47 protein-coding genes and 1 pseudogene are annotated in these 50,913 nt (G+C 56.1%); 16 read left to right on the forward strand and 32 right to left on the reverse strand.

Going from position 1 to position 50,913, the window contains the following annotated elements; genetic code table 11:
* Positions 1-1,764: DEAD/DEAH box helicase (locus tag V7Q41_RS10805; RefSeq protein ID WP_333845851.1), on the reverse strand; the 1,764-nt coding region annotated here is incomplete at its 3' end.
* Between the two features lie 239 nt (positions 1,765-2,003).
* Between V7Q41_RS10805 and ettA the strand changes: the two genes are divergently transcribed.
* The 4 genes from ettA to V7Q41_RS10825 all read left to right on the forward strand — a co-directional run bounded on the left by ettA (position 2,004) and on the right by V7Q41_RS10825 (position 6,652).
* Positions 2,004-3,671, forward strand: coding sequence for an energy-dependent translational throttle protein EttA (gene ettA / locus V7Q41_RS10810; protein ID WP_333845852.1), 1,668 nt, complete (start codon positions 2,004-2,006; stop codon positions 3,669-3,671).
* Between the two features lie 194 nt (positions 3,672-3,865).
* Complete coding sequence (locus tag V7Q41_RS10815) at positions 3,866-4,489, forward strand: response regulator (RefSeq protein WP_333845853.1); 624 nt, start codon at positions 3,866-3,868, stop codon at positions 4,487-4,489.
* A 70-nt stretch (positions 4,490-4,559) separates the two neighbouring features.
* Complete coding sequence (locus V7Q41_RS10820) at positions 4,560-5,561, forward strand: LLM class flavin-dependent oxidoreductase (RefSeq protein ID WP_333845854.1); 1,002 nt, start codon at positions 4,560-4,562, stop codon at positions 5,559-5,561.
* Between the two features lie 50 nt (positions 5,562-5,611).
* Entirely contained in the window at positions 5,612-6,652 is a 1,041-nt protein-coding gene (locus V7Q41_RS10825) for a methionine synthase (protein ID WP_333845855.1), read from the forward strand.
* A gap of 77 nt (positions 6,653-6,729) precedes the next feature.
* On the opposite strand, the gene V7Q41_RS10830 is transcribed toward V7Q41_RS10825, so the two are convergent.
* The 11 genes from V7Q41_RS10830 to V7Q41_RS10880 all read right to left on the reverse strand — a co-directional run bounded on the left by V7Q41_RS10830 (position 6,730) and on the right by V7Q41_RS10880 (position 20,248).
* Positions 6,730-8,136 carry a TRAP transporter large permease gene (locus V7Q41_RS10830; protein ID WP_333845856.1) on the reverse strand — a complete coding sequence of 469 codons (1,407 nt, stop codon included), beginning with the start codon at positions 8,134-8,136 and terminating at the stop codon, positions 6,730-6,732.
* Positions 8,137-8,139: 3 nt separating this feature from the next.
* Entirely contained in the window at positions 8,140-8,718 is a 579-nt protein-coding gene (locus V7Q41_RS10835) for a TRAP transporter small permease (protein ID WP_333845857.1), read from the reverse strand.
* 85 nt (positions 8,719-8,803) lie between these two features.
* The gene (locus V7Q41_RS10840) at positions 8,804-9,772 is read right to left on the reverse strand and encodes a sialic acid TRAP transporter substrate-binding protein SiaP (protein ID WP_333845858.1); all 969 of its coding nucleotides are present in this window, start codon (positions 9,770-9,772) and stop codon (positions 8,804-8,806) included.
* Between the two features lie 108 nt (positions 9,773-9,880).
* The gene (locus V7Q41_RS10845; protein ID WP_442918853.1) at positions 9,881-10,861 is read right to left on the reverse strand and encodes a Bug family tripartite tricarboxylate transporter substrate binding protein; all 981 of its coding nucleotides are present in this window, start codon (positions 10,859-10,861) and stop codon (positions 9,881-9,883) included.
* Positions 10,862-11,071: 210 nt separating this feature from the next.
* Positions 11,072-11,983, reverse strand: a complete 912-nt coding sequence (locus V7Q41_RS10850) for an AEC family transporter (protein WP_333845860.1) — start codon at positions 11,981-11,983, stop codon at positions 11,072-11,074.
* Positions 11,980-13,623, reverse strand: a complete 1,644-nt coding sequence (locus tag V7Q41_RS10855; protein WP_333845861.1) for a GMC family oxidoreductase — start codon at positions 13,621-13,623, stop codon at positions 11,980-11,982. The genes V7Q41_RS10850 and V7Q41_RS10855 overlap by 4 nt, the downstream gene beginning before the upstream one ends.
* 4 nt (positions 13,624-13,627) lie before the next feature.
* The gene (locus V7Q41_RS10860) at positions 13,628-14,881 is read right to left on the reverse strand and encodes a CaiB/BaiF CoA transferase family protein (RefSeq protein WP_333845862.1); all 1,254 of its coding nucleotides are present in this window, start codon (positions 14,879-14,881) and stop codon (positions 13,628-13,630) included.
* Positions 14,882-14,940: 59 nt separating this feature from the next.
* Positions 14,941-16,707, reverse strand: a complete 1,767-nt coding sequence (locus tag V7Q41_RS10865) for an FAD-binding protein (protein WP_333845863.1) — start codon at positions 16,705-16,707, stop codon at positions 14,941-14,943.
* Positions 16,708-16,718: 11 nt separating this feature from the next.
* Positions 16,719-17,900, reverse strand: a complete 1,182-nt coding sequence (locus V7Q41_RS10870; RefSeq protein WP_333845864.1) for an acyl-CoA dehydrogenase family protein — start codon at positions 17,898-17,900, stop codon at positions 16,719-16,721.
* Between the two features lie 36 nt (positions 17,901-17,936).
* Entirely contained in the window at positions 17,937-18,746 is an 810-nt protein-coding gene (locus tag V7Q41_RS10875) for an HpcH/HpaI aldolase family protein (RefSeq protein ID WP_333845865.1), read from the reverse strand.
* 38 nt (positions 18,747-18,784) lie between these two features.
* The gene (locus V7Q41_RS10880) at positions 18,785-20,248 is read right to left on the reverse strand and encodes an NAD-dependent succinate-semialdehyde dehydrogenase (RefSeq protein ID WP_333845866.1); all 1,464 of its coding nucleotides are present in this window, start codon (positions 20,246-20,248) and stop codon (positions 18,785-18,787) included.
* A 150-nt stretch (positions 20,249-20,398) separates the two neighbouring features.
* Between V7Q41_RS10880 and V7Q41_RS10885 the strand changes: the two genes are divergently transcribed.
* Positions 20,399-21,082, forward strand: coding sequence for a GntR family transcriptional regulator (locus V7Q41_RS10885; RefSeq protein WP_333845867.1), 684 nt, complete (start codon positions 20,399-20,401; stop codon positions 21,080-21,082).
* 61 nt (positions 21,083-21,143) lie between these two features.
* Here the strand turns inward: V7Q41_RS10885 and V7Q41_RS10890 are convergent, their stop codons facing one another.
* The 7 genes and pseudogenes from V7Q41_RS10890 to V7Q41_RS10920 all read right to left on the reverse strand — a co-directional run bounded on the left by V7Q41_RS10890 (position 21,144) and on the right by V7Q41_RS10920 (position 26,339).
* Positions 21,144-21,620 carry a hemerythrin domain-containing protein gene (locus tag V7Q41_RS10890; RefSeq protein WP_333845868.1) on the reverse strand — a complete coding sequence of 159 codons (477 nt, stop codon included), beginning with the start codon at positions 21,618-21,620 and terminating at the stop codon, positions 21,144-21,146.
* A 94-nt stretch (positions 21,621-21,714) separates the two neighbouring features.
* Positions 21,715-23,046: pseudogene (locus V7Q41_RS10895) on the reverse strand (MFS transporter); the annotation flags it as partial.
* A 6-nt stretch (positions 23,047-23,052) separates the two neighbouring features.
* Positions 23,053-24,234, reverse strand: a complete 1,182-nt coding sequence (gene bktB, locus V7Q41_RS10900; RefSeq protein WP_333845869.1) for a beta-ketothiolase BktB — start codon at positions 24,232-24,234, stop codon at positions 23,053-23,055.
* A gap of 77 nt (positions 24,235-24,311) precedes the next feature.
* Positions 24,312-24,977, reverse strand: a complete 666-nt coding sequence (locus V7Q41_RS10905) for an RluA family pseudouridine synthase (RefSeq protein WP_333845870.1) — start codon at positions 24,975-24,977, stop codon at positions 24,312-24,314.
* Between the two features lie 22 nt (positions 24,978-24,999).
* Positions 25,000-25,305, reverse strand: coding sequence for a 2Fe-2S iron-sulfur cluster-binding protein (locus V7Q41_RS10910; protein ID WP_333845872.1), 306 nt, complete (start codon positions 25,303-25,305; stop codon positions 25,000-25,002).
* 38 nt (positions 25,306-25,343) lie between these two features.
* Entirely contained in the window at positions 25,344-25,622 is a 279-nt protein-coding gene (locus tag V7Q41_RS10915; protein ID WP_442918854.1) for a hypothetical protein, read from the reverse strand.
* A gap of 156 nt (positions 25,623-25,778) precedes the next feature.
* Positions 25,779-26,339: a pseudouridine synthase gene (locus tag V7Q41_RS10920; RefSeq protein WP_333845874.1), complete on the reverse strand. Its 561-nt coding sequence runs from the start codon at positions 26,337-26,339 to the stop codon at positions 25,779-25,781.
* A 78-nt stretch (positions 26,340-26,417) separates the two neighbouring features.
* Here V7Q41_RS10920 and V7Q41_RS10925 point away from each other — a divergent pair, with 78 nt between their 5' ends.
* Positions 26,418-27,110, forward strand: coding sequence for an SOS response-associated peptidase (locus V7Q41_RS10925; protein WP_333845875.1), 693 nt, complete (start codon positions 26,418-26,420; stop codon positions 27,108-27,110).
* A gap of 68 nt (positions 27,111-27,178) precedes the next feature.
* On the opposite strand, the gene V7Q41_RS10930 is transcribed toward V7Q41_RS10925, so the two are convergent.
* Complete coding sequence (locus V7Q41_RS10930; RefSeq protein WP_333845876.1) at positions 27,179-27,796, reverse strand: pyridoxamine 5'-phosphate oxidase family protein; 618 nt, start codon at positions 27,794-27,796, stop codon at positions 27,179-27,181.
* A gap of 9 nt (positions 27,797-27,805) precedes the next feature.
* A complete protein-coding gene (locus V7Q41_RS10935; RefSeq protein WP_333845877.1) occupies positions 27,806-29,638 on the reverse strand; it encodes a glutamine--tRNA ligase/YqeY domain fusion protein in 1,833 nt (610 codons plus the stop codon).
* A gap of 55 nt (positions 29,639-29,693) precedes the next feature.
* Between V7Q41_RS10935 and V7Q41_RS10940 the strand changes: the two genes are divergently transcribed.
* Positions 29,694-30,551, forward strand: a complete 858-nt coding sequence (locus V7Q41_RS10940) for an undecaprenyl-diphosphate phosphatase (RefSeq protein ID WP_333845878.1) — start codon at positions 29,694-29,696, stop codon at positions 30,549-30,551.
* A 5-nt stretch (positions 30,552-30,556) separates the two neighbouring features.
* Here the strand turns inward: V7Q41_RS10940 and V7Q41_RS10945 are convergent, their stop codons facing one another.
* The 3 genes from V7Q41_RS10945 to V7Q41_RS10955 are packed head-to-tail and all read right to left on the reverse strand — an operon-like array spanning position 30,557 to position 35,039.
* Entirely contained in the window at positions 30,557-31,375 is an 819-nt protein-coding gene (locus V7Q41_RS10945) for an alpha/beta fold hydrolase (protein WP_333845879.1), read from the reverse strand.
* A 34-nt stretch (positions 31,376-31,409) separates the two neighbouring features.
* Positions 31,410-34,115, reverse strand: coding sequence for a DNA mismatch repair protein MutS (mutS, locus tag V7Q41_RS10950; RefSeq protein WP_333845881.1), 2,706 nt, complete (start codon positions 34,113-34,115; stop codon positions 31,410-31,412).
* Positions 34,116-34,145: 30 nt separating this feature from the next.
* Complete coding sequence (locus tag V7Q41_RS10955) at positions 34,146-35,039, reverse strand: inositol monophosphatase family protein (protein ID WP_333845882.1); 894 nt, start codon at positions 35,037-35,039, stop codon at positions 34,146-34,148.
* Positions 35,040-35,141: 102 nt separating this feature from the next.
* On the opposite strand from V7Q41_RS10955, the gene V7Q41_RS10960 reads away from it, so the two are divergent.
* Genes V7Q41_RS10960 through V7Q41_RS10970 form a run of 3 tightly spaced genes read left to right on the forward strand, consistent with a single transcriptional unit; the run spans position 35,142 to position 37,082 of the window.
* The gene (locus V7Q41_RS10960) at positions 35,142-35,918 is read left to right on the forward strand and encodes an RNA methyltransferase (protein WP_333845883.1); all 777 of its coding nucleotides are present in this window, start codon (positions 35,142-35,144) and stop codon (positions 35,916-35,918) included.
* Between the two features lie 10 nt (positions 35,919-35,928).
* Entirely contained in the window at positions 35,929-36,699 is a 771-nt protein-coding gene (cysE, locus tag V7Q41_RS10965) for a serine O-acetyltransferase (protein ID WP_333845917.1), read from the forward strand.
* Positions 36,700-36,701: 2 nt separating this feature from the next.
* A complete protein-coding gene (locus V7Q41_RS10970) occupies positions 36,702-37,082 on the forward strand; it encodes a hypothetical protein (protein ID WP_333845884.1) in 381 nt (126 codons plus the stop codon).
* Here the strand turns inward: V7Q41_RS10970 and mog are convergent.
* Together mog and yjgA are read right to left on the reverse strand one after the other, a co-directional pair.
* The gene (gene mog / locus V7Q41_RS10975; protein ID WP_333845885.1) at positions 37,079-37,699 is read right to left on the reverse strand and encodes a molybdopterin adenylyltransferase; all 621 of its coding nucleotides are present in this window, start codon (positions 37,697-37,699) and stop codon (positions 37,079-37,081) included. The genes V7Q41_RS10970 and mog overlap by 4 nt on opposite strands.
* A 14-nt stretch (positions 37,700-37,713) precedes the next feature.
* Positions 37,714-38,388 carry a ribosome biogenesis factor YjgA gene (yjgA, locus tag V7Q41_RS10980; protein ID WP_333845886.1) on the reverse strand — a complete coding sequence of 225 codons (675 nt, stop codon included), beginning with the start codon at positions 38,386-38,388 and terminating at the stop codon, positions 37,714-37,716.
* Positions 38,389-38,465: 77 nt separating this feature from the next.
* Here yjgA and pmbA point away from each other — a divergent pair, with 77 nt between their 5' ends.
* Positions 38,466-39,854, forward strand: a complete 1,389-nt coding sequence (gene pmbA / locus V7Q41_RS10985; protein ID WP_333845918.1) for a metalloprotease PmbA — start codon at positions 38,466-38,468, stop codon at positions 39,852-39,854.
* A gap of 389 nt (positions 39,855-40,243) precedes the next feature.
* Here pmbA and V7Q41_RS10990 read toward each other — a convergent pair whose 3' ends face one another.
* The 4 genes from V7Q41_RS10990 to V7Q41_RS11005 all read right to left on the reverse strand — a co-directional run bounded on the left by V7Q41_RS10990 (position 40,244) and on the right by V7Q41_RS11005 (position 43,276).
* Positions 40,244-40,690, reverse strand: coding sequence for a GatB/YqeY domain-containing protein (locus tag V7Q41_RS10990; protein WP_333845887.1), 447 nt, complete (start codon positions 40,688-40,690; stop codon positions 40,244-40,246).
* An 81-nt stretch (positions 40,691-40,771) separates the two neighbouring features.
* The gene (rpsU, locus tag V7Q41_RS10995; protein WP_006296472.1) at positions 40,772-40,984 is read right to left on the reverse strand and encodes a 30S ribosomal protein S21; all 213 of its coding nucleotides are present in this window, start codon (positions 40,982-40,984) and stop codon (positions 40,772-40,774) included.
* 135 nt (positions 40,985-41,119) lie between these two features.
* Positions 41,120-42,370, reverse strand: coding sequence for an NAD(P)/FAD-dependent oxidoreductase (locus V7Q41_RS11000; RefSeq protein WP_333845890.1), 1,251 nt, complete (start codon positions 42,368-42,370; stop codon positions 41,120-41,122).
* Positions 42,371-42,379: 9 nt separating this feature from the next.
* Positions 42,380-43,276, reverse strand: coding sequence for a LysR family transcriptional regulator (locus V7Q41_RS11005; RefSeq protein WP_333845892.1), 897 nt, complete (start codon positions 43,274-43,276; stop codon positions 42,380-42,382).
* A gap of 84 nt (positions 43,277-43,360) precedes the next feature.
* Between V7Q41_RS11005 and V7Q41_RS11010 the strand changes: the two genes are divergently transcribed.
* Both V7Q41_RS11010 and V7Q41_RS11015 read left to right on the forward strand, forming a co-directional pair.
* Positions 43,361-44,368: a sodium-dependent bicarbonate transport family permease gene (locus tag V7Q41_RS11010; protein ID WP_333845894.1), complete on the forward strand. Its 1,008-nt coding sequence runs from the start codon at positions 43,361-43,363 to the stop codon at positions 44,366-44,368.
* Positions 44,369-44,375: 7 nt separating this feature from the next.
* Positions 44,376-45,233, forward strand: a complete 858-nt coding sequence (locus V7Q41_RS11015; RefSeq protein ID WP_333845895.1) for a DUF6671 family protein — start codon at positions 44,376-44,378, stop codon at positions 45,231-45,233.
* A gap of 9 nt (positions 45,234-45,242) precedes the next feature.
* Here the strand turns inward: V7Q41_RS11015 and cobA are convergent, their stop codons facing one another.
* Both cobA and ybiB read right to left on the reverse strand, forming a co-directional pair.
* Entirely contained in the window at positions 45,243-46,028 is a 786-nt protein-coding gene (gene cobA / locus V7Q41_RS11020) for a uroporphyrinogen-III C-methyltransferase (protein WP_333845896.1), read from the reverse strand.
* Between the two features lie 2 nt (positions 46,029-46,030).
* Positions 46,031-46,933 (reverse strand): DNA-binding protein YbiB, encoded by a 903-nt coding sequence (gene ybiB, locus V7Q41_RS11025; protein WP_333845897.1) that lies wholly within the window; start codon positions 46,931-46,933, stop codon positions 46,031-46,033.
* 224 nt (positions 46,934-47,157) lie between these two features.
* Here ybiB and V7Q41_RS11030 point away from each other — a divergent pair, with 224 nt between their 5' ends.
* The 3 genes from V7Q41_RS11030 to V7Q41_RS11040 all read left to right on the forward strand — a co-directional run.
* Positions 47,158-47,838, forward strand: a complete 681-nt coding sequence (locus V7Q41_RS11030) for a response regulator transcription factor (protein ID WP_333845898.1) — start codon at positions 47,158-47,160, stop codon at positions 47,836-47,838.
* Complete coding sequence (locus V7Q41_RS11035; RefSeq protein ID WP_333845899.1) at positions 47,839-49,254, forward strand: sensor histidine kinase; 1,416 nt, start codon at positions 47,839-47,841, stop codon at positions 49,252-49,254.
* Between the two features lie 83 nt (positions 49,255-49,337).
* Positions 49,338-50,913 (forward strand): tellurite resistance TerB family protein (locus tag V7Q41_RS11040; protein ID WP_333845900.1); only part of this gene is annotated, 1,576 nt, incomplete at its 3' end.

Below are 50,913 nucleotides of genomic sequence, written 5' to 3' on the forward strand. Positions count from 1 at the left end.
CGAACGACGTCCATAGCCGCCACCGCCACCGCCACCGCGTTTGCGCTCGGTCATGAGGTCTACGCTGGTCCGTGTAGGGTCAGGCTGGCGCTGACCGCCGCCTTGTGTTTTGTGGCCAAAGGCATTCACGCCACTTTGGGTGCCTAAATGTGCATTGGCACGCGGCTGAAAGTCGTCGTCGTCACGCCTAGGGGCGTGAGGCGCGTCAAAGTCGCGCGGTGGGCGGGGGTTCTCATTGCGAGGGCCGCGGTTGTCAAACTGGCGAGGTGCGCGTTGGCTGGCTGGTCGGTTGCCGTCACGCGCTGGACGCTCGCTGTTGCGCGGTGGGCGGTCTCCAAACTGGGCGCGTTCGCCATCGCGTGTAGGCCGATCGCCCACGCGGTCACGGCTGACATGGCCATTGGGGCGGGGTGCGCGACCTTCAGAGGCAGCCGCTTGACCGCCACGACCGCTGCCACCGTTGCGTCCACCGCCAGTGGCTTTGGTGTCGCGAATGCGTTGCATCATTTCACCGCGCGCGGCTTTGGCTGCGGCAGCCATCACGTCACGGCCTGGGGGCTTGCCTAAGCCACCCCACAGGGTTTGACGGCCCATGGCAATGGGCTCGGCTATTTCGTCAGCATCCGGGCCAAAGTCGGCCACAGGCACCACGGGGACTTGTTGCTTGGTGAAGATTTCGATGTCGCGCATGAAGCCTTGTTCGTCCAAGGACACCAAGCTCACGGCTTCGCCGCTCGAACCAGCGCGGCCGGTGCGGCCAATGCGGTGCACATAGTCTTCGCTGATGTTGGGGATTTCATAGTTCACCACATGTGGCAACTCGTCAATGTCAATGCCGCGCGCAGCAATGTCGGTGGCCACCAAGGCGCGGATATCGCCGCTTTTGAAACCAGCCAATGCTTGGGTGCGAGCAGTTTGGCTCTTGTTGCCATGCAACGCCATCGCGCTGATGCCGTTTTTGGTCAAGAACTCAGCCACATTGTTGGCACCAAACTTGGTGCGTGTGAACACCAGCACTTGGCTCCAGTTGTGCTCGTTGATGATGTGGGCGAGCAAAGCTTTTTTCTTGCCACGACCTACGGGATGCACCACTTGTGTGATGCGCTGCACCGTGGTGTTGCTGGGTGTGACTTGAATGCTTTGGGGGTCTTTGAGCAGGTTGTTGGCCAGTTCGCGAATCTCGTCGCTGAAGGTGGCGGAGAACAACAAGCTTTGCTTGTCTTTGGGGACCAAGGCCAAAATTTTCTTGACGTCGTGGATGAAGCCCATGTCCAACATGCGGTCAGCTTCGTCAAGGACCAAGATCTCTACCGTGGACAAATCGAGCAAGCCTTGCTGTTGCAAGTCCAGCAAGCGGCCTGGGGTGGCCACCAAAATGTCCACACCTTTTTTGATACGGGCCACTTGGGGGTTCATGCCCACGCCGCCAAAGATGACGGTGGAGGTCAGTTGCAGGTATTTGCCGTAGTTGCGCACCGACTCTTCCACTTGGGCCGCGAGTTCGCGGGTGGGGGTCAGCACCAAGGCACGCACGCCATACACGCCAAACTTGTTTTCTTTGCTGCGACTCATGGTGAGTTTGTGCAGCAGTGGCAAGGTGAATGCCGCTGTTTTACCCGTGCCGGTTTGAGCACCTGCCAACAAGTCGTGTCCGGCGAGAACCGCTGGAATGGCTTGGGCTTGGATGGGGGTTGGGGTTTCGTAGCCCTGTTCGGCCACAGCTTTTTGGATGGCCGGAGCCAAATTTAAATCTTCAAATTTCATGATGGAGCGCTTTATGTCAGCGCATGACACCAACCCGCTTGGTCCGAAGACCACCCAGTCAAAGGTTGGCAATGGTTACAGATGAGCTCAACAATCACAAACAGAGGTGTTTGGAACCAGCTCCAGCAGAAGTGCTGATGTTGCGGCAACTGGCGGCGGCAACGGTGTGTATTGTGGCACGGATCCAGATAGCAGGGATAATTCACGTTTTATTGCATCTGCTACCCGAAAGAAAACAAATGGCTCAGTACGTTTTTAGTATGAACCGCGTGGGCAAAATTGTGCCGCCCAAGCGTCAAATTTTGAAAGACATCTCCCTGTCTTTTTTCCCCGGCGCCAAAATTGGCGTGTTGGGCACCAACGGCTCAGGCAAGTCCACCCTGCTCAAAATCATGGCGGGCATTGACAAAGAAATCGAGGGCGAAGCCATCCCGATGACGGGGCTGAAGATTGGGTATTTGCCCCAAGAGCCACAGCTCGACGCTGAGCACACCGTGCGCCAGTCGGTCGAGAGCGGTATGGGCGAGGTCAAGGATGCACAAGCCCGCCTTGAAGCGGTGTATGCGGCCTATGCCGAAGAGGATGCTGATTTTGATGCCTTGGCTGCAGAACAAGCCCAACTCGAAGCCATCATTGCGGCCTCTGGTGCAGGTGACGGCTCTGACCACTTGCTGGAAATTGCCGCCGACGCGCTGCGCCTGCCCGCATGGGACGCCATCATTGGCAAGCTGTCTGGGGGTGAAAAACGCCGCGTGGCCTTGTGCCGTTTGTTGCTGAGCAAGCCCGACATGTTGCTGCTAGACGAACCCACCAACCACTTGGATGCTGAATCGGTGGACTGGCTGGAGCAGTTCTTGGCCCGTTTTTCTGGCACGGTGGTGGCCATTACCCACGATCGCTACTTTTTGGACAACGCCGCTGAGTGGATTTTGGAACTCGACCGTGGTCACGGCATTCCCTACAAAGGCAATTACTCCACGTGGCTAGAGCAAAAAGAAGCCCGTTTGGCCACCGAGCAGCGCACCGAAGACGCGCGCAGCAAGGCCATGAAGAAGGAATTGGAGTGGTCGCGTCAAAACCCAAAGGGTCGTCAAGCCAAGAGCAAGGCCCGTTTAGCCCGCTTTGAAGAACTGTCTGACTACGAATATCAAAAACGCAACGAGACCCAAGAAATCTTCATTCCTGTCGCCGAGCGTTTGGGCCATGAGGTGTTCGAGTTCAAAAATGTCAGCAAGTCATTTGGCGACCGTTTGTTGATCGACAACCTCAGCTTCCAAGTGCCTGCGGGCGCCATCGTGGGCATCATCGGCCCCAACGGCGCGGGCAAGTCCACCCTGTTCAAGCTGATTGCTGGCAAAGAGCAGCCTGACAGCGGTGAAGTGAAGATTGGCCAAACCGTCAAAATGGCTTTTGTGGACCAGTCACGTGACGACTTGTCGGACGACAAAACAGTTTGGGAAGACATCTCAGGTGGCTTGGATATCCTGAACGTGGGCAAATTCCAAATGCCTAGCCGTGCTTATTGCGGCCGCTTTAACTTCAATGGCGGCGACCAGCAAAAGAAGGTCGGCATGTTGTCCGGGGGAGAGCGCGGTCGTTTGCACTTGGCCAAGACCTTGATCGAAGGCGGCAACGTGTTGCTGCTGGACGAGCCGTCTAACGACTTGGACGTGGAAACCTTGCGTGCGTTGGAAGATGCGTTGTTGGAGTTCGCTGGCTCGGTCATGGTGATCAGCCACGACCGTTGGTTCCTCGACCGTATTGCCACGCACATCTTGGCTGCTGAAGGCGATAGCCAATGGGTCTTTTTCGACGGTAACTACCAAGAGTACGAAGCTGACAAGAAAAAACGCTTAGGTGAAGAGGGCGCCAAGCCCAAGCGCGTGCGTTTCAAAGCCCTTAAGTAAGCCACCACTTCCCTGCCAAAACCCAACCACCCGCAGGTGGTTGGGTTTTTTTGTGACCTATGCTTTTTAAATTGGCTAGTCAAGCCTCGTCATTTTTAATACTTTAATACGATTTAATCGTATACAATACAAAAAAACAATTACATTGGTAAGTGTGAATTTCTTCAGATCAGTTAAGAGAACAGGAACTTGTAATGAATATGTCTCCTTCAAAAGAACCTTATGACGGCTATTGCGGCACCAGCTACGCCGCCAAAATGTTGGGCATCTCTGTGGGAACCGTCCAAGGCTTGGTGGAAAAGAACGACCTCAAAGCGTGGAAGACCCAAGGCGGGCACCGTCGCATCTCTTTGCAGTCCATCCATGACTACCAACGCCGCCACAATTTGGCCCCTGCATCCATGATCCAAGGCGAAGACCGCTTGCGCGTGTTGGTGGTGGAAGACGATGAAAACACACGCTTGATGTTGCAAACCAACTTTGACCAATGGGGCTTGCCCTTGGATGCTGTGATGTACGCCTCGGCCATGGAAGCTTTGCTTGACATGCCCAGTTTGCAGCCGCAAGTGTTGCTGACTGATTTGAAAATGCCCAATGTGGACGGCTTTGAGTTTTTAAAAACCTTGAGCGCACACAATTTATTCAGCAATTTGGCGGTGGTCGTGATGACTGGCATGAGCGCCGAGGATGTCCGTTCCCATGGCGGCTTGCCTGATGGTGTGCAAATGCTGCAAAAGCCCATTGACATGGATTGGTTGCACGGCTTTTTTGATGCGCTGATGTCGGTCAGGCAAATCAACCGCCGCGCACGCGCTTAAATCGCTTCAGGCGTCATGGATCAGCGCTTGTGTGACAGCGCGGGCTTGCGGTGCAAGTTATGCTCTGCCCGTGCTCAAACTGTCTGCCCTCGATCAATCTGCCACTGCTTGTGACCAAAGCCAAGACGCAACGATCCGCCAAACTTTGGCGCTCGCTTCGCTGTGTGAGGCTTGGGGCTATCACCGCTTTTGGGTGAGCGAACACCACAGCCACCCGAGTATTGTGGGGACGGCGCCTGAAGTGTTGATGGCAGCGATTGCTGCGCGCACCACGCGCATTCGATTGGGCAGTGCGGGCGTGATGCTGCCTCACTACGCACCCCTCAAGGTGGCCGAACAGTTTCGCGTGCTCGAAGCCTTGGCCCCTGGCCGCATCGACCTCGGGGTAGGGCGTGCCCCTGGCAGCGATGGCCGCACCGCGCAGCTGCTCAACCCCGATCGCCATGCCAGCGACAACTTCCCACAACAAGTGATGGAATTGCAGGCGTGGGTCACTGGCCAGCCCATTCCCGCGGGCCACCCTGGCCACGGCGTCTACGCCTATCCCAGCGGTCCTAGCTCACCCGATGTGTGGATGCTTGGCAGTTCGGACTACGGCGCGCAACTCGCCGCTCACTTGGGCCTGCCCTATGCCTTTGCCTACTTCATCACCGAGGGACAGGGTGTGGATAGCGCTTTCAATCTCTATCGCGCCAACTACCGACCTCACCCACGCCATCCCAAGCCACAAGCCACCGTCTGTGTGTGGGCCTTGGCGGCCGACACCGAAGAAGAGGCTTGGCGCTTGTTTCAAAGCCGTGCACGCTGGAAGATGGACCGCAATTTGGGGCGCATAGGCGCCTTGCTGCCGCCCGACCAAGCCATGCGCGACTTCAGCGCCTCAGAGCAACTGGCCTTGGCTGAGTTGCGTGCTGGCGCTTTGGTGGGCAGTGCACCTCAAGTGGCTGACAAATTACGCAAGTTGGCTGAGCGTTTGCAACTGGATGAAGTGGTCATCATCACTTGGACCCACGATGCCACTGCGCAGGCAAGGTCGTATGAATTGCTGGCCCAAGAATTTGCGCTGGCCTAAGCCGTTTCAGATTTCAAGTCATTCACCTCACATTCTTGGAGACCCAAACTATGTTCTCAACCGCGATCGCTGGCAGCTTGCCCAAACCCGAGTGGCTGGCCGAGACCAACAAACTCTGGCCCAAGTGGCAAGCCCAAGGAGATGCTCTTTTGCAAGCCAAGGCCGATGCCACGCTGTTGTGGATCAAAGCCCAAGAAGATGCAGGCTTGGATGTGATTGGCGACGGCGAGCAATCGCGCCAACACTTTGTGCATGGCTTTTTGGAGCAAGTCGAAGGCATCGATTTTGAAAACAAAGTGACCATGGGCATTCGCAACAACCGCTACGACGCGCAAGTACCGCAAGTCATTGCGCCCTTGAAGTTGAAAGGTCGCGTGCATGCATTTGAAGCCCAGTTGGCGCGCGCCCACACGAAGAAGAAACTCAAGTTCACGCTGCCTGGACCCATGACCATCGTGGACACCGTGGCCGATCGTTTTTATGGCATGGGCAAAGACGCCGTGCAAGGCCGCATTGACATGGCATTTGCCTTTGCCGAGTTGCTCAACCAAGAGGCCTTGGCCTTGCAGGCTGATGGCGTGGACATCATTCAGTTTGATGAACCCGCTTTCAACGTTTACTTAGAGGAAGCCGCAGACTGGGGCGTCAAAGCACTAGAGCGCGCCGCCCAAGGCTTGACTTGCACCACGGCTGTTCATATTTGTTATGGCTACGGGATTGAGGCTAACAACAACTGGAAGAAGACCCTGGGTGACGAGTGGCGTCAGTACGAAAAAGTGTTGCCCGCCTTGGCCAAGAGCAGCATTCAACAGGTCAGCCTCGAGTGCTACCACTCCCATGTACCACCCGAAATGATGGCCTTGCTGGAAGGCAAAGACGTGATGGTGGGCGTGATTGACGTGGCCAGCGATGTGATTGAAACACCCGAACAAATTGCCGACACCATCGGCATGGCGTTGAAGTACGTGCCCAAGAACCGATTGATCGCTTGCACCAATTGCGGCTTGGCGCCCATGAGCCGCGAGGTGGCGGTCAAAAAGTTAGAGGCCTTGGCGGCAGGGGCTGCTTTGGCGCGAACTCGGTACGCCTGAGTTGTTGTTGTTCGGGGGCGAGGGGTTTGGGCATCTGTCATTGGCTACTACCCTAGGTCTTTGTTTTGAGCTAGAACTTACTTTGCAATTTGCATCAGTTGAGGCAACCACAACGATATCTCTGGGATGTAAGTGATGGCGATCAGCGACAGGAATAAGGGGATTAACCAAGGCATGATCGCTACCGTGGTTCTTTCGACCGACAACTTCGAGATGCGCGCTAACACAAATAAAACCATACCGAGTGGGGGATGCAGCAATCCGATCATCAAGTTCAGTACCATGATCAATCCAAAGTGAATGGGATCAATACCTAGCTTCAAAACGATGGGCAACAAAATTGGCACCAAGATCGTGATGGCCGCAGTCGTGTCGATGAAGCACCCCACCAACAGAATCAGCAGGTTGGCTAGCAATAAAAACTCCCATTTGCTTTGTGTAAAGCTGAAGATCCAGTCGGCCAGCATTTGCGCTGCTTGGCTGGTCGTGAGTAACCAAGCAAAAATCGATGCTGCAGTGACGATAAACAACACGCTGGCGGTGGTCTCAACTGTGTCGAAAGTCGCCTTGGCCAAGCCCTTAAATGTCATTGACCGATAACGCACCAGACCCAAAAACAGAGCCCAGATGACAGCCGCCATGGCTGCCTCAGTTGGTGTGAACCAACCCATGGTCATGCCGCCGATCAGAATGACTGGGGCCATCAAAGCCATCACAGCCGAAAATTTGAAATACCAGTCCGCCAAAAGGAGTGCGATCATGGCACCACCCACAGCGTAATTGACCGACACACCCGCTAACGTTAACAGCCAGATCGTTAAAGGGAAAAGGACAACAACCAAGATTTCAACCCCAGCGCTGCCCAACTCTCTCCATGAGAACAAGACATCTCCGCCCCAGTTGTTTCGGCGTGCAATGAAGGCAACAGTGCCCATCATGAACAGCATCATTACCAAGCCCGGCAAAACGCCTGCAAGAAATAGCGCGCCGATGGAGACGTTGGCCATCATCCCGTAAATCACAAAGGGCAGAGAAGGGGGAAAGATCGGCCCCAACGTGGCCGATGCTGCTGTCACGCCGACCGCAAATTCCGGGCTGTACCCGTGGTCTTTCATCGCCTTGATCTCAATGGTGCCTAGGCCGGCTGCATCCGCAATGGCGGTGCCAGACATCCCTGAAAAGATCACTGATCCAACAATGTTGACCTGTCCGAGACCACCTTTCATCCAGCCCACGAGCGCCACCGCAAATTTGTAAATACGTCCGGTAATGCCAGCGATATTCATCAGGTTGCCGGCAAGTATGAAGAATGGCACAGCCAACAGAGGAAAGCTCTCTACGCCAGCGATCATTCGCTGCGCTACGATCACATCCGGCACCGACCCAGTGACCAAGATGTATAAGAGCGACGCGATCGCCATGGCCATGGCCACCGGCAACCCAATCAGCATTAAACCAAGGAAAGAACCAATAAGTATTGTCATGCGTTATGCCTCAGAGCCGTCATAAGCTTGCGGTTTTTCAAGTGCCGAAAAACCAAGTTTCCAGTTTCTCAAAGTGATTTGTCCAGCGCGGATCACCATCATTGCAAAGCCGAACAAGGCCAACCAGTAGATGATGTTTTTTGGCCAATTGAGGGTAGTCATCCTTTCATCACCGACCAGCTCGATGTATCTGAATACGAGATAAGTCAGGTAGGCCAGGAACACGACTCTGATGAAGTCCACCAGCGTTGCAAAAAAGCGAGAGGCTGAAGATGGAAGATATCGATAGAGCAAATCGACCTGAATATGGCGGTCCTTTCGGACACAGGTGGAAGCGCCAATAAAGACGAGGGCAATCAGGCAGTTGGTAGCCAGCTCTTCAGTCCAAGCCAAAGAGTCGTTGAGCGCGTATCGGGTAAAGAACTGGAGGAAGACAAGTACCACCATGATCCAAAATACGCCCAAAGTCATCCAGTCGTCAAAACGGTAGTCGGACAAGTCCGTATTCAGTTGGTCTGCCTCGTCAAAGCTGTGTGCCAAAGCTTGGACGCTGGCTTGGGCTTGAGGTGTTGATTTATCCATGCGGGAAACCTTCAAGAATGAATTCAAACGCAAGTCAGGGACGGATCACCCGATCCCTGACGAGTCACCACGTAGCGTGGCGAGGTTACTTGATGTTCTGAATGCGATCCCAGTCAGCCTTGCGATAGCCGAAGTCTTCAAATTTGACGCTCTTTAGCACGGAGTCTCGGAAATCATTGCGATCTGCCTCCGTCACCGAGATGCCTTTTTTCTTAAAGATGTCCACCATTTGTTTTTCGCGTGTCACCAGGTCTGCTGATGCTTTTTCAGACGCCTCTTGAGCGATGTCAGTCAAGATCTTTTTCTCGGCGTCGGTCAGCTGCTTCCAAAGCTTGCCTGACACCACGATGTTCAAGTGTTCGACGATATGCCCGGTCAGGATGATGTTCTTTTGTACTTCATAGAACTTCTTTGCTTCTATGGTGGTTAAAGGATTTTCTTGAGCCTCAACGGTCCCGTTTTGTAATGCCAGATAAACCTCTGCAAAGGGGATAGGCGTTGCATTGGCACCGCAGGCACGAGGCATAGCCAGGTAGACCGGGGTATCAGGCACGCGCATTTTTAGGCCCTTCAGGTCAGCGCACTTGGTAATCGGTTTGTTAGCCGTGGTTTGGCGCGTGCCGTAGTACATCGAACTCAGAATCTGGTGACCGGTTTTTTCTGCATAGCCTTTGTTCAGGTCCTTGTAGACATCGCTTTTGAAAAATTTAAGCAAATGATCTACGTCCCTGAAGGTGTAGGGATAGTAGGTCACACCGATGGGCGCGTAACTCTTCGTGGCAAAACCGGCGCCAGTGACAATGATGTCAACAGTACCAAGCGTCAGGCCTTGGTTTAAGTCGTTTTCCTTGCCTAATTGGGAAGCTGGATAGACATCAGCCGAGTATTTACCGTTGGTACGTTTGCTCAGCTCATTGGCTGCCCACACTGACCATACATGGAACGGCTCTGACGTTTCCATGATGTGAGCCCATTTCAGCTTCGTTTGCGCAAATGCACCACTTGCGCAACTCGCAATAACAGATGCGAGCAATAGTTTTTTCCATAATTTCATTTTTGTCTCCTAGTGATTGATTTAACGAACGGATAAGCGGGTATTGATTTCTTCAAACTTTCACTGGCATCACTCGCTCTGCCTTCTGATTGGGCAGCGATATCGTGGTTAAGAGCCTGTGGGATCGAAGGTGATGTTCTGCGTTTTAACGATGTTTTTCATTCGCTCGAGCGCAGCTTTGATCTCCGCGCCAAACTCGGCCGATGTGTTTCCAGCCGGCTCCGAGCCGCTCTGAACGATACGTTCTTTCACCTCGGGAAATGCCAACACCTTCAGGGTTGCCGCATTCAGTTTCTTAACAATGTCATCCGGTGTTTTGGCTGGTGCAACCAAGCCATACCAGACCGCGTCGTTGATTGGCTTGAGCCCAAGCTCTGCATAGGTCGGCACGTTGGGTAAGGATTCGAGTCGTTTGTCCCATGCCACCGCAATGGGGCGTAAACGATTGCTTTGAATTTGCGCAAGAGAGCCTGGCAAACTATCGAAAAACAGCTCAACATGACCGCTCATCACATCGGTCAATGCGGGGCCTGACCCGCGGTAAGGAATGTGTAGCAGTTCTGTACCCGTCAACGTGGTGAACAGCGCGCCAGTCAGGTGATGGACGCCGCACGTGCCGCCGCTGGCATAGCGGACCTTGCCTGGATTCTTCTTGAGATAAGCGTGAAGTTCTTGGTAGTTTTTTGCAGCAACGCCAGGAAACATCGTCAACACGTTAGGCGTGCGGGCGAGGTTGCTGATGGGCGTGAAGTCTTGTACTGCGTCGTAACCCCCTTTTGGATTGCAAGCAGGATTGGCTGCGTGTGTGCCGACAGTTGCGATACCAAGTGTGTAGCCGTCGGGGGCTGCCTTAGCGATCGCCGTTGTACCAACGCTGCCGCCACCACCACTTCGGTTTTCCACTACCACCGGCTGACCCAATTCCTTACTCAGCGCCTCTGCCACGATGCGGCCAACAATGTCAGTTGCCCCGCCCGGTGGGAAGGGAATGATCATCTTGATGACTTTATTTGGGTAGCTTTGTGCCTGAACTGATATGGCAAGGGTCAGGCCAGTGATCAACGCGAGCAGAGTTTTATACAGGGGCATTTTTATCCTTCACATTTAAAAATCACGCTTGTTTTTTTAATCTACGTCTATGTGTCTTCAACATTAGTATATGTGTCGACACTTTAATGTCAATATATAAATTAAATTAAATATATGTATACACATTGGGGTTTTCACCAGTTTTTTATCTGTTTTTTCGTTTTTCTTGGGATTCGAGCGCTTAAGCGCTCAGCCAAGCACCGCCGCGGATCAGATCCGGTTTGTGTTCGCCAGCCAAATAAGAAGCGGGCAAAGCAGAGCAAATGCGGTGGTCGACACTAAAACAGCCCCAGCCGCTATATCGCCGTAAGTGCTGAAACGTTGGACATAGATGCAGTTGACGATCGCGACCGGCATGGCAAATTGCAACGTCATCACACTGGCCACGAGCGGCGGTAGATCGATCAGGTGAATGACCAGTGCGCCTGCGAGCAGACCGATCAGCAGGCGCAATGCACCAAGCACAGCGCCCTTGCGAATGCCTGTGCGTGTGACGGTGGCGAGCGCGTATCCTAGGTTCAACAACATCAGCGGCACCGCAAGCGAGCCTACCAACCGTGCGCTTTCGAGCAAAGGGGCTGGGGGCGCAAGGTCAGCCGTCCGCAAAACGACGACCAGCAGACAGGCCAATAAGATGCCTTTGGGCAAAGGTTGAGAGCGGTTACCGCCTAGGCTCATCACCCAAACGCCTAATGTGTGCTGGACCATTGAGTTCACCGCAAAGAACACGACTGCGACTGCCAGGCCCGTGTCTCCGAAAGCCAGTTGTGCAATCGGAAGTCCGAGGTTGCCGGTATTGGGAAAGGTCAGCGCGGGCCCGAGAGTCCGGGCCGGCATGCTGATGCAGCGCAGGGCTATGGCACTGAACACCGCGGCGATCGCAAGCCCCAGCAATGTGCTAGAGCCGACTTCAAGCAACTGTAGGTTGTCAAGCTGCGTCGTCATGAGTGTGTGAAATACCAGCGCGGGTGTGCAGACGACAGTCGCCAACATGGCGATGAAATCAGATGGGTAGGACTGCTTTCTTAAGCCAAAAACCGCGCCGATGCTGGTACAACAAACAACAGGCAACAAAAGAGTCGCAATCTGGGCATAGATGCCCAACCATGAAACTAACGTCATGCGGGATAGTGCGTCTGCATCAGCAGCATGTCTGCAGCACGCTCGGCAATCATCAACACGGTGGCATTGGTGTTTGTCGACGTAATAAATGGCATGACTGAACCGTCGATCACCCGCAACTGCTTAACGCCATGCACGCGCAAGTTGGCGTCGACGACAGCGCCAGATGAAGGGTCGGTGCCCATCTGGCAGGTGCCAACACCATGATAAACGGTCGATCCGTTGTCGCGGGCGTACTGCAGCAGTGCCTCATCTGAGTCCGCATGTGGGCCAGGTACGGTTTCGCCAACAACGAAGGGCGTGAGGGATGGCTGCTTGGCCAATTCGCGACCGATACGCAACCCAGCAACCACCGTCTGCCTATCCAAAGGGGTGTTCAAATAATGTGGTGCGATGGTCGGCGCTTGGGCACTGTCGTTTGAAGTGATGTGCACATACCCACGGCTTTCTGGACGCATCTGCCACACGCCGAACGACAGTCCCGGCTTGTCTTCGAGTTCTCCAATGCGGCCTTCCTTGAAGCTGCCTGGGGCGATCACGAACTGCACGTCTGAGCGAGCAGCAAGACCGGTCGAGGCGAACGCGCCAATCACAGCTGCGCTGTAGGTCAATATCCCGTCGCCAGTTACCAGATATTTCGCCACTTCTTTGGCCAGTGCGGCACCATGCGAACGTTCGTTGGCGGTCTCGACACCCTGGATGCGAAAGCACAACCGAGTCACGTAATGGTCTTGCAGGTTGTTGCCTACGCCGCCCAAGGGAACTTGCGTGCGGATACCCGCGTTGTCCAATACGTTCGTATCGCCGATGCCACTCAGTTCCAGCAAGCGTGGCGTGCCGATGACGCCGGCGCTGAGAATCACTTCCTTGCGTGCTTTCACAAAAACGGTTTGTCCGTTGTCACGCCGACACTCGACGCCAGTGGCTGTGCGCTGAGACCCTTCGCCCTCCATCCTGATTCGCTGCGCGGACAAGTCGGTGAGCACGCTCAGGTTATGGCGTGAGGTGATGGGCCACAAATAGCCCCGAGCCGCACTTGAGCGAGTCCGGCCCTTGCGTGTCTGCTGATAGAACCAAATAGATGGTCCGTGGGTAGTGGCATTGGGGTCATCGACGATCTCCAGCCCTAGTTCTTTCCCCGCCGCCATCACCTTCGTGCATACCTCCGGCGGCGAAGAGACCCGCGTCACCTGGATCGGACCACTGCTGCCCCGACGCGCGTCCTGACCATCTTGCCAGGTCTCGGAGCGGGTGTAGTAGGGCAGGCAATTGGCGAAATTCCAGCCTGCTGCGCCACTTGATTCCCAAGCGTCTATATCGGCAGTGAAGGGTCGCACGTACAGCAGGCCGTTGATGGAACTCGACCCCCCCAAGCCTCTGCCGCGAGGGAACAAAATTTCGCGATCGCTTGCCTGTGCCTCGGGTGCCGTTTTGTAGCCCCAGGTGATGCTGGGATGGTCAAGTAAACGAAGGAAGCCGGCAGGAATGTGAATCAATGGATGTCGGTCACGCCCGCCCGCCTCAATCAGTACCACCGTGTTTTTGCCGTCAGCCGAAAGACGGTTGGCGAGCACACAGCCGGCTGTGCCAGCGCCGACGATCACGTAGTCGGCCATGATTTCTTTGTTGATGGAGTTCATCAGCTTATCTTGCTGGTTGAGCCAAGACGGCGTCATTGAGACGTGACCCTTTGACGATGCCCTCTCGCATCAGCTCATCAATCTCGCTGGCGGCAAAGCCATATTCAAGCAGGACTTCTTCGCTGTGCTCGCCGAGCACTGGGGGTGGACGTCGCACTTGCACCGGTGTGCCATGCAGCGTCAGTGGATTGGCTATGTTGGTCATGGGGCCTGCGACGGGATGGTCGAACTGAAGAACCGCACCGGTGTGTTTGATCTGCGGGTCAGTCGTGAGGGCTGTGTGGTAGTCCTGAACGGCGGCGCATGGGACGTCGGCCTCTGACATGGTTTTGACCCAATAGGCTGCTGGCTGCTTCACGAAAGCGTCTTCTAGTATTGCGTCCAGCAGATGGCGATTGGCGGTGCGTTGGGTGTTGTTGATAAAGCGTTCGTCAACCATGAGATCCATACGATCTAGAACGCGGCACAGATTGGTCCAAAACTTTTCAGTGAAACAGGCGGCAAAGAAATATTTGCCGTCTGCACCTTCATAGTTGCGATAAGGAACCATCGTCGGATGTCCACTACCGAGCCTTGAGGGTGCTTTGCCACTGCGGATGGTCTCACCGTCGCGTGGAATAGTGCTGAACAACGCGGCTGCCAACAAGGAGGTGTCCATCCGTTGACCCATCCCTGTGCGCTCGCGATGCAGCAGGGCGGTGGTGATGCCCAAAGCCATCATCGCTGCAGCACCGAAATCGGGGAGTGGCGCACCCAAGCGAACAGGCAGGCCATCGGCCTCGCCGGTCATGTCCATCAAACCCGCTACGGCTTGCACGATCGGGTCGTTCGCTGGCCAAGCCGCTAACGGACCGCTTTGTCCAAAGGCAGAGGCACTTGCGTAAATGATCTGTGGATTGATGGCTCTGACGGCTTCGTAACCTACACCTAAGCGATCTACTGTGCCAGGGCGGAAGTTCTCAACAATGACATCAGCCGTTTTTGCCATGCGCAAAAAAACCGCCTTGCCTGCTGGTGACTTTAGATCGAGTCGCAGGCTGCGTTTATTTCTGTTTTGCGACATGAACTGCACGCTTTCGCCATTCACGAATTGATTCCCTAAGTCACGTGCGAGATCGCCGTGGGCTGGTTCTTCAACCTTGATGACGTCAGCGCCCAGATCGCCAAGCAGCATGGTACCCACCGGACCCGCCGTCATGACGCTCAAATCAAGGATGGTGTAGCCGCTCAACGGCATCGGTTTAGTTTGTTCGCTCATCGCGGTGTCTCCTAGCTTTTCGGACTTTCTATGGGTTGAACAGCCCGTTTCTAAATTGATCAATCGGCTGCTGGGTACGCCATAGGCGTGAACAGGCTTTGGCCGTTTTTGGCTCGTGTTTGCACGAAGGCGTGACCATATTCAGCATCGTTGCGCTGCAGGTAGTCGGTGCGCAGATGGCCGCTGCGGGTTTCTCGGCGTTGCAGGCAAGCTTCCAGAATGATCGTTGCCGTTGTGGCCATATTCTGGAGTGTTAGTACTTCAGCTAGGGTCGCCTGCGTGGCACCACCGCCATGGTCGAATGACGTTTCGATGTCTCGCGCCACCTTCAGTGCGGCGTTCAATCCAGACTCATTTTTTTCGACCAGTGCATGCTGCTGCATTGCGGATTGCAAAGACTGCATGCTGCTCGCTAAGCCGAAATTAGCGTTGGGGGCCAATGCAAGTCGCAGCCTTTCGACGACTTCATCGCCCACGATGGGTGTTGTTACTGCACTATCTCTCGCATGGCGGCCAGCCGCATCACCCGCTCGGTGCCCGAACACTTGCCCCTCAGCGAGTGAGTTGCCGCCTGGTCGATCCGGACCCCGAACTCCGCCTGCCAACTCACCGATGACATGCACGCCTGGAATTGTGGACCGCGCATCAGCGTCAATCATGCGAACGCCGCCGTTGAGGCATTGGAAAGCGATGCCCACGTTCATCGCGTCCTTTTGGGGGTCAATGCCGTTGGCCTGCATCCAGCGCATGGTATTTGGAATGGTCGCTTGCAGCCTTTCGGGCGGGACATGGGCCAGCGAGAAGTTGATCGTGCCGCGATGATTGCCGCGGCCAGCTGCGATTTCCGAAGCGATCGCGATGTCGATGTAACGCGATACGTTGCTCACTGTGAACGGGAACACCTTTTCGTCCATCACTTCGGTCTGACTGACGCCCTCAGGGAGGTAGTCGGGTAAAAATTCGTGGCCCTGTGAATTCGTCATGCGTGGATGCAGTACGAAACATGATTTCGAAAAAAGTTGGACATAGGGATGAATCAGCGCTGGTCCAAACTGGTGAAACTCCATGTTGACTAGTTCAGCCCCCGCGCGAAATAGCACGGCCTGACCGTCGCCGGTCATTTCAGCGGTCGACACCTGCTGCGAGAACAAACCATGTGCACCGCCGGTGCCCAACACCACCGATTTAGCATGAACTACCAGCCAAGTTTGGGCCGACGCATCAAAGGCCAGAACGCCGGCCGCTTGCCCATGCGCATCGAGAAGCAGATCGATCAATCCGGCTGGTGCGCGCACCTTCACGCCTCGCTGGACTGCCTGAGCATTGAGTGCCTCGACAAAGGCCTTTCCGGTTTTTCCTGATACGCCCAGCGCCCTTGCATAGCTGCCAAAGTCGCTCTGTATCAGCTTGTAATCAGTGGCGTTACCCGTGGCAACTTTTTCAGCCTTTGCCCGATCGAAGGACACGCCATATGCAATCAGGTCGTCAATGCGCTTGGGCGCGTCTTCGGCGAGAACGCGCACCAAGTCGCGATCGATAAAGCCATTAGCAGCTGCCATGGTGTCCCGGTAATGGACATCGGGGCTGTCAGCCGTAGCACCAAAGCCTGAGGCACCCATGCTCATGATTTCGCTGGCGCCGTGCACCGTGCTTCCACCGATGCCCAAGGGGGCCTTGACTAGCATCAGCACGTCGACGCCAGTCAATCGCGCCGACAGCGCTGCGCGCGACGCCGCTCCCCCGCCACCGACGACAACGACGTCGGTGTAAAGCTCCTCAATGGTCAGACCTAGGGCTTTCAGTTCTTCAACAATGTGTTGGCTCATGATTCGACTGCCTATGACTTGAGACTGCGCGCCACGATGTTGCGCAGGATCTGATTGGTGCCGCCAAAGATTTGGAATAGCTTTGATTCACGGTAATGGCGCTGCATCGGGTACTCCATGGCGTAGCCATTGGCTCCCATGATTTGTAGACCGTCAGTGGAGACCTTCACGTAAACGTCAGACGCGAAGTACTTAGCCTGCGACGACTCGGCATCGCATGGTTGGCCGTCAACCAGCAATTTGGCCGCGCGATACGCCATCATTCGCGCCGCATCGACCTGAGTCTGCATGTCAACCAACATGTGGGATACAACTTGGAAATCGAACACCGGTTGGCCAAACTGTTTGCGGTCGAGCGCATACCAGCGTGCCAAGTCCACCGCTGCCTGCGCCGCGCCGACACACATGGCCGACAAGGCGACTCGCTCTTTGGCGAGTACGGCGGTCAGCCGCTTCCAACCCATGTGGAGTTCGCCGACGACTAGTCGTTTGGGCACCCTCACGCCAACATAGTTGACTTCACAGGTGCGGATGGCACTGCCACCGAGTAGGTCAATCGGGCGGATTTCCAGCCCCGGGGTATCGCTCGGCACAAGGAAAAGACTGATGCCGTTGTGTTTCGTGGCCTCCTTATCTGTCCGCACGGCGGTGAGAATGTACTTGGCCTGCATCGCGCCGGTGATCCACATCTTTGTGCCGTCGATGATGAAGTCATCACCGTCAGCGACACCACGCGTGGTTAGGGATGCTGCGTCCGAGCCTGAACCGTTTTCGCTCAGCGCGAACGCTAACCAGCCTTGTCCATTGGCCAACGACGGCAAAACTTCGGCCTTGATTTCTTCGCTCGCAAAACGCGCTACTGCGCCGCCCACCATATTGATGTTGGCATTCCAAAAGCGACTCAGCGCGATGCTGTGATAAGCCGCCACCTCTAGGAACGCGGTCATGTCCATGTAATCACCGATTCCCCCATAGGTTTCGGGTAGGGTGAGTGCGAACCACCCCTGCTCGACGCCAACCTCGATCAGCTCCTTAGGAAAGCGCTTTTCTTCATCGCACGCGCTGATGTACTCTGGGCTGGCATGCTTGGATAGCACGCGGTTGATGCTGCGTCGGAACTCGAACTGCTCTTCGTTCAGATAAGGGCGCAAGTCGGCACGCTCAAGCATGGCTAATGTGTATTCGGGATTCATAGCGTTGGTCTGTATGGGTTGATCAGAGGGTGTGTTTCATGCCGCGGTGTGCAGCTTCTGGTTTAGATTGACATTGCGCAGCACGGATGAGCGGCTTCGGGCGCCAGTCATCAGGAATGCAAGATCTGAGCCGCTTAGGATCAGCCGTGCGCCCTTGTGGATGTACTCGGCCATCAGCGCCTCGTCGTAAACACCACCCACGCCGGCGACTTTGCCGTGTCTAACGCAGGCGGCGAATACGGTGTCTAGCGTTGCCTTTAGGCTTGCGTGACCCAACTGCCCTGGCACGCCAAGTTCGGCCGCCATGTCTGTGCAGCCAACCAGCAAAACATCGATCCCAGGCACGGCTGCAATAGCATCGACGTTGTCCCTTCCTTCGATTGTTTCGATCATCGCCACGACCAACGTTTCAGCGTTGATCAATGACACTGTTTCGGGCACCGGCAGCGGCATGAAACGTGTTTGCGGAAGGTTGCCAGGGATCGAGCGGCGACCAAGCGGTGTGAAGCGGCAAAAGTCGACGACCGCGCGCGCTTGTTCAACTGTGCTGACGTGCGGGATCACAATGCCTTGAGCGCCTGTGTCAAGCAGTCGGGTGCTATGGAAAGCCTCATGCGCAGGCACCCGAATCATTGGCGTGATGCCAACAGCGAGCGCAGCCTGACAGATCTGTGCGGCGGTATCCACACTCATTGAATTGTGTTCCATGTCAATGAAAAGCCAGTCGAAGTCGCAGCTTTTAGCGATCTGTGCAATATCAACTGTACGGGCCTGGCGCAGACCCATACCCAGTGCAAGCTCGTCGTTCAGAATGCGTTGCTTTGCTCGATTGGTGATGACTTTCATGTGTAACTCCTTCAATTTTCTTATAGATGGTTGCGCAATCAGTTCGCATCTGTCGGCATGGCGACGTTGACGAATTTGGTGTCGAGGTAGTCTCGAATTGCATGCGGTCCACCTTCACGTCCAAATCCGCTATCTTTTGAGCCACCGAATGGTGTTTCTGCCGTGGCTGCAACGAAGGTGTTGACACCGATAACGCCAGCTTGCAGGCGATCTACTGTCGCGTGCGTTTTGGTCAACGAACGCGTGAACACGTAGGCGGCCAGCGCAAAAGGTAGGCGGTTAGCTTCGGTTATCACCTCGTCCATCGTTGAGAAAGTGGTCAAGGTTCCAATTGGGCCAAATGGTTCGTCATTGAGCACCGAGTCGTCGGGTTGCAATTGTGTGAGCCATGTCGGCTCAAAAAAGTAGCCGCGCTCCATGCCCCTTGGTCGCATCCCGCCCGACAGAACCCGGGCACCCCCGGATACAGCTTTGTCAACCATTTGCTCGACTGCGTCCCGACGGCGTTTGGTGGCCAATGGGCCAAGATCGGTTGCATCGTCGAGTGGGGATCCGACGCGAAGCTCGCGCGTCGCAGCCATCAACTTCTCTTCGACCTCCTTGGCAATTGACTCGTGGACATAAAAGCGCGTGGGAGAAGCACATACCTGACCTGCGTTGCGGAACTTACCGGGAGCAGCCATGGCAGCGAAGGCGTCAACATCGGCATCGGCATGCACAATCACTGGCGCATGGCCGCCCAACTCCATGCTCACCCGCTTCAGGGTGACGGCTGACTGTTCAACTATCAGACGGCCAATCGGCACGGATCCGGTAAAGCTGACCTTGGCGACAAGTGGGTCGTTCATGATCGTTGCTGTGATTTCTGCCGGACGACCGATCACCAGATTGATGGCTCCCTGAGGGAAGCCCGCATCTTCGAAACACTTGATGAGCGCCATGGTTGCACCGGCCGCTTCGTTGGATGGACGAATCACCAAGGTGTTACCTGCGGCCAAGGCGGGTGCCATTTTGCGGGACAGGAGCAACAGCGGGAAATTCCAAGGCACAAATGCGGCGACGACTCCCAGTGGCTCCATGTGCACGAGATAACGGTCACCCTTGACGCGGCTCTCGTAGCTCATGCCAAAGATGCGGCGGGCTTCATCGGCGAACCAGTCGACTGACTCTGCCGACGACTTGGCTTCGCCCACAGCTTGCCGAATAGGTTTACCGGTCTCCAACGCGACCAAGTAGCCCAGTTTTTCGGCACGCTCGTTGATCAAAGTAGCAGCACGTCTTAGCAGTGCCGAGCGGCTCCAAGCGCTCAATGCGCGCATGGATTCGCGCGCCTTGCCAGCGGCTGCGATCGCTTCGGTGACTTGTGCGGCACCAGCCTGTTTGATGTCGCCCAATGTGATCTCGGTGGCTGGGTTAATCATGGCAGGGGCACTCTCGCTGCCAGGGCGCCAAATGCCATTTATGAATTGTCCGTGTGAGGTGTATAGGTCTTGGAGTTCCATTGGATCCTAGTGAAGCAGTGTCTTGAAACAATTTAAGTGTAGCTATTTTCTCAAATGTGTCAACACTTAATGCAATATTGCCTACATATATAGATTAATTGTTTCCCGATGTCTTGTAAACTAAGATCCATTAAAACTTCACGACGCCCCATGAGCAAAGTTCCCTTGAGAGACGCAGATGTCATCGCCACGCGCTTAGATGGAATTCAGGAGAAGGTGCGCAGCATGATCGCCGACGGAACGCTGCAGCCTGGAGAGCGAGTCAACGAACAGGCGCTGGCAGCTCAATTAGGCGTAGGCCGAAATTCAGCGCGCGAAGCGCTTCGCTCATTGGAGCGAAGTGGGCTGGTGCGCATCGTTCCCAATCGTGGCGCAGAAGTGCGTAAGGTTTCCCTAGAGTCAGCACTCGATCTGTACGATTTACGGGCCAGCATCGCTCGGACAGCCGGTAGGCTGGCCGCTTCGCGACTGGAGAACCAAGAGGACGCGCAGTTGTTGACGCTGATGGATCATATGGAAGTGGCGTTGAAGGCTCGGGACGGCGGCACCTATCACCAGCTCAACAAGAAATTCCATGATCTGCTGATGGCAATCACCAAGAACCCACGCCTGATCGACTTGAATAACACGATTGAAGCGGAGCTCAGCCTTTACTTGCGAAAGGGCGTCTACACCATGGCCCAAATGCAGCAATCACATAGCGAACACGGGCGGCTGGTGGAGGCACTGCGCAATGGTCTGGTTGCAGAGACAGCCGACTTATTTGAAAGTCACATCCTCACCGGCAAGCAACGGATGCTTGATACCGTGACGAGATCAGCGCCGGTTGCATGACAGTGTCATGCAGAACAAACATTCAGGTGCAGCCGCTGTCACACCAGTTGCTGGCGCGAATCTATTCTTCAGCGAAGGCTTCAGGGGCTGAGACGATGCCTGTTTCAGCGTCATAGCCCACGCGGCGAAGATGCAAGGCCAAAGCTGCATCCATGGTTTGGGCGTGTTGGGGAAACCACATTGCTAGTTCGTGCGTCATTTGACGCATCACGGCCATGTCCCCCTTTTCGCTGCCACGACGCAAACCTTCGCGCATCACTTCCAGCACCACGTTGTGCTGCGTGGTGTGGCAGTTGGTGGACGAGAACTTGGTGTCTTTCATCCACTTGTCTTCGCCGCCAAAGTGTTCTTGGGTGTGCTCAATGAGCGCTGTAAAACGCTCGTTCAAGGTGTCGTCATCAGCCAGTTCGGTGGCGGCCAACAAGTTGACAAATTCGCGGTGCGTGTCGTCCATGAAGCTTAGCTCTAGGGATAACGCGTCAGACCAGGTAAGGGTGATTGCGCGTGCGGGTAGTGTGGCGTTCAGGGTGTCGGACATCAGAGGCTTATGAAAGAGGACGCGTTTTTTTTGGCGGTGCGTCAAGCTTAAGTTGAATCAACCGGTGTTACTTTGCGCTGGGTCAAACCCCCCGCAGCCAAGCTGTAAATCGGTGTAAGTAACTGGGCTCCGCCATGAAGATGGCCAGCGTCACCACAACATTGGCCACGCCGGTCCACAAGAAGATGTCGGGGATGGACAAGCCAGCGCTCAGCATGGCGCCCGCCATGAGCGAGCTGGCAATCATGAAGATGGCATTGATGATGTTGTTGGCTGCAATGATGCGGGCCACTTCATGGGCTTTGCTCTCGATTTGAATGAGTGCATACATGGGCACGCTGTAAATGCCTGTGAACAAACTCAGCAGCAGCAAGTCGACCATGATGCGCCAATGCGCGCTTTGTGTCACAAATGCGCTGATGCCCATCAGTTCAGAGGTGGGCAAATGCGCTGCGGCCAGATACAAATCCACAGCAAATACCGTCATGCCGATTGCGCCCAAGGGGCTCAACCCAATCTCCACACGCCCGCGGCTCAAGGCTTCGCACAAAAGCGCGCCTGCGCCAATGCCAATGGAGAACAACACCAACAACAGCGAAGCCACTTGCGCATCACCATGCAATACCTCTTTGGCAAAACTGGGAAACTGGCTTAAAAAAACGGCACCAAAAAACCACATCCAACTGATGCCCAGCAGGGTTTGAAATACTTTGGGGTTGGCGCGTGCCAAGCGCAGGTTGCGCAGGGTTTCGGTGAAGGGGTTCCAGTTGATGGCTTCATCCGGCGAGGTGGCCGTCAGCGGCGGCATGCGTGCGCTCATCCAGCGGCCCAATACCGCCACGGCCAAACAAGCCACGGACACTGTCGCGTGGCCTATGTCAGGGATGGCCACCAACAAACCACCTGCCACGTTGCCCAATAAGATGGCCACAAACGTGCCCATCTCGGTCATGCCATTGCCGCCAGTGAGCTCGTGCTCATCGAGCACGCGCGGCAAGTACGAATATTTAGCGGGCCCAAACACGGTGGAGTGCAGGCCCATCAAAAAAGTGCATGCCAGCAACACGGCCGCTTGTTGCGTCATAAAGCCCACAGCGGCGAGCGCCATGATGCCAATTTCACAGTTTTTTACCCACCGCATGATGGTGGTGTCTGAATACTTTTCAGCCAGTTGCCCGCTGGTGGCGGAGAACAACAAATAAGGCAGGATGAACAGCGCCCCAATGATGAGGCCCGCTAACGACACGGGCAACCAACTCACACTGAGCTGGTAGGTCACCATCACGGTGAAGGCGAATTTGAATAGGTTGTCGTTGGCCGCGCCGCAAAACTGCGTCCAGAAAAACGGCCCAAACCGACGTTGTTTTAACAGTGCGAACTGGTTGGTTTCGCGTTGGATGAAACGAGCGTCGGTTGGGCGGGTCATGGCAATTTAAAGACGCTCAAAAATAGCCGCAATACCTTGGCCACCACCAATGCACATGGTGACCAAAGCGTACTTGCCGTTGATGCGCTGAAGTTCATACAAGGCCTTGACTGTAATCAAAGTGCCCGTTGCGCCGATGGGGTGACCCAAAGAAATGCCCGAACCGTTGGGGTTGACTTTGGCGGGGTCAAGGCCCAGCTCTTGGCTGACGGCGCAAGCTTGGGCGGCAAAGGCTTCGTTGGCTTCAATCACGTCCATGTCTTGTGTGGTGAGGCCTGCTTTTTGCAAAGCGAGGCGAGACGCCGACACAGGGCCCATGCCCATGATTTTGGGGTCGAGGCCGGTGTGGGCATAAGAGACCAAACGTGCCAATGGCTTTGCGCCGCGTGCTTGTGCCGTTTTGGCTTCCATCAACACCACAGCCGCTGCCGCATCGTTGATGCCCGATGCGTTGCCCGCCGTGACCGTGCCGTTTTCTTTGATGAAGACGGGTTTTAATTTGCTCATGTCTTCGAGCTTGCAGTCGGGGCGAAAGTGCTCGTCGGTCGCATAAGCCACATCGCCTTTTTTGCTCTTGAGCATGACCGGCACGATTTGGTCTTTGAAGTAGCCCGCTTCGGTGGCACGTTGGGCGCGGTTGTGGCTCTGTACCGCTGCTGCGTCTTGCATCTCGCGGGTGATACCAAATTTGGCGGCCACGTTTTCAGCGGTCACGCCCATGTGGATGTTTTGGAAAGGGTCGTGCAAAGCGCCCACCACCATGTCGACCATTTTGGAGTCGCCCATCCGTGCGCCCCAACGGGCGCTCAACGATGCATAAGGGCCACGGCTCATGTTTTCTGCGCCGCCACCAATCGCGATGTCGCAGTCACCCAGCAGGATGGCTTGGCTGGCGCTCACGATGGCTTGCAGACCAGAACCGCACAAACGGTTCACATTGAAAGCGGGTGTGCTTTCGGCACAACCGCCGTTGATGGCGGCGACCCGTGACAAATACATGTCCTTGGGCTCGGTATTCACCACATGGCCAAACACCACATGGCCGACATCTTTGCCTTCCACGTGCGCACGAGCCAAGGATTCGCGCACCACTTGAGCCGCCAGCTCGGTGGGGGGCACGTCTTTGAGGCTGCCGCCATAGGTACCGATGGCGGTACGCACTCCGCTGACCACAACTACTTCACGCATATCAGTCTCCAGTGATAAAAAATTAAACCCAATCAGTTTGCACCGCTTGGACTACAGGTGTCTTACGTAAGTTTCTCTCAAACATAGGGGTTTGCCGCAGACCATGTCACTGGTGCTGAAAAAAACAGCGCTTGTTCAGTGAAAGGGTGGGCAAACCCAATGTCTTGGGCATGCAACATTAGGCGCGGTGCGAGCGCCAAGATGTGGGCTGGCGCATACAAGGAGTCGCCCAACATAGGGTGTCCCACGCTTTGCATGTGCACGCGCAGCTGATGTGTGCGGCCGGTGAAGGGCTCTAACTCAATCAAGCTGGCAGTGTCGCTCGCTTGCACCATGCGCCACAAGCTGAGACTGGGCTTGCCGTCGGGATGAATGATGTGAATAGGACGGCGCTCCCAATCAAGCAGGATGTGGCCTTCAATGGCACGCCAGCCCTCTTCGTTGGTGGGTACCTGCGTTTGTGTCAGCAGCGGGTTGCCGGCCACGACGGCCATGTAGCGCTTGGACACCTGCCGTGTTTCAAACAATCGGCTGATGCGACGCTGCGCTTCAATGCCACGCGCCATCACGATGAGGCCCGAGGTGTCTTGGTCGAGGCGGTGCACCACCAGCGCATCGGTGTAGATGTCTTGCACACGCTTAGACAAGCAGTCTTGCTTCTCTGGCCCACGGCCTGGCACTGACAGCAGGCCACTGGGTTTTTCAAACACCAGCAGGTGTTCGTCTTCGTAAATCGGATGCATCAGTGAGGAGCTTCAATCGGTTTTAGGTCGCGCGCGCCTGGGGTTGCTCCAGCACCACATCGGTGGTGGGGCGCGCCACACAGGGCAGCACATAGCCTTCGGCTTTTTCTTGTGCACTCAGCCCGGGCCACTCAATGGCGTAAGTCACCTCGCCACTGACCAGGCGGCACACACAGGTGCGACAGGTGCCATTGCGGCAGGAGCTGGGCAGCTCGATGCGGGACAACTCGGCCGCTTCCAGCAAGGTCAGGTCACCTTCTACATCGAATTGCAGGCCTGAGGGGCTAATCTTGGCAGTGAAGATTTGAAAATTCGCTGGGGCAGTCATGATGAGGCGGTGACGATGAAGCAGTGACGATGAAGCAGTTAGTTCGAGGCGGCCAGAGTCGCTTGGGCTTTGTCCAACACCCGTGCAAGGTTGTCTAACAGATCGGTTTGACTGAATGAGCAGCTTTCTTCACTAAACAAAGCGCTGGATTCGAGCCGATCCACCAAGTCAAGCCACACCACTTCAAACTTTGGCGGCAGGGCTTTGAACAAAGCCTCTTGGGCGCGAGCTTTTTGAATAAACGCTCGGTCCGTCATCGCCTTGCTGCGCAAATCGGCAAGGGCAGAGCGAAGTTCGGCGAGCGCGGCAACAGGCATTACTTGGGTTTGATTTTGCCGCGCGGTGCGACATAAGTCGTGGGCGGGTTGGGGCGGTCCGAGACCGAAGTCTTGGGCGGTGACGTGTCCTTTTTAGGCTTCTTGGTCATTTTTTTGCTGTGTTGTTCGCCTTTGGCCATATCACCTTCTTGGTTGTTATCTCGACGCGAGATGGGGGAATGGTAATTCAGTCTCTTGCCACGTTCCTAAAGGCAAGTCCTGAACCTCGTAGGGACCGATGTGGGTGCGTATCAGGCGCAGCGTGGGCAGACCCACCGCAGCCGTCATGCGGCGCACTTGGCGGTTGCGGCCTTCGCGGATGGTCAGCTCTATCCATGAGGTGGGCAGGGTTTGCCGCAAGCGAATGGGCGGGTCGCGTGCCCACAGGTCAGCGGGTGCATCAACGCTACGCGCATGTGCGGGCAGGGTCATGCCGTCCTTGAGCATCACGCCGTTGCAAAGGGCTTGCAGTGCTGCCTCACCTGCCATGCCTTCAACTTGCGCGAGGTAGGTTTTCTCCATCTTGAAGCGCGGGTCGGCAATGCGGGCTTGAAGCTGGCCATCGTCAGTGAGCAGCAGCAAGCCTTCGCTGTCGGCGTCTAAGCGGCCTGCTACATACACGTCGGGCAGGGCGATGAAATCTTTCAGACCGCGCCATTTCCCCTCGGGGGTGAACTGGCTGAGCACGCCGTAGGGTTTGTTGAAACGAATCAGCATGTCATGTGAAAAGCGAACGAAGCCTAGAGCGTATCAGGCGCGTGGCAGGGCTCGGGTGCACACGGCTACCATGCCCGCATGACTGCCCATTTTGAAAGCGTGCAAAACGCCGCGATGTATACCGATGCCTTTGATGTGGCAGCCCCCGAAATTGCCATTGAGCGCGACCTGTGGCCGCGTAAGCTGGGCGTGTTTGTGCGCCATGCGCCTGTGTCTGAAGGTGCAGCGGCTGACGCCGCGCTGGACGAAAAGGGACTGATCGCGCCGGTGCGTGAATTAGGAGTTGGCCAGTTTGGCTTTGTGCCGCAATGGGTCAAGTCAGCATCTGACGCCAAACTGCGCTCCACCAAAATGGTCAATGCCCGCTCAGAAACCGTCACCACCTCCAACAACTTTCGCGATGCATGGCTGGCAGGTCAGCGCTGCATCGTGCCCATGATGGCGTTTTTTGAGGACGACTGGCGCAGCGGCAAAGCCGTGCCCACGCGCATCACCCGTGTGGACGGCAAGCCCATGGGCGTGGCGGGCATGTGGGAGCGTTGGACCAAAGACGGCACAGACATCATCAGCTTCACGCTGCTGACGGTGAATGCCAACAGCCACGCCTTGCTGCACCGCTACCAACAAAACGGCAACGAAAAACGCATGCCCGTCATCCTAGGCGAAGGCGCCTATGACGCATGGCTCCACACGCGGCCCGAGAAAGCGCGGGAGTTTATGCGGGCTTATTCGGCTAATTTGTTGACGGCGAATCCGGTGGAGAAGAAGTAAGACTTGGCGGGATACCCGAGGTGTGGTTCACAGCTTCATGAATAGAAGCAACGGCACAACTTGAGGTTTTATAGCGCTTGCCGATAACGTGCCAACATGTGGGCTTGTGACTCCACATCGATGTCTTCGTTTTTGAATTGGCGCACTTGGTCGCGCAACATTTCACCCATCGTGGGCATTTGACTTCTCTCGACACGTTGCTCGGTGTCCCAGAGTTTTGAGCGCATCAAAGCTTTGGCGCAATGAAGATAGACCGAGTCCACGCTGACGCGAATTGCTACAACAGGTGTGCGTCTTTCATCTGCGCAAAAGGCTAAATCTTCTGGGGCAGTGGACAGCACGGCACGGCCATTGATTCGCAAGGTTTCGTCAAATCCGGGCACTAAAAATAGCAGACCCAAATGCCCATTGGCCACAATGTTTTCTAAGGTGTCGAGTCGGTTGTTGCCGGGCGCGTCAGGGATCAAAAGCGTTTGTGCATCAAGAACTTTGACGAAACCAGGGTCACCCCCTCTGGGCGATGAGTCCTGCTGTCCCTGGGCGTCACCACTGGCTATCACCACAAAGGGCGACAGGCGAATGAATTGAATGGCGTGCACATCCAATGCAGGTATTTCTTTTTTCACAGCACGTTCGCTGGCGCCGCTGTAGAGCTTGCGCAGTTGAGAAAGATGGGTGATCGTCATGCGCGTCCTTTATTTCGCCCAAGTGTCTTTGAGCCCCGTGATCTTGTTGAACACCAACCGATCCCCCGCATGGTCCACGCGGTCGGTCACAAAGTAGCCGTGGCGCTCAAACTGAAAGTGCGCGCTGGCGGGCACGTGGGCCAATGATGGCTCTACATACGCGGTCACCACCTTCAGGCTGTCGGGGTTGAGGGCGGCGAGGAAGTCTTTGCCGCCCGCATCGGGTTGCGCGTCGGTGAACAAGCGGTCATACAAGCGCACTTCGGCCTGCAAGCCGTCGTGTACGCCCACCCAGGTGATGGCGGCGCTGGCCTTGACGGTGGCGCTGCCGGGGGTGCCGCTCTTGGTGTCGGGGATGACGGTCGCAAGCACCTCGGTGATGTTGCCAGCCTCGTCTTTGCTGCAGCCCGTGCACTCGATCACGTAGCCGCCTTTGAGGCGAACCTTGTTGCCGGGAAGCATTTGGCCATCCGCGCCTGGCCGGGGCGGATAAAGGCGTTTGTAGCCTTTGGGCGGCTCCTCTGAAAAGTCGTCACGCTCGATCCACACTTCTTTGCCGATTTTGAAATGGCGTGTGGGTACTTCAGCGCCTTCGTCTGCGTGAGGCAGCGCAGGTTGTGAGCAGGGCTCTAGGTGGCCCGCGCCCATCACGTCGTCCCAGTTGGTGAGCACGAGTTTGACGGGGTCCAGCACAGCCATGGCGCGGTGCGCGGTGTTTTCAAGGGTTTCGCGCAGGCAACCTTCCAGCGTGGCGTAGTCAATCCAGCTGTCGCTCTTGGTCACGCCAATGCGCTCAGCAAATAGGCGCAGGCTTTCGGGCGTGTAGCCACGGCGACGCAGGCCCACGATGGTGGGCAAGCGGGGGTCGTCCCAGCCGCTGACTTTGCCCTCATTCACCAGTTGCGCGAGTTTGCGTTTGCTGGTGATGACGTAGGTGAGGTTCAAGCGCGAGAACTCGTATTGCTTCGGACTGGGTGCAGCGAGTAAACCTGATTCGCACAGACGCGCCATCAGCCAGTCGTAGAACGGGCGTTGGTCTTCGAACTCTAGCGTGCAAATGCTGTGGGTGATGTGCTCCAGCGCGTCTTCGATGGGGTGCGCAAAGGTGTACATCGGGTAGATGCACCAGGTGTCGCCCGTGCGGTGGTGTGTGGCGCGGCGGATGCGGTAAATCGCTGGGTCGCGCAGGTTGATGTTGGGCGAGGCCATGTCGATCTTGGCACGCAGCACAGCCGCACCATCGTCCAGCTTGCCGCCCTTCATGTCTCTGAAACGAGCCAGATTCTCTGCCACGGTGCGGCTGCGAAAAGGGCTGTCCACGCCGGGTTTGCCAAAGTCGCCTCGGTTGGCGCGCATGTCCTCTGGCGTTTGTTCGTCTACATAGGCGTGACCGGCTTCAATCAAAGCTTCGGCGGCGCGGTACATGAAGTCGAAGTAGTCACTGGCTTGGTAGGGGGCGGCATCTGCTGAGCCGTTCCAGTCGAAACCCAACCACTTCACCGCATCGATGATGCTGTCGACGTATTCGGTGTCTTCTTTTTCGGGGTTGGTGTCGTCAAAGCGCAGGTGGCACACGCCACCATAGTCGCGTGCCAACCCGAAGTTGATGCAAATGCTTTTGGCGTGGCCCACATGCAAGTAGCCGTTGGGCTCGGGCGGAAAGCGTGTGCGAATTTTGGCGGGGTCTGGCTCGCCTGCCGCGTGATGCGCTGCGTCCCCAGGGCTGCCTGCCCAGCGGCGGCTGGCATAGGTGCCTTGGACCAAATCGTTTTCGATGATTTGGCGCAAAAAGTTGCTGGGCTTGTGGTCTTGTTCTGTCGCGGGGGTAGCGGGTTTCGTCATGCTGTGATTTTAGGCGGGCATACCCTAGATAATTGGACGAGTTAAAGGGAGTTGTATGGATATCGTTTTGTTGCTCAAAGCCGCCGTCATGGGTGTGGTGGAGGGGTTGACCGAGTTTTTGCCTATTTCATCCACCGGCCACCTGATCTTGGCTGGCGCGTTGTTGGGGCTAGATGACGAGAAGGCCAAGGTGTTTGACATCGCCATTCAGACGGGCGCGATCTTTGCCGTGATCATTGTTTACTGGCAAAAGATTTCCAGCACCGTGGTGGCTTTGCCCACGCAAGTCGAGGCGCGTCACTTTGCTTTGAATGTGTTGATTGCCTTTGTGCCTGCCGTGGTGTTGGGCTTGTTGTTTGGCAAGTTCATCAAAGCGCACTTGTTCACGCCCACGGTGGTGGCCAGCACTTTCATCATCGGTGGCTTCATCATTTTGTGGGCCGAAGGCTGGGGCCGTGCCAAGCCTGAGGGCCACGAAGAGGCTGCTGTTGTGCCTGCGCGCATTGAATCGGTGGAGGCCATGTCGCCTATCGACGCGTTGAAGGTGGGTTTGGTGCAATGCCTCGCCATGATTCCTGGCACCAGCCGCAGCGGTGCCACCATCATTGGTGGCATGTTGCTGGGCTTGTCGCGCAAAGCGGCCACCGACTTTTCGTTTTACTTGGCCATCCCTACGCTCATTGGCGCAGGGGCTTACAGCCTCTACAAAGAGCGCGAGCTGCTCAGCTTGGCTGATGCGCCCGTGTTTGCCGTGGGTTTGGTGTTTTCGTTTATCAGCGCGTGGGTTTGTGTGCGTTGGTTGCTGCGCTACATCGCCACGCACAGCTTTGTGCCGTTTGCTTGGTACCGCATTGTGTTTGGCGTGGTGGTGTTGGTCACGGCTTGGACTGGCACGGTGACGTGGGCTGCTTAGCGTTTTTAGCCCATCAAATTCAGCAGCGCGGTTTCGACAGCCGCTGCCGCCACCAAGGGATGCTCCATCGGAAACAGATGCGTGCCATCTATCTTCATCACGCGGCCCTGCGTCACACGGCGGCTGAAATCTAAGCCGACTTGTTTGAGTTCACGCGATTGCAAACCACCTATCAGGGCGGCTTTGCATGTGAGCGGGTGGCGTTTGAAGTAGGTTTCCAAGTGGTCAGGCAGACCGTTGTAAATGGCGCTTTCCACGTCGCGGTCAAAGCTCAACACACGGCGTGTGCCCTGCTCGGTTGGTTCGTCGTGTGTGCCATGTTGCACGTAGTCTTGCAGCACTTGTGGATGCCATTTTGCGAACAGTTTTTTGCTTTGGAAGTGCGCCAGCACCTCAGCTTCGTTGGCCCAAGTGGTGCGGCGTTTGCGACTGATGGCGGCGGGCGAAAAGGCTTGTGCCCCCGGCACGCGCTTGCCAACCTGCAGCAGTCTCGCTTTCCAGCCGCCTAGCATGGGCGCATCCAACAGCACCACGCCACTCACCAGCTCGGGGTGCTTGGCTGCCACCATCATGCTGAGGATGCCGCCCAAGGAATGGCCTACCAAAAACACGGGGCCGTTTTGCGCCGCCAAAGGCGCTGCAAAGTCGCTCAGTTGCTGCACCAAGTGTGGCCAGTTGTCGGTCACGGGGTAGCGCGGGTCATGGCCAAATTTGTCGACGGCCTCTACACGAAAGCCGCGCGCACGAACGGCGTCCAACATGACGCGGTAGGTGCAAGCGGGAAAGCTGTTGCCGTGCGAAAAAACAAGGAGCGGTTGAGTCATGTTGATCGGATGAGTTTGTTGTCAACGCAATAGGTCATAAAAGTTTTTTCAATTGATACAGCGCGTCCAAGGCATCGCGAGGACTGAGTTTGTCGGGGTCGATTTCGGCCAGCTTGGCTTGTAGCGGGCTCGGGCCCGTGTCGTCTTGCAGGGGCGGCGGCGCGAACAGATCGACTTGCGCCTTGGATGCGTCAGCGCCTGCTTCAAGCGAGGCCAAGGCATGGCGGGCGTGACTGAGGACCGCACCAGGCATGCCAGCCAAGCGGGCCACTTGAATCCCGTAGCTGCGGCTCGCAGGGCCGGGTTGAATTTCGTGCAAGAACACAATGCTCGCGCCCGATTCGGCCGCACTCACATGCACATTCACCGCCGCGCGATGCTTGGCGGGGAAGTCGGTGAGTTCAAAGTAGTGCGTGGCAAACAAGGTGAAGGCTTGGGTCTTGTCGTGTAAGTGCGTGGCAATGCCGCTGGCCAAGGCCAAGCCGTCGAAGGTGGAGGTGCCGCGCCCAATCTCGTCCATCAACACCAAGCTGTGCGGCGTGGCGGCGTGCAAGATTTGCGCGGCCTCGGTCATCTCCAGCATGAAGGTGGATTGGGCGTTGGCCAAATCGTCGGCCGCGCCAATGCGGGTGTGGATGGCGTCAATCGGACCCAATCGACACGCGGTGGCGGGTACATGGCTGCCCACGCTGGCCAGCAGCACGATGAGGGCCACTTGACGCATGTAGGTGGATTTACCGCCCATGTTGGGGCCCGTGATGACTAGCATGCGGTGCAGGTGGCCCAGCCGCGTGTCGTTGGCAATGAAGGTTTTGGCTGCGCCGCTCGCCACCACGCCATGCGTTTCGGCCAAGCGAGCTTGCACCACGGGGTGGCGACCTTGCGTGATTTCAATGCATGGTGTTTTGACAAACTCAGGTGCGCACCAGCCCAGGGTGAGCGAACGCTCAGCCAAGGCGCACAAGGCGTCGAGCTGGGCCACGGCTTGCGCCAAGCGGGTGAGGGCAGGCACGAATGGCTGCAAGGTGTCTAGCAGTTGTTCAAACAAAAACTTCTCACGTGCCAAGGCGCGCTCTTGCGCGCTGAGGGCTTTGTCTTCAAAGGTTTTCAGCTCGGGCGTGATGAAACGCTCGGCATTTTTTAAAGTTTGGCGGCGCGTGTAGTCGGCGGGTACTTTGTCAATCTGGCCTTGCGTGACCTCGATGTAGAAGCCATGCACCTTGTTGAACTGCACGCGCAAATTGGCAATGCCCGTGCGTGCGCGTTCGCGGGCTTCGAGTTCAAGCAAGAAGCCGTCGCAGTTGTTTTGGATGGCGCGTAGCTCGTCGAGGTCGGCGTCGTAGGCGTCGCCGATGACGCCCCCATCACGCACCAAGGCGGCGGGCTCGGGCAGCAAAGCACGCTCAAGCAATGCACCGCATTCGGGCGGCACGCACATATGTTGGGCGATCTGCACCAGCAAAGAGGGAGACAGAGCACTCTGCTGCGTGTCCCCCGCTGGCTTCGCCAGCTCCTCCTTTTCCTCCGCAGAGCGCTCTGTCTCTCTCTTTGCTGATGCCGAGAAGATGGGGATGAGCGGCTGAATACGCATCGCCTTTTGCAGCGCTTGGCCGAGCGACACCAATTCACGCGGACGCACTTGGCGCAGCGACACGCGGGCGCTGATGCGTTGCACATCGCCCGCGCCTTTGAGGGCGTCGCGCAGCAGCTTGTAGCTTTGCGTGCGGTTGTCCTGCAGCGCTTCAATGGCGGCCAAGCGCTGCAAGGCTGGGGTGCGGTCGCGCTCAGGCGAGAGCAGCCAGTTTTTGAGTTGTCGGCTGCCCATGCCCGTCATGCAGGTGTCGAGCAACGAGAACAAGGTGGGCGAGTCTTCGCCGCGCAGGGTTTGGGTCAGCTCTAGATTGCGACGGGTGGTGAGCGGCAGGTCCATCAGCGCATCACTGCGTGCCACGTACAAGCCATGCACATGGCTCAGTGCGCGGCCTTGGGTGTGCTCGGCGTAGGACAGGAGTGCAGAGGCCGCAGCGTGCGCTTGCACCACGTCTTGTGCGTTCCACGCATGGAGTGACGCAGCTTGCAAATGCGCCAGCAGTTTGCGGCCACCCAAAGCGGCATCAAACTGAAATGCAGGGCGCACTTGGACGGGAAGCCCGAGGTGGCTGCAAAAGCTTTTGAGCTGTTGCTCAAATGCAGGACTGACTTCGGCGCTGTAGATGATTTCGCTAGGCGCCACGCGGGCCATCCAGTTGGGCAGATCGGCTGTGTCGCATTCGGCCAGATGCACCAAGCCTTGCGTGACGCTGAGCCAGGCCAAGCCACAGGTAGCGCGGTCGCTTTGGTGAATGGCCAGCACATAGGCCTCGGTTTTGTCACTCAAGAGCGCACTGTCGGTCAGCGTGCCAGGCGTGACCACGCGCACCACTTTGCGCTCGACCGGACCTTTGCTGGCGCCCACATCGCCCACTTGCTCGCAAATTGCCACCGATTCGCCCAGCTTGATGAGGCGGGATAGGTAGGTTTCGAGTGAGTGAAAGGGCACACCTGCCATCACCACAGGCTCGCCGTTGGACTGGCCGCGCTGGGTGAGCGTGATGTCGAGCAGGCGCGAGACCTTTTCGGCATCGGCAAAGAACAACTCGTAAAAGTCGCCCATGCGGTAGAACAACAGCGTCTCGGGGTGTTCGGCTTTGAGCCCCAAGTACTGCTGCATCATGGGGGTGTGCCCAGACAAATCACGCATCTCTGTGCCTGCCAGATTGTGTTGAATGTTTTACAGCGGCGCGTCTGGCGCTTGGCGGGAGAGGCTCAGGGTTTTGGCTGCTGTGCTGGCAACACGCTTGTCCTCAGCGCTGGCAAATTTGGAATATTTTTGCGTGATCGGCACCAACTGCGCATAAATGCGGGGAGGTGCAGCCAAGCATTCTTCGTGCTCAAGAAAAGGGCCCTCGCCTGTCAAGTTACTCACCAAGCCACCGGCTTCGGTGATCAGCAAGGCACCTGCGGCCATGTCCCAAGGCTTCAAGCCCAGCTCAAAGAAACCATCGCTGAAGCCTGCTGCCACGTAAGCCAAGTCAAGCGCGGCTGCGCCTGGGCGGCGCAGCCCGGCAGTGCGCTGCATGATATCGCCCATCAGACTGAGGTATTTGTTGAAGTCATCCCCAGGACGAAACGGAAAGCCTGTGGCCAGCAAACATTCTTCTAGTCGGGTGCGCTTGCTCACGCGCAGTCGGCGGTCGTTCATGTAGGCGCCACGGCCTTTGGTGGCGGTGAACAAGTCGTTGCGCACAGGGTCGTAAATCACGGCTTGCTCTAAGCGGCCTTGCACTTGGCAGGCAATGCTCACGCAATAAAAAGGAAAGCCATGAATGAAGTTGGTCGTGCCATCGAGCGGGTCGATGATCCAGATGTGGTCAGCGCCTGCATTGCCGTGCGTGGTGCCAGACTCTTCGGCCAAGATGCCGTGGTCGGGGTAGGCGGTGAGCAGGGTTTCGATGATGATGCGTTCGCTGTTTTGGTCTACTTCGGTCACAAAGTCGTTCACTTGCTTCTGTGAAATACGCACCGCTTCCACGTCGAGCGCGGCGCGGTTGATGATGGCGCCGGCGGCACGTGCGGCCTTGACGGCCACGTTGAGCATGGGGTGGATAGAAGAAGAGGACAACATAGATTGTATGAAGAGCTGGCCTTGAGGGCCGAAAAGAAACGCCCGGCGATGCGGGCGGCGACAATAGTCTAGATTTTACGCGCTAAGACCGACACAACACCCATGAAAACCCGCTTCATTCTTATCAACACCAGCCACGCCGGCAATGTGGGATCAACAGCCCGGGCCATGAAGGTGATGGGGTTCACGGATTTGGTGTTGGTGGCGCCTCGCTGGGACAACGTGTTGCGTCGCGAAGAGACCATTCAGCGCGCCAGCGGTGCGCTCGACGTGCTGGCCAACGCGCGCGTGGTGGCCTCCTTGGATGAGGCCGTTGACGGTCTGCACCATCTATGCGCCACCGCCATGACGCCGCGCGACTTTGGTCCGCCCACCCAAGCGCCGCGACCGCACTTTGCCGCCTTGGCTGCTGCGCACGGCCAAAACGCTGACTTTGGCGTGGGTTTTTTATTTGGCTCTGAACGCTTTGGCATGCGCAACGAGGACGTGTACCGCTGCCACACCTGTCTGAATATTCCGACGGACCCGCATTTTGGGTCGCTCAACCTAGGCGCTGCGGTGCAGGTGTTGGCATATGACTGGCGTCAAGCCCTGGGGGGGGTTGCCAGCTTGGCGCACAACACTGGGATGGCGTCGGTGTTGCCGCCATCACCATCACCGTTGGCCGATGCCCAACAAATCGCGGGCTTACTTGACCACTGGCAGCAGTCGCTGATCCGCATCGGGTTTTTAGACCCCGAAGCGCCTAAAAAGCTGATGCCTCGCCTGAACCAGTTGTTCAACCGCGCACAGCTGACGCAAGAAGAAATTCATATCTTGCGGGGCATTGCCAAGGCCATGTCGCAATCAACCAACACGGGTGCTGACGGGCAAGGATAATGACGCCATGATGTTTTCACGCCTTCATTCTGACCTTCAATGCATTTTGGACCGCGACCCTGCTGCGCGAAGCCGCTGGGAAGTGCTGACCTGCTATCCCGGCTTGCATGCGGTGCTGCTGCACCGGCTGGCTCACGGCAGTTGGAATCTTGGTTTCAAGTGGGTGGGCCGTTTCATTTCACACCTGTCGCGCTGGTTGACCGGCATCGAAATTCATCCTGCCGCCAAGATTGGCGATCGCGTTTTTTTTGATCATGCGATGGGTGTGGTGGTGGGCGAGACCGCCGAAATTGGCGATGGTTGCACGATTTATCAAGGCGTGACCTTGGGCGGTACCTCGTTGTACAAAGGCCAGAAGCGCCACCCCACACTGGGCAAAGACGTGGTCATCGGCGCTGGCGCCAAAGTGTTGGGGGGCTTCACCGTGGGTGACGGCGCCAAAGTGGGCAGCAACGCCGTGGTAACCAAACCCGTGCCAGCAGGCGCTACCGCGGTGGGCAACCCCGCACGCATTATTCAGGCGCAGACCGAAGTGGCGCGTGAAGAGGCCGCTTCTAAGATGGGCTTTTCAGCCTACGGCGTGACGCAAAACGATGATCCTGTGAGCCAAGCCATGCGGGGTTTGATTGACCACGCATCCTCACAAGAACACCAAATTGCGTTGCTTTGGAAAGCCATTGAGGAACTTTCTTCAGGCCAAGTCACACCCGATTGCGTGCCCAACGATGCCGCTCGTCGAGCGCATTTTGAGGCGGCGCGTATCAACCAATTGTTGGATTGAGCATGCGTTTTTTAAATGTCTATCCCAAACGTATCTGGGCCACTTTGAACGCCGTCGGCGATTTTGAAGGCCAGTTCACTTTTGACCTTGAACAATACGGCTTGATGATCAAAGACATGGTGTGTGAGGTGATCGTCAGCGAAGATCCAGCGATGGTGGGGCAGTGGAACATCTGGCTCAAACCATTGTTTGAGGTGGACATGCCACACTTTGACAAGTTTGTGAGCACGCTCAACCATTACGTATTTGATGTGCTTCACCACATGCCAAGCCGCAAGGCGGTGGGCAACAATTTACCCACTTTCAAGCTATTTTTTGAGGGCATTTACTTTGACATGTCAGGCCTAGAGCCTGTGGTGCAAAAAATACCCGCGGCCCGTTAAATTCGTTTGGATTTCACGGCGGTTTTAGGCCGCCAACCTTTGCAAAACGCATCGCGCGTTTCCATGTAGGGGCCACCGATCAAGTCGATGCAGTAGGGCACCGCTGCAAATATGCCGTCAACCAGTTGCTGGCCCTGTGCGTCTTTCAAGCCCCCCAAGGTTTCTTGAATGGATTTGGGTTGGCCCGGCAAATTGATGATCAGGCACGCGTCACGAATCACCGCCACTTGGCGTGACAAGATAGCGGTGGGGACAAACTTCAAACTCACTTGGCGCATTTGCTCGCCAAAGCCGGGCATTTCTTTGTGCGCCACGGCCAAGGTGGCCTCGGGCGTCACATCGCGCTTGGCGGGGCCTGTGCCACCCGTGGTCAACACCAAAGCGCAGCCTGCGTCGACCAACTCCATCAGCGTTTGGCTGATGGTGGCTTGCTCGTCAGGAATGAGGCGTTCAACATAGTCAATCGGGTTGTACAAAGCATGGCCCAACCAATCGCGCAGGGCGGGTAAGCCTTTGTCTTCATAGGTGCCGCTGGAGGCACGGTCGCTGACGGACACGATGCCGACCTTGATGGTGTCGCAACGGGCATCGGGAGTGGGCATAGGGTGATCTGTCATGTCTTGATCTTGAGCTAAGGCTTGTAGATTTCTTGGTCTTCTTCAGGCGTGTGCATCGCATCGTCTGCCAAGTTCATCTGCTCTTTGATGAGCTGAAAAATCTCGCGGTAAGAGCGACTTTGGCGCGGCAACAGACCCTTGGCAATGTCGGCCTTGGTGGTGGCGTCGTCCTTGCGGGCTTGACGCACCAAGGCACGCAACTGCTGGCTGTCGGTGCTGGGGTGGTCGTTGATCCAGTCTTGCAAGGCCGCGTCGTCATCTAGCAGTCGGTCGCGCCAGCTTTCAGCCAAGTGCAGGGCCAAGGTGTCTTTGGTGCTGCCCATGCGCTGCTCATTCAGCGCGTCTTTGACGGCTTCAAGTGACGCTTCGCTGAGTTTGCGCATGAGCTTGCCCACATACTGCATTTGTCGGCGTTTGCCTTCAAAGTTGGTGATGCGCCGGGCTTCGGCCAAGGCTTCACGCAGTTGGTCGGTGATGTGGCCTTGGGTGTTCAACCGCACCATAAGCTCGGTGCGCAAGTTGAGCAGCTCCACGCCCAAGTCTTGGCGGTCATCGCTGTCTTTTTTGCGGTCGGTGCGGCTCAAGCCGTCTGTGCCTTTGAGTTCAGCTTTGAGCTCAAGGTCGAGTTCGCTGCCTTCGGCCACAAATTGGCCGCGGACAAAGTAACCTTTTTTGGGTTTACGTGACATAAATAGGGAACTTTTAATCGGTCGCTTGCCCTTCAAAACAAAGAGCGAGCGCCATGACAAGTATCATAGCCGCCGATATGACCAAAGCCTCCAAAACCCAAGCGCCACCCCACCAACCTGCCCAAGGTTTCAGCTACAGCCGCGAACACTTTGCTTCGCTCGTGGATGCCGCGTTGCTGCACGCCAAAAAGCTGGGCGCCACTGATGCAGGGGCTGATGCCTCCGAGGGCTGCGGCTTGAGCGTGTCGGTGCGCAAAGGCGAGTTAGAAAATGTGGAGCGCAACCGCGACAAATCACTGGGGGTGACGGTGTATGTCGGCCATCGCCGTGGCAACGCCAGCACGTCGGACTTCTCGCAAGACGCCATTGAGCGCACTGTGCAAGCGGCTTTTGATATTGCCCGCTTCACCGCCGAAGACCCCGTGGCGGGCTTGCCCGACGAGAAAGACATTGCCCAGCACCACCCCGATTTGGATTTGTTTCACCCTTGGCCCATCACCAGTGCCGACGCAGCCACGATTGCCTTGCGTTGTGAGGCGGCGGCTATGCAAACCGACAAGCGCATCACCAACAGCGAAGGCGCTGCAGTGTCGGCGCAGCAAAGCCATTTTTTCAGTGCGCACACCCACGGGTTTCGGGGAGGCTATGCAAGTTCGCGTCACACCATTTCGGTGGCACCTATTGCGGGCAAGGGTGACGGGATGCAGCGCGACGCTTGGTACAGCTCCATGCGTGATGCCCATGAATTGGCATCCCCCGAGTCTGTCGGGCGTTATGCGGCCGAGCGGGCGTTGAGTCGTTTGAAGTCGCGCAAGATTGCCACGGTGCAATGTCCTGTGCTCTTTGAAGCGCCTGTGGCCGCAGGCTTGTTGGGTAGTTTTGTGCAAGCCGTGAGTGGGGGTGCTCTTTACCGAAAGAGTACGTTTTTGCTTGATTCGCTGGGTACCACCGTGTTTCCCAAGCACATTGACATTTCAGAAGACCCATTTGTCATGCGCGGCAAAGGCAGCTCGCCATTTGACGACGAAGGCGTGACCACGCGCGCTCGCCGCGTGGTGGAGGCTGGCCGTGTGGAAGGCTATTTCCTGAGCAGCTACACCGGCCGCAAACTGGGCATGCCCACCACGGGCAACTCGGGCGGCTCGCACAACTTGGCCATGACCTCACGCCTGACCCAAAGCGCAGACGACCTCGACGCGATGCTGCAAAAACTAGGGACTGGTTTGTTTGTGATCGAGTTGATGGGCCAAGGCGTGAATTACGTGACGGGTGACTATTCACGCGGTGCCAGTGGCTTTTGGGTGGAAAACGGGCGCATTGCCTATCCGGTTCAAGAGATCACCATTGCGGGCAATATGAAAGACATGTTCCAAGGCATTGAGGCCATTGGTGCGGATACTTTCACGATGGGGGCTAAGGCGATTGGCTCTGTGTTGATCAATCGCATGAAGGTGGCGGGTAGCTGATCTTCTTTGGTCGCTGCGTTTTGGTTTTGTAGTTTTGTAGTTTTGTAGTTTTGTAGTTTTGTAGTTTTGTAGTTCGCGGGAGCCGCGAATGCGGTGTTGCCTAACTGCCCTAGGCTCCTCTTCGCTGCGCTCAGAATGTCGCTACGGGCAGCTAGGCAACACCGCATTCGCTTCGGGCACTCTACAAGAGGGCTTTATCGCTGAGCTCAAAGCGGCTGGTTTGAACCTGCTTTGCTGGCCAGAAGAAGCTCGCACACAGAAATGCTGTTGACGGGGCTAGGCTCCGCAATCCGTAGCGACATTCTGAGCGCAGCGAAGAGGAGCCTAGGCTTGCGGGGCCTAGCCCCGTCAACAGTCAAAGAAGGGGAGTCATGCCCCTCAACGAAGTATCAACCCGCCAACGCCGCCTTGACAGCAGCAGACACCAGTGCCATATCCGCCTTGCCCGCCAACTGCGCCTTCACAGCACCCATCACTTTGCCCATGTCACCCGCACCCGTGGCGCCCACTTCAGCCACGATGGCTTTCACGGCGGCGGTGATTTCGTCGGCGCTCAAGCGCTGAGGCAAATACACCTCGAGCACTTTCATTTCGTTGCTTTCGATGTCAGCCAAGTCTTGTCGCTGCGCGGATACATAAGCAGTCACTGAGTCTTTGCGTTGCTTGATGAGTTTGTCGACGATGGCAATCACCATGGCGTCGTCGAGTTCCACGCGTTCGTCCACTTCTTTTTGCTTCATCGCGGCTTGCAACAAGCGGATGGTGCCAAGGCGCACGCTGTCTTTGGCGCGCATCGCGGTTTTCATGTCTTCGGTGATTTGTGCTTTGAGGCTCATGGCGTGCTCCTGCTGAAAAAAACGATTCGAAAAAAAAGCCCGCTGAGGCGTCCCTCGCGAGCTTTTGGGGGCAGAGGCTGATCAGTACAGCTTCTTGGGCAACTGCATGCTGCGGATGCGCTTGTAGTTGCGTTTGACGGCTGCTGCTTTTTTGCGTTTACGTTCGGCGGTGGGCTTCTCGTAGAACTCACGCGCGCGCAAGTCGGTCAACAGACCCAATTTTTCAATGGTGCGCTTGAAGCGACGCAGTGCGACGTCAAACGGTTCGTTTTCTTTTACACGGATGGTGGTCATTACCAAAATTTCCAATTAATTGCAGTCAGAGGGTGCCTAGGAAGATCGGGCCTAAGCGCCTTGCCTGCGGTGTTCCCCAACATGAAGTTGATCAGGCCGTTGGGGGTTTGCCAGCAAAGAACAAGATTATAGCGATTAAAACGACGGCTTGAGTCGAACGCCCAAAGCCTTGGCGCAGGCATGGGCGCTGGCCCAGGCCCACTGGAAGTTGTAGCCGCCTAGCCAGCCGGTGATGTCCACCACCTCACCAATGAAATACAAGCCCGGCTGCTTTGATTCCATGGTTTGTTGCGACAAATCGCGCGTGTCTACGCCGCCCACGGTGACTTCGGCTTTTTTGTAGCCCTCGCTGCCTGTGGGGGTGAGCGGCCAAGCGCTCAGGCGCTGGGCCAAGAGCTTGAGGGCTTTGTCGCTGGCCTCGATCACGGGGCGCTGCCACGCGGGGTCTTGGCTGGCCCAAGTCTCGGCCAAGCGGGAAGGCACCCAGGTATTGAGTTCATTGGCAATGCGCTTTTTAGATTGCTGTTTGGCCACCAACAGCGCTTCTTGAAGATCGACTTCGGGCGCGAGGTTGATGCGCAAGTCAGCGCCCGAGCGCCAATAGCTTGAAATTTGCAGCACGCCTGGGCCCGACAAGCCGCGGTGCGTGAAGAGCAAATCTTCGTCAAAACTTTGCAGGGTTTTCTTGGTGCCCGTCTCGATCCGCACGGGCAAAGACAGACCCGATAGCTCAGCGTAGGGTGCCCAAGCTGTTTCGTCAAACGTGAGCGGCACCAGGCCCGGTCGGGGCTCGACTATGCGCAAGCCAAACTGCTTGGCCAGTCGATAGCCTATGTCGGTGGCGCCAATTTTGGGGATGGACAAGCCGCCCGTGGCGACCACCACCGCCGCAGTGTGCAGCGAGCCTTGGCTGGTGTCGACCTCATAGCGTTGCGCCTCGGGCGCGGCATCAGAAAAGCGAATGGCCTTCAAACTGCAAGGCTGCCAGCGGGTCACGCTGCCGCCACAGGCTGAGCCGTTGCATTCGTTCAGCAACATTTGGATCAGATCATCCGCCGAGCGGTCACAAAACAGTTGGCCTTTGTGCTTTTCGTGAAACGGGATTTGGTGTTTTTGCATGAGCGCCACAAAATCTTGCGGTGTGTAGCGCGACAGGGCGCTGCGGCAAAACTGTGGGTTGTCGCCTAAAAAATGTTTGTGTGGGGCGCGCACATCGAGTTCACGGTTGGTGAAGTTGCTGCGCCCACCGCCTGAGATGCGAATTTTCTCGGCCACCTTCTCGCTGTGATCCAGCACCAGCACTTGCAAGCCTTGTTGCGCCGCCACGCCTGCACAAAACAAACCGGCAGCGCCGGCACCCACGATCACCACATCAAACAATTTCATGGGGTGAGTTTAGTGGCCTGGTCTTTTGCTGATCAAGATGTGCTGTTTGAATGCTTGCGCAACGGGAGACAGATGTTTGGCGGCAAGGTGCACCAAATGCCACGACGATTGAAGCGGAAATCCCGGGACTTGAATGACGCTGGCGCCGTGCTCTTTTTGATGTCCATGCAAGGCATGTTGAGAGATCACACCAATGCCCAGGCCGCCTGCTACAGCTTCTTTGATGGCCTCGTTGCTGCCGAGTTCCAAGCGAATGTTGGGGCGAAATTTTGTCTTGGCAAAGTGCGCATCTCCAGCCATTCGGGTGCCAGACCCCTTTTCACGCAGAATGAATCTGCAGTTTGATAAATCGCTGAGCGAAACGTTGGCTTGCTTGACCAGTGGATCGTTGGATGCGGCAATCATCACGATCGGGTTAGGCATCACGATCTCATCGATTAGCGCAAGGTCGCTGGGCGGCAAGGACATGATGTAGAGGTCATCTCGGTTGTCGCGCAAACGCTCTAGCACGCCGTCTCGGTTCAAGATCTCTAGCGAGACGTCGATGGACGGGTGGCGTTTGCAAAAAGAACCAATCAGTTTTGGCATGAAATATTTGGCCGTGCTCACCACTGAAATTTTCAGTTGGCCTTTCGTGATGCCCTTGGTGGCATGCACCCCTTGTTCAAACGACTCCCAGGTTTGACACATCTCGCGAGCGGTGGCTGCGAGCGAGTGACCGATCTCAGTCAGATAAATCTTTTTGCCAATCACCTCGTACAGCGGTAAGCCAATGGCCAAGCTCATTTCTTTGAGCTGCATGGATGCCGTGGGTTGTGTGATGTGCATGGCTCTAGCAGCTGCGCTGACACTGCCTTTATCGGACAAGGCTTGAAAAAGTCGCAGTTGGCGAAATGTTAAATGCATAGACTTTAACCTATATATAAATATTAAAGAATCAATTTTACAAAATAGTGTGGGAACTTTAAGATTTCAACAAAGGAATCCACCATGCACAATCTTCTCGACCCCGCCATTTTGTTTTTCATTGTGGGTGTCCTGGCTGGGGCAGTCCGTTCCAATTTGGAAATTCCGCCTGCTATTTCCCGTTTTTTGTCTTTGTATCTGTTGATGGCACTGGGTTTGAAGGGCGGCTTTGCGCTGTCGCATTCTGGGCTGACGCCCCAGGTCGGCATCAGTTTGGCGGCGGCCATGACCTTGGCTATCTGTATCCCACTCATGGGGTATTGGATTTTGAGCCGCTTCGTTTCAGGGTTTGATGCTGCTGCGGTCGCTGCCACGTATGGGTCGGTGAGTGCGGTGACTTTTGTGACGGCCGTTCAGTATTTAGAAAATTCATCCGTGACTTATGGCGGTCATATGGCTGCAGCAATGGCTTTGATGGAGTCTCCGGCCATCATCATGGCGGTGGTGTTTGCCAATGTGTTGCGGCAAACCAAGGGCAATGTCAGGGTCGCGTTGGGTGGAAATGCAGCGCAGGTGCATGAGCGATCAGCGCCGCCGAGGATGAAGGTGAGCAAGATCTTGCATGAGTCCTTCACCGACGGCGCGCAATTGTTGCTGTTGGGGGCGATGCTGGTGGGCTTACTCACGGGTGAATCGGGCAAGGCCGCCATGCAACCTTTTTCTGCCGATTTATTCAAAGGCATGCTGTCGTTTTTTTTGCTTGACATGGGGCTGATGGCTGCGCGCAATTTTCCAAAGGTGCGAGACCATTCCCCCGTGCTGATTGCCTACGCAGTGCTTGGCCCAATCACCCATGCGGGACTGGCCTTAGGGCTGGCCATCTTGCTGAGCCTTCCTGTGGGGGACGGCGCCTTGTTGATGGTTTTGGCGGCAAGTGCCTCCTACATTGCTGTGCCGGCTGTCTTGCGCTATGCGCTGCCTGAATCAAATCCTTCCCTGTATTTTGGCCTGAGCCTTGGTGTGACTTTTCCTCTGAATATTTTGTTCGGTATTCCAGTCTACTTATCCTTGGCACAAACATTTTTACTGTGAGGCGTGCATGACCCGCTCTGAAATGAGTCCGTATCAGGGCCGTGAAGTGGCCTTTTTAACGCAACATGGCAAACAGCACTTGATGCGTGACCCTTTGCTGCACGGGCTAGGTTGCCATTTGGTTCACACGGATGCGTTTGACACGGACCAGTTGGGGACGTTCACCAACGAGGTTGTTCGACATGGCTCTCAACTCGATGCGGTCAGGGAAAAAGCGAGGCTGGGCATGAATCTGACGGGTTTGCCCATTGGGATCGCGAGCGAGGGCGCATTTGGCCCTGATCCATTCGTTGGTTTTACGCCTTGGAACTCCGAAGTTGTTTTGTGGGTTGACCAAGAATTAGGCATTGAGGTTCAGGGATTTGCGCATGGCCCCGCTCAGAGTTTGCAAAGGGCCATCAAAACCCTAGACGAGTTAAGTAGCTTTGCAAATGAGGCAAATTTTCCTAGCCATTACCTGAGTCTTCGCCCTGAGGAGATGGATTATTCGGCGGGACAAAAAGGCATTCGTGATGCGTCCCATTTGGCTGCCGCATTTCAATTGGCTCAATCTCGGTCTGCGAGCGGTTGGGTTGTGATCGAAAACGATCTCAGGGCATTTTCAAACCCGACTCGACAAGCGCTTATTCGAAAAGCGATGGATAACTTGATTCAAAAGTTACTGTCTGCATGCCCTCAATGCACCAAGCCCGGATTCAGCTTGACAAAGAAAGTTCCGGGTTTGCCATGTCGTGCATGTGCCCGGCCCACGCAGCTTGCAGTCGAAGAAATTTGGCGGTGTACGAATTGCAGTTTTGAAGCGCACAAGCCAATCCTTCAACCCGAAACAACCGACCCTGCAAGGTGCAACTATTGCAACCCCTAAGCACTGGCGCTAGGGGGCGGCAAGTACAGCGAGGCTCTGGTTTTGTTGCATCGCCAACAAACCCTTGAACACATCGCCCACCACGATGACCGATGGGCTGGCCATCGCTTCGCAAACGATGGTCTGATGCAGCAGCTGCAGCTCGCACACCACATGGCGCTGGCCAGGCAGGCTGACTTGGTGAATCACAGCCACCGGGGTGCTGGCGCGCATGCTGTGCAAAAGCGCCTCCTGCAGATGCGCGGCACCGCTCACGCCCATGTAGATCACCAGCGTGAGTTTGGCTTGCACTGCGGTGCGGCCTAGAGCCACCCAATCTATCCCGTCGGCCGCATCTTGCTTGGCATGTCCGGTGATAAACACCACGCCATGCGCGTGTTCGCGGTGGGTGAGAGGGGTCCCCAGGGAGGTGACGCCTGCTAAGCCTGAGGTGATCCCGTTGATCACGGTCACCCCAATGCCTTGGGCTTGCAAGTGCTCTACTTCTTCACCACCCCGACCAAAGATGAAGGGGTCGCCGCCTTTGAGGCGCACCACGGTTTCGCCAGCCCATGCATGTTGCACCATGAGTTTTTCAATAAAAGCTTGCGGGGTGGACTTGCAGCCGCCACGCTTGCCCACATGGATGATGCGCGCTGTGGCTGAGGCGTGGGCGGTGATGGCCTCGCTCACCAAATCGTCCACCAACAACAGGGTGGCCGAAGCAATGGCCTTGACCGCTTTGATGGTGAGCAGTTCAGGGTCGCCAGGGCCTGCGCCGACCAAGGTGACATGGGGTTGAAATGGTTGATTCATGGTCATAACGCCAAGGCTTTGAGCACGGCTTGCACTTGGGCGGCCAACGGAGCTGGCACGGGCAGTTCACCATTGAGCACGGCGTGGGTGTAGCGGGCGGTGGTGGCTGCGTCGATGTGGGCGGGCAGCTCGGGTAGTTTGAGCAACGCCCCCAGCTGTGCCGCGACCAAGGGCGTGCGCATGCCGCCCACAAAGGCGTCCATTTGAGGCGTGCGGCGGGCATCGGCCACCACCTCGCCTTCCGTGCCTCGCAGCAGCAAGGCGCGTGCGCCGGTCAGCTCAAGCGTGGCGGCCATCGAGACGGCGTATTCGGGGTGAGTGAAGCTGCTGACCAGCAGGGCATCTGCTGCTGTGGTGGGGTTCATGAGCTTCACCATGCTGTGAGCGGGGTTGCGCAGGCCCACCACGCGGCGCACGTCTAGCAAGCGTTTGAGACCAGGGCACAGCACCTCGGTGGGTGCAAACACCAATTCGCCTGCTTGCACCGCTCGCACAGTGGCTAAAGCTGACACGCCCATGGCACTGAGCACGTCTTGGCTGGTGACGCGGCTGGATTCAGTGGCGGTGCCATGCACGACCACCGCCAGACCCTCGCGAGCCAGCAAATGGGCCAGCAGTGGCGTGAGCACAGGCAGCTTGCGCGCACCGTTGTAGCTGGGCAGAACCACCGCGGGGCTGGACACACTGAGGGGGCGCAGACGGGCATGCGTGGCATCTAAAAAGCCTGCCATTTCTTGGTCAGTCTCGCCTTTGATGCGCATGGCAATGCAAAAGGCCCCCAACTCGAGGTCTGACACTTGGCCATCCAAGATTTGACCCATCAGGTCGGTGGCGTTGGCCCGGTCCAAGGCGCGCGCGCCATCGCGTCCGCGCCCGATCTCTTTGATGTAGTGGCTGATGCTCATGGTCTGATTGTCTCGCAGGCTTGATAACTGAAGGCTATATGGCGAATTCCGGCGGCACAGACTTCTTCAACTTGGGCTCATCTCAAGTTCTAGACGAAAGCCCCTAAGATGAATGACAAGATGTCCATCTTTGGTTTGATGACGTAGATGTCATTTTCTTGCCACGCCATATGCCACCCTACGCTTGAAAATGAAACTATAAAAAACACAAAAGGTTGTTCAAATTGAAGATATTGTTAATTGAGGATGAGGCCAAGATTGCCGAATTTGTCATCCAGGGACTGCGTCTTGCAGGCCATGAGGTGACGCATGCGCAAGATGGCGAGCTAGGTTTAGCCTCAATTATTGCCGCTCAGCACGATGTGGCCATCTTGGATTTGATGCTGCCTAAGCTCGACGGGTTTGAAGTTTTGCAGCAAGCCAAAGCCGCTGCCAGTCAGATGCCCATCATCATCCTGAGCGCCAAAGTGGATTTGCCTGACCGCCTCAAAGGCTTTGATTTAGGGGCGGACGATTATTTGCCCAAACCCTTTTTTGTAGAAGAGCTGTTGGCCCGCATCAAATTGCTGGCCAAACGCACCGTGCCTGATGAGGTGCAGGAAATTTCGGTGGGGCCCCTCACCCTCGATGTGGTGACGCGCCATGCCAAATGGTTTGAGATGACGGCGTTGCTGAGCCAGCGTGAATTCAGTTTATTGGCCTATTTGGCGCGCTCACCAGGCCATATTTATTCGAGACAACAAATTCTCAAGCATGTGTGGGACATCAACTTTGACCCGGAAACTAACTTGGTCGACGTGTGCGTGCGTCGCATCAAGCTCAAGTTAGACAGGGGCAACAGCAATCGTCCTTCCCCCATTGAGTCTGTGCGGGGTGTGGGCTATCGACTGCGGCTGGAGTTTTGAATGAGGAAACGTTCTTTTCAACTTCATGTTTTTATCTTGCTGGTGGCGGTGGCTTTCACAATCATCTTTTCAAATCGGCTGATTGCTCAATATTTTTTGACGCATCAATTGCGGGATCAGATCCACGCTGACATGGGCCGGGGGTTGATCGCCTGCGCTGACAAGATGCAAGACAAGGCTCAATTTTTGTCCTGTTTTCATTTGATGGATGATGGCAGCCTGATTGGAAGTGCCTCAGATTTTTATATGCTCTGCCCCCAGGCGAGTCGTGCCAACGAGGTGACTCAAGCGGATGCATGCGGCATAGCGTTCTCCCAGCAAGCGCTCAAGCAGCAAATCGATGGCACGCTGACGCAAGTCGAACTATGGCGTGGTCTCAGGCAAGGCGAGATTTGGTACCAAGCGCGACATCAAGACATGACCAACGGCGCTGAGTTGTGGTTAAAACAAGCAGATGCCGATGTGTTGGTCGATCGGATGTGGGAGTTGAGAGATCGAAACTTGTTTCGTGTGGCGCCCATTGTTTTTATATTGCTGATGTTCTTGTCTTGGCTATGCGTGCGAACGCTGTTGCGACCTATGCGTTTGATAGAGCAAACGATTTCCAACTTGAACGACGCCAACCTTGGTCAAGCCACTGATTTGCAGGCCCCTTACCGAGAGTTTGAAAGTTTCATCAACGTCTACGACAGCTTGCGGACGCGTTTGTTTGACAGCTTTTCCAAAGCACGACGTTTTGCTTCGGATGTCTCGCATGAGTTGCGCACGCCACTGACCATTTTGCGAGGAAGCACCGAACAGTTGATTCGTGATTTACCAACGGGGTCAGACTTGCAGGTGCGGGTGCGCAACATGGGCGATGAGGTGGAGCGCTTGATCGACATCACTGAAAAGTTGCTGCTGCTCTCCCGTGCCGATGCCAATAGCTTGGGGCGCACATTCAGCGTTGAAAATTTGAGTGACATGCTCGAGCAACTGATCGCTCAAGACCCAGACCCAGACCCAGACCAATTGGCGCCGCCATTTACCGTGAGCTGCGCCATTGAGCCCCAGGTGCTGTGGTGTTGCGATAAAACCTTGGCCAAGCTGTTGATTCATAACTTGTTTGAAAACGCCCAAAAGTACAACTTCATGCAGGGCTGGATTGATGTGTCGCTGCAGCGCGAGGGGGCGCAGTTTCGGCTCAGCATTGAGAACTCGAGTGTGAACATCTCGGCCGACTTGGAAGCACGTGCCTTTGATCGTTTTTACAGAGGCGATGCGTCTCATGCACGTCAAATTGACGGTTTGGGCTTGGGTTTGAGCATTTGTAGCGAGATTGCCAAAGTGCATCAAGCCAGCCTGACACTGAGCGTGACGAATAAAAAATCAGTCATGCTCACCCTTGTGGGGCCTTTGAATACCCTGCACGCATGAGCGATAAATGACATTTGCGTCATTTCATGGATCCATGACGCAGATGTCACCCACCTAAACAATGGGGCTTTTATCGTGGCCTGATGGCCACGAACACGCTCCAAGTTAATTTATTGGACGACCTCAAACGAGAGGCGGGGCTAGAGGCCGTGGGTACAGAAAAGATCCACCTCACCCCCTATTTGGCTTTGGCCTGTGCCTTGCTTTACATGGTGGCCTCTGACGGCGAGCTAGACGCTGCAGAAACCAGTCATCTTCAGTCGGTGCTGGGTGGGGATGAGGAGGTGCTGCGCTACGGCGTGCACTATGTGCAGACCTTGTCCTTCGATGGTTTTTTGATCGACGCGCCTGAGTTGCTCAGCATGAAAGACAAGTGGTGCATCTTGGCCAATGTGTGCGATGCACTGTTGTCTGATGGCCAAGCTGACCCGGCTGAGTTGGCTCAGTTTCAACGTTTGAAGCAAGCTTTTGGTGTGCAGGACAGCCAGTTTGAGCCCTTCTTCAAAATCCTCGCGCTGAAAAACGACAAGTCAATCCTGGGTCGCTACACGGGTGTGCGTGATGAGCGCCAACCCATGACTGCGCATTTGGCCCTGGCGTGCGCCTTGCTCTACATGCTCACTTCAGATGGCTCGATTGGTGCGCAAGAAGTGGGTCAACTTGAGGCTGTGTTGGGTGAGTTTGAGGGTTTGCAAAAAGCAGCCTTGACCTATGTGCGTTCAGTCAAGATGAAGGCCTTTTTAGCTGAAGCATCGGTTGTTTTACAGCCCGACCAAAAGCTATTTATTCTTACCAATGTATGCGACTCCATGCTGGCGGATGGAGAGGTGGCCAGCATTGAAGACAAGCTGTTCATGTCCATGATGAACGCCTTTGGATACAACGAGGCCTCGTTTGCGCGTTTTCACCAAGTCATTGAAACCAAGAACGTCAAGCCATTCAACACCAACGAGTTTAAAAATCGTGTCAAGCATGAACGTGCAATCAGCATGGAGGGTGGTGAGGGCGATGTGTTTGACAACAAACTCAGCGATCCCAAGCTTGCGGCAGTGGCAAATGATTTACGCGATGCAGTGAAGGACGGGTTCTTGGGGGCCAGCGCTGCGGAGCTGGAAATGAGTCAGTTCATTTCGCGCCAAATGTTGGAAAACAACCAAAAAATCGCCAACGACCTCAAAGATCAAGACAGCATTGCCACCATCAAGCGCAATGCCATCGATGGATTGAACCTGCAAACCATTGAAGAACCTGAAGATGACCTCAACCGCCAAAAAGTAGCCTCTGGTGCATTGGCCAAAAACAAGCAAGTGATTGACTTAGACAGCGCAGAGGTCAACCGCCAGCAGTTGGGTGTGCAATCCCTTGACGAGCACAGAGAGACCATCGATCCAGAGGTGCGCGCGCAAAACATCCAAGAAGTGGTGGGGCAAGTTCATCACAAGTTGGATCAATTTGAGAAATCAAACTTCAGCTTTTTGTCGATCGGACGTGCCCAAAAATTTTCTGACGATTTCTTGCCCATTCAAGTGGAAACATCCGGCGGCAACCGACAAATGTTGGATGCTGCTTTTGCCAGGATGGGGTTGGTGTCGTTGCCAAGCACCTCGGCAGGAACTTCGGATACAAACTTGCCCGCCAAGACCGATCAACTGACGACGA

Origin of the sequence: Limnohabitans sp., from assembly GCF_036804465.1 — a bacterium.
In the GTDB taxonomy this organism is placed as follows: Bacteria; Pseudomonadota; Gammaproteobacteria; order Burkholderiales; family Burkholderiaceae_C; genus Limnohabitans.

Excerpts from the sequence above, each read along its gene's own strand:
- V7Q41_RS10830 (WP_333845856.1), bottom strand. The coding sequence starts at position 8,136 with ATGACAATACTTATTGGTTCTTTCCTTGGTTTAATGCTGATTGGGTTG.
- bktB (WP_333845869.1), bottom strand. The coding sequence starts at position 24,234 with ATGCGTGAAGTAGTTGTGGTCAGCGGAGTGCGTACCGCCATCGGTACC.
- V7Q41_RS10910 (WP_333845872.1), bottom strand. The coding sequence starts at position 25,305 with ATGACTGCCCCAGCGAATTTTCAAATCTTCACTGCCAAGATTAGCCCC.
- V7Q41_RS10835 (WP_333845857.1), bottom strand. The coding sequence starts at position 8,718 with ATGGATAAATCAACACCTCAAGCCCAAGCCAGCGTCCAAGCTTTGGCA.
- V7Q41_RS10855 (WP_333845861.1), bottom strand. The coding sequence starts at position 13,623 with ATGAACTCCATCAACAAAGAAATCATGGCCGACTACGTGATCGTCGGC.
- V7Q41_RS10915 (WP_442918854.1), bottom strand. The coding sequence starts at position 25,622 with ATGCCTGTTGCCGCGCTCGCCGAACTTCGCTCTGCCCTTGCCGATTTG.
- V7Q41_RS10850 (WP_333845860.1), bottom strand. The coding sequence starts at position 11,983 with ATGACGTTAGTTTCATGGTTGGGCATCTATGCCCAGATTGCGACTCTT.
- V7Q41_RS10930 (WP_333845876.1), bottom strand. The coding sequence starts at position 27,796 with ATGACGATCACCCATCTTTCTCAACTGCGCAAGCTCTACAGCGGCGCC.
- V7Q41_RS10865 (WP_333845863.1), bottom strand. The coding sequence starts at position 16,707 with ATGAGCCAACACATTGTTGAAGAACTGAAAGCCCTAGGTCTGACCATT.
- V7Q41_RS11035 (WP_333845899.1), top strand. The coding sequence starts at position 47,839 with ATGAGGAAACGTTCTTTTCAACTTCATGTTTTTATCTTGCTGGTGGCG.
- V7Q41_RS10870 (WP_333845864.1), bottom strand. The coding sequence starts at position 17,900 with ATGAATCCCGAATACACATTAGCCATGCTTGAGCGTGCCGACTTGCGC.
- cysE (WP_333845917.1), top strand. The coding sequence starts at position 35,929 with ATGTTTTCACGCCTTCATTCTGACCTTCAATGCATTTTGGACCGCGAC.
- V7Q41_RS10945 (WP_333845879.1), bottom strand. The coding sequence starts at position 31,375 with ATGACTCAACCGCTCCTTGTTTTTTCGCACGGCAACAGCTTTCCCGCT.
- V7Q41_RS10960 (WP_333845883.1), top strand. The coding sequence starts at position 35,142 with ATGAAAACCCGCTTCATTCTTATCAACACCAGCCACGCCGGCAATGTG.
- V7Q41_RS10815 (WP_333845853.1), top strand. The coding sequence starts at position 3,866 with ATGAATATGTCTCCTTCAAAAGAACCTTATGACGGCTATTGCGGCACC.
- rpsU (WP_006296472.1), bottom strand. The coding sequence starts at position 40,984 with ATGACCACCATCCGTGTAAAAGAAAACGAACCGTTTGACGTCGCACTG.
- V7Q41_RS10940 (WP_333845878.1), top strand. The coding sequence starts at position 29,694 with ATGGATATCGTTTTGTTGCTCAAAGCCGCCGTCATGGGTGTGGTGGAG.
- yjgA (WP_333845886.1), bottom strand. The coding sequence starts at position 38,388 with ATGTCACGTAAACCCAAAAAAGGTTACTTTGTCCGCGGCCAATTTGTG.
- V7Q41_RS10860 (WP_333845862.1), bottom strand. The coding sequence starts at position 14,881 with ATGAGCGAACAAACTAAACCGATGCCGTTGAGCGGCTACACCATCCTT.
- V7Q41_RS10905 (WP_333845870.1), bottom strand. The coding sequence starts at position 24,977 with ATGCATCCGATTTACGAAGACGAACACCTGCTGGTGTTTGAAAAACCC.
- V7Q41_RS11005 (WP_333845892.1), bottom strand. The coding sequence starts at position 43,276 with ATGCATTTAACATTTCGCCAACTGCGACTTTTTCAAGCCTTGTCCGAT.
- V7Q41_RS10955 (WP_333845882.1), bottom strand. The coding sequence starts at position 35,039 with ATGTTGTCCTCTTCTTCTATCCACCCCATGCTCAACGTGGCCGTCAAG.
- V7Q41_RS11010 (WP_333845894.1), top strand. The coding sequence starts at position 43,361 with ATGCACAATCTTCTCGACCCCGCCATTTTGTTTTTCATTGTGGGTGTC.
- V7Q41_RS10925 (WP_333845875.1), top strand. The coding sequence starts at position 26,418 with ATGACTGCCCATTTTGAAAGCGTGCAAAACGCCGCGATGTATACCGAT.
- V7Q41_RS11000 (WP_333845890.1), bottom strand. The coding sequence starts at position 42,370 with ATGAAATTGTTTGATGTGGTGATCGTGGGTGCCGGCGCTGCCGGTTTG.
- V7Q41_RS10825 (WP_333845855.1), top strand. The coding sequence starts at position 5,612 with ATGTTCTCAACCGCGATCGCTGGCAGCTTGCCCAAACCCGAGTGGCTG.
- V7Q41_RS10840 (WP_333845858.1), bottom strand. The coding sequence starts at position 9,772 with ATGAAATTATGGAAAAAACTATTGCTCGCATCTGTTATTGCGAGTTGC.
- V7Q41_RS10920 (WP_333845874.1), bottom strand. The coding sequence starts at position 26,339 with ATGCTGATTCGTTTCAACAAACCCTACGGCGTGCTCAGCCAGTTCACC.
- V7Q41_RS10970 (WP_333845884.1), top strand. The coding sequence starts at position 36,702 with ATGCGTTTTTTAAATGTCTATCCCAAACGTATCTGGGCCACTTTGAAC.
- V7Q41_RS10890 (WP_333845868.1), bottom strand. The coding sequence starts at position 21,620 with ATGTCCGACACCCTGAACGCCACACTACCCGCACGCGCAATCACCCTT.
- V7Q41_RS10935 (WP_333845877.1), bottom strand. The coding sequence starts at position 29,638 with ATGACGAAACCCGCTACCCCCGCGACAGAACAAGACCACAAGCCCAGC.
- V7Q41_RS10875 (WP_333845865.1), bottom strand. The coding sequence starts at position 18,746 with ATGAAAGTCATCACCAATCGAGCAAAGCAACGCATTCTGAACGACGAG.
- V7Q41_RS10990 (WP_333845887.1), bottom strand. The coding sequence starts at position 40,690 with ATGAGCCTCAAAGCACAAATCACCGAAGACATGAAAACCGCGATGCGC.
- V7Q41_RS10880 (WP_333845866.1), bottom strand. The coding sequence starts at position 20,248 with ATGGAACTCCAAGACCTATACACCTCACACGGACAATTCATAAATGGC.
- mog (WP_333845885.1), bottom strand. The coding sequence starts at position 37,699 with ATGACAGATCACCCTATGCCCACTCCCGATGCCCGTTGCGACACCATC.
- V7Q41_RS10845 (WP_442918853.1), bottom strand. The coding sequence starts at position 10,861 with ATGCCCCTGTATAAAACTCTGCTCGCGTTGATCACTGGCCTGACCCTT.
- mutS (WP_333845881.1), bottom strand. The coding sequence starts at position 34,115 with ATGCGTGATTTGTCTGGGCACACCCCCATGATGCAGCAGTACTTGGGG.
- V7Q41_RS11015 (WP_333845895.1), top strand. The coding sequence starts at position 44,376 with ATGACCCGCTCTGAAATGAGTCCGTATCAGGGCCGTGAAGTGGCCTTT.
- V7Q41_RS10885 (WP_333845867.1), top strand. The coding sequence starts at position 20,399 with ATGAGCAAAGTTCCCTTGAGAGACGCAGATGTCATCGCCACGCGCTTA.
- cobA (WP_333845896.1), bottom strand. The coding sequence starts at position 46,028 with ATGAATCAACCATTTCAACCCCATGTCACCTTGGTCGGCGCAGGCCCT.
- pmbA (WP_333845918.1), top strand. The coding sequence starts at position 38,466 with ATGACCAAAGCCTCCAAAACCCAAGCGCCACCCCACCAACCTGCCCAA.
- ybiB (WP_333845897.1), bottom strand. The coding sequence starts at position 46,933 with ATGAGCATCAGCCACTACATCAAAGAGATCGGGCGCGGACGCGATGGC.
- ettA (WP_333845852.1), top strand. The coding sequence starts at position 2,004 with ATGGCTCAGTACGTTTTTAGTATGAACCGCGTGGGCAAAATTGTGCCG.